Below are 56471 nucleotides of genomic sequence, written 5' to 3'. Positions count from 1 at the left end.
AGCGAGCGCCGTAGTAGCCTTTAGCAAGTTTCAGAATTTTTTTGTGACGTTTACGGGCAATGACGCCACGCTTTACACGAGCCATGAGTTACTTCCTCTATTCTTGACTAAAATTAACGAAGGCGCAGCATGCGCTCGACTTTTGCCACGTCAGACGGATGCAGCAAGCTGCTACCGCGCAGTTGACGCTTACGCTTGGTCGACATTTTAGTCAGGATGTGGCTCTTGAAAGCGTGCTTGTGCTTGATACCGTTAGCAGTTTTCAGAAACCGCTTAGCAGCACCACTTTTCGTTTTCATTTTTGGCATGTTCGGATACTCCGCATTCAGTTGATAAACATAATCAGAAGGCCTGCCGTGCCCTGTTGATTACTTCTTCTTTTTCGGGGCGATGACCATGATCAGCTGGCGTCCTTCCATCTTAGGATGCTGTTCGACCGAACCGTACTCGAGCAAGTCACCTTCAACTCGCTTGAGGAGTTCCATCCCCAGCTCCTGGTGGGCCATCTCACGGCCGCGGAATCGCAAGGATACCTTGGCCCTGTCCCCATCACTCAGGAAACGTACCAGGTTGCGCAGTTTTACCTGGTAATCCCCTTCCTCCGTCCCTGGACGAAACTTGATTTCTTTAACCTGAATCTGCTTCTGGTTTTTCTTGGCCGCGGCAATCTGCTTCTTCTTCTCGAAGATCGATTTGCCGTAGTCCATCAGTTTGCAAACAGGGGGTACTGCATCGGCGGAAATCTCCACCAAATCCAGCTTGGCCTCTTCAGCCTTAAGAAGCGCGTCTTCAATTGACACAATCCCAAGCTGTTCACCTTCAGCCCCAATTAACCGAACCTCGCGTGCCGAGATATTCTCGTTGATCGGGGCTTTCGGTGCAGCTCGTTTATCTTGTCTCATTTCACGCTTAATAATAATTACTCCGAATCTGGGCGACCACGCCGGGAAACCGCTTGCGCGAGAAACTCAGCGAACTGGGCGACGGGCATCGAGCCCAGGTCAGCACCTTCACGAGTACGCACAGCGACAGTCTGCATCTCGACTTCCCGATCTCCGATAACCAAGAGATAGGGAACCTTGAGCAAAGTATGCTCGCGGATTTTAAAGCCGATCTTTTCATTTCTCAAGTCAGACTTGGCACGAAATCCGCTTTCGTTGAGAGTTTTTTCAACCTCGGCGGCAAAATCGGCCTGTTTGTCAGTGATGTTCATGATCACTGCCTGGGTCGGAGCCAGCCACGCAGGGAATGCACCCTCGTAGTGCTCGATCAGGATTCCGACGAAACGTTCGAAGGATCCAAGGATCGCCCGGTGCAACATCACCGGATGCTTGCGACTGTTGTCTTCGGAGACGTATTCGGCTCCCAGACGGACAGGCAGGTTAAAATCGAGCTGCAGGGTACCACACTGCCAGACGCGACCAAGGCAATCTTTCAGCGAGAACTCGATCTTCGGACCGTAGAACGCACCCTCGCCCGGCTGCAGATCGTACGGCAGGCCAGCGCTATCAAGGGCTGCAGCCAATGCGGCTTCGGCGCGGTCCCACAGCTCGTCGGAACCGACGCGTTTTTCCGGACGAGTGGACAGCTTCATCTCGACATCTTTGAAGCCGAAGTCGGCGTAGACGTCCATGGTCAGCTTGATGAACGCAGCGGATTCGGCCTGCATCTGCTCTTCGGTGCAGAAGATGTGGGCGTCGTCCTGAGTGAACGCACGCACACGCATGATGCCGTGCAGTGCACCCGATGGCTCGTTACGGTGGCAGGCACCGAACTCGGCCAGGCGCATCGGCAACTCGCGGTAGCTTTTCAGGCCCTGGTTGAACACTTGCACGTGGCAAGGGCAGTTCATTGGCTTGATGGCGTAGTCGCGGTTTTCCGACTGAGTGGTGAACATGTTGTCGGCGTAGTTGGCCCAGTGCCCGGATTTCTCCCACAGGCTGCGGTCAACGACTTGTGGAGTCTTGATCTCCAGGTAGCCGTTGTCGCGCTGAACTTTGCGCATGTACTGCTCGAGTACCTGATACAGCGTCCAGCCGTTCGGGTGCCAGAACACCATACCCGGCGACTCTTCCTGGGTGTGGAACAGGCCCAGGCGCTTGCCGATCTTGCGGTGATCGCGCTTTTCAGCTTCTTCGATGCGCTGGATGTAAGCCGCCAGCTGCTTCTTGTCCGCCCATGCGGTGCCGTAAACGCGCTGCAATTGCTCGTTCTTGGCATCGCCACGCCAGTAGGCGCCGGACAACTTGGTCAGCTTGAAGGATTTCAGGAAGCGGGTGTTCGGCACGTGCGGACCGCGGCACATGTCGACGTATTCTTCGTGATAGTACAGGCCCATGGCCTGTTCGTTCGGCATGTCCTCGACCAGGCGCAGCTTGTAGTCTTCGCCACGGGCCTTGAACACTTCGATCACTTCGGCGCGCGGAGTGACTTTCTTGATCACGTCGTAATCTTTTTCGATCAGCTGTTGCATGCGCTGTTCGATGGCGGCCAGGTCGTCCGGAGTGAAAGGACGCTCGAAGGCGATGTCGTAATAGAAGCCTTCGTCGATGACCGGGCCGATGACCATTTTGGCGGTCGGATACAGCTGCTTGACCGCATGGCCAACCAGGTGGGCGCAAGAGTGGCGAATGATCTCCAGCCCCTCTTCATCCTTTGGCGTAATGATTTGCAGCGTAGCGTCGGCGCTGATGATGTCGCTGGCGTCGACCAGCTTGCCATCGACCTTGCCGGCCACGGTGGCCTTGGCCAGACCTGCACCAATGGATGCGGCGACCTCGGCTACGGAAACCGGGTGATCGAATGAACGTTGACTGCCGTCGGGAAGAGTAATAGTTGGCATGGCGCCTCCTCTCCTAGTGGTGACCCCTACCAAAGGTCACGTGGGTTGGGATGAGCCAGTACAAGATCCGGTCCAGGCCATTCAATGACGAACGCCTGCCTTACAGCGGCAGGAGCCTTGCGGCCAACCGGAAAACCGAACCAGAGTGACTGGGATTCAAATCAGGGTTATTCGAACATCTGCCGCCACCGTGACTGAAGGTCTGCGGAGCTTGCAAATACCCGAGCCAGGCATGCTAGCACAGATGAACGGTCGTCGCGGTGCCGAGGTTTTCTGCTGGGGCAAATCAGTCCTTTTTATGCCAGAGTGCTGAACTTGAACCCCGCTTTACCCCTCAGATAACAAGACATTGACCCACAAGGAGCATCCCAGCATGCGTCTGAATCGTTTGTTCGCAGTAGTCGCCCCCATCGTCCTGTTGCTGCCGTTGGCCGCCCATGCCGATTGGCCGAAGGGCGAGCGCGAGAAATACATGGCTCAGTGCACTCAAGCGGCCACCCCTCAGATCGGCGCTGCGGCTGCAAAAGCCCACTGCGCTTGTGGTGCCGATGCAATCAAGTCATACCCGGCCAGCGACATTCAGTCGTTGATGGACAACCAGGCCAGTGACGCCCTGAAACAACAGGCCCTGACCCAGATTTCCAAGTGCAAGGCCAATAATCCGCAGAAAAAATAAGCCCGACAAGGCGTCAAAAAAGGGTTTGGTGCCGGCAAAAGGCATCTGAAAACCGCCTTTTTCGACAATTTATGCAGGTTTTACAGGTTTTTTTATCGTCTTTACTTTCGGCTGAAAGCCTTTTAAATCGGGGCTTTCAGCCACATCAGGCAACAAAGAAAGCGCGACTGTAGGGCAAACAGCACGTCCGGGGGGCTCCCAAAGCGAACATTTCGACTATGATACCCCGGTGTGCCCAGTTGGCCTGAGCAGCACAGTACTACTGAAAATATATGTTTCTTGGAGATACACCATGTCTAATCGCCAAACCGGCACCGTTAAATGGTTCAACGATGAAAAAGGCTTCGGCTTCATCACTCCTCAAGGTGGCGGTGACGACCTGTTCGTACACTTCAAAGCTATCGAAAGCGACGGTTTCAAAAGCCTGAAAGAAGGCCAGACTGTTTCCTTCGTGGCTGAGAAAGGCCAAAAGGGTATGCAAGCTGCTCAAGTTCGCCCAGAGTAATTTCTTGGCGCACTAAAAAAACCCCGTCCATGTGACGGGGTTTTTTATGGGTGAAGCAAAAGCCGGACGCTATCAGCCGCAGTTGATGCGCGTGATCACCAGGTTGGCATCGGTGTTCAGGTTCAAGCGGTCGGAGCGGTACTCCAGCGTCACCATATCGTCAGGCTTGAGGATACGGGCATTCTGCGCACCTGCGCGAACACGCGCCTGTTCCAGCAGCGCGGGCGAAGCCTTTTTGCCAATGGTGAATTCGGCAGCCTTTGCTTCGCATCGACTGTGGCCGGTATCCGTCGTCGTGACAGGGTCTGTTGCCGATTCGGTAGATGTGCTGCTGCAACCTGCCAGCAGACTAGCGGCCAACAAAGTACCCAATGACGCGAGCTTCCAAGGCATGAAGCCTCCTTTTTTCAATAGTTAAGCTGAGATCGTGCGACCGCCAATCTGGCGTTTGGTTTCACAGGCAGCGCCAGCGCCCTGCCCTCGACCCGGACAAGCGGCGAGTTTGCCTGAGCACTCCCGGTCATTCACCCCGCAATCGTGACTGAATATGACCTGCGCTCAATAAATATCGATGTAATCGAATGGTGGTGATGGCCAGTTCTCTTTCAGCGCATTGAAGATCTGCATGACCCACACCTCGTCACTGGCCGCGACCAATCCCACATACCCCGAGCCCTTGGCCCACGTCTCCAGACGAAACAGCAGCCCGCCGATGTCCGTGCCGCCCACGACACCCGATGAAATGTAAGCGATGCCGCCCTTGGTCACCCGCAATTGGGTGTGCTCATCATCACTGGCAGAGGCCAGCAGCTGGCGCACCGCCTCAAGGGTCAAGCCGTCAGGAGAGTTCAAATCAATCTGCACAGCACGGTCCTTGAAAAATCATCAAAACCCAAGTGTCGCATAGCCTTTCCCTCATGCCTAAGTCGGAGTGCCAAACACTCTGCAAAATGCTTAACTCACCCCCAGACTTTCCCGAATTCACGAGCGCCATCATGACCACCGTAAGCATCGACGCCGACATCAAAGCCAAGTGGCCGCAAGGCCACAGCTCTTACAGCCCGGGCAGTCCGGAAGAGCTGGCAATCATTGGTATCGATCTATTGGTCAAGGAGCTGGGGACTGAAGCGGCGCAAACCTTCATCGCGCAGGTATTCGAGAAGTACCCGGCCGACTACAAGGGCGCTGAATACAACGAAAGGGAGTAACCCCGCAGGCTGGCACCTGCGGGAGTACAACTTACTTCAGACGAGCCAGACGCTGGGTCAGCAGGTCGAAGAAACCCTGGGCATCGCCACTCTCAACCCAGAACGCATTTTTCGGCGCTTTCAGGCCGTCATACCAGTCGACGATGGTTTGACCGAAAGTTGGGCCTTCGCGGCTATCAACCACCACATTGACCGAACGGCCGGTGAACAGCTCCGGCTTGAGCAGGTAGGCAATGACCGTCGCGTCATGTACCGGGCCACCCGGAAGACCGTAGTGCTCCATGTCGCCTTTGACGTACTCGTTGAGAATATCGCCCACCAGCTTGCTGGCATTGTTGTTCAGTGCGGCGATCTGCTTCAGGCGCGCTTCGCTGGTGAGGATCTTGTGGGTCACGTCCAATGGCAGATAGGTCAGTTTGACGCCACTTTTCAGCACCACTTCAGCAGCCTGCGGGTCGGCGAACAGATTGAACTCGGCCACCGGGGTGATGTTGCCTCCGTTGAAGTGAGCACCGCCCATGATCACCACTTCCTTGATGCCCTGAACGATTTCGGGCTCCTGGATCAGCGCCAGCGCCAGGTTGGTCTGTGGACCGAGCATAGCGATGGTGATGCTGTGGGGTTTGGCGGTTTTCAAGGTGTCGATCAGGTAATTAACTGCATTACCCTTTGCCAAACCTTGCTTCGGCTCATGCACGGTGACGCCCGACAGGCCTTCCTTACCATGAATGTTCTCGGCATAAATCGGCGTACGCATCAGCGGTTTCGGCGCACCGGCATAAACCGGCACATCCTCGCGCCCCGCCCATTCGCGGGCCAGCCGCGCATTACGCGAGGTCTTGTCCAGACGTACGTTACCAGCGACGGTGGTCAACGCGCGGATGTTCAGTTCTTCTGGTGACGCCAGCGCAAACAGCAAAGCGACCACGTCGTCGGCACCCGGGTCGGTGTCGATGATCAAGTCGATCTTTTCCGCCGCCTGGGCGCTTGTTGCGGTAATCAGGGACAAAAGCAGCAGACTCCGGAGCAGATGGTGCAGTTTCTGAGCATAGCGGTACATAGCGCACTCCTTGTGCGTGGAAAAGCAGACAGACGAAAACGAATCAGAACGTGACCCCGGCCACCAGCACGACGTTGCAGTACGGCTGACATTCGCCTGTACGAACAATCGCCCGCGCCTGTCGGCTCAGGACTTTGAATTGGTCATGACTGAGCAGCTCACGCCGGCCCAGCGAACCTTCGGCATTCAACTCATCCAGCGTCACCAGCGCCGACGGCTGTTTGTCCAGAATCTCCTGGGCCAACACGTGGCTTTCGACCTGCATTTCGCTGAGCACAACCTTCAACGTGCTGATGAAATCCGGAACGCCGTGGGTCAAGGCCAGGTCGATCAGCTCGACACCCGGCGGAACCGGCAGGCCGGCATCGCCAATCACGACCATGTCGCCATGCCCCAGGGAAGCGATCAGTCGCGACAGCGCGATGTTGAGCAACGGTGTTTTTTTCATGGTGCTTTAAAGGCCTGTACGTCGGACAAAGTGGGGATCGAGGGTTGCGCGCCGGCACGGGTCACTGACAGCGCCGCAGCGACCTGACCAAAACGGATCGCTTGCGCCTCGTTTTTGCCGGCGGCCAGTGCGGCAGCAAAACCGCCGACAAAGGTATCGCCCGCCGCCGTGGTATCGACCGCCTTTACCTTCGGCGCAGGAAAGTGTTCGAAGCTGTTTCCATTGGCAAACAGAGAGCCTTGGGCACCGAGGGTGATGATCACCTTGCCGGCCCCCAAGGCGATCAATCGGGTCGCCGCGACTTCGGCGGTTTCCAGTGAATCCACCGGCAAACCGCTAAGGGCCGAGGCTTCGCTCTCGTTAGGAATCAGATAGTCGATGGCCGCATACCAGTCTGCCGGCAACGGTCGGCTGGCGGGCGCCGGGTTGAGAATCACGGTTTTCCCCAGTTCACGACCGCGCTTGAGCGCATGACCGACCGTGGCATCCGGCACTTCGAGCTGACAGATGATCACATCCGCTGCCTGCAACACCGCATCGAAGCGGTCAATCACTGCTGGCGTCAGTGCACCATTGGCACCGGCGACAATCACGATCGCGTTCTGGCTGTTGTCATCGACCACAATCAACGCTACACCGCTGGCACCATCGACGGTGCTGACCGCCTGACAATCGATACGGTCGGCCAACAGCGCTCCGCGCAATTCCTCGCCATAGGCATCGCTGCCCACGCAACCGACCATCGACACCTGCGCCCCCAGTCGCGCCGCAGCAACCGCCTGATTGGCCCCCTTGCCACCGGATACCGTGGCAAACGACTCACCAATCAGCGTTTCACCGCCACGGGGCAACCGTGACGCGCGGGTCACCAGGTCCATGTTCAGGCTGCCTATCACCACTACTTTTGCTGGCATACATCACTACTCATAAATGCAATTTCAACGGTGCTTTCTGTTTAACGGAAGTGGGCAAACACACCGGCCAGCGGCGCAGTCGATTCGCGCAGGACAATACTGGGCGTCACGATCCGTTGATCGGTGGCCATGGCCGGTGTGGCGATCCTGCGCAACAGCACTTCGGCCGCCATCTCGCCGAGCTGCAGGATCGACTGCCCCACGGTGGTCAGCGCCGGGTAGACATAACGGCTCATCTGGATATCGTCGAAGCCAATCACCGACAGTTCGCTCGGCACACGAATATTGCGCTCGGCGGCGGCGCGCAACACGCCGATGCCGATCATGTCGTTACCGGCGAAGATAGCGCTGGGCGGATTGTTGTCCAGGAGGATCGCAGCCGCGCTGTAACCGCCGGTACTGGTGAAGTCACTTTCCAGCATGCGATCGCGAGGCACTTCGACGCCCGCCTCTTTCAAGGCGCGGCAATAACCTGCCAGACGCATCTGCGCGACGCTGGTACTGGCCGGCCCGCCAATGGTGGCGATGTCCCGATGCCCCAATTCCAGAAGATGACGGGTCGCCAGATAAGCGCCGTACTCGTGATCGATGCGCACCAGGTCCGCATCAACCCCTTCCAGCCCACGGTCGACAATCACCATCGGCGTTCGCACGCCCGCCAGACCTTCTGCCAGCACCGCGTCCCCACCGGCCGACGCCACGATCAGCCCGTCAATGCGCTTTTCCAGCAACACGCGCAGGTAGCTGCGCTGCTTGTCCGGGTTGTCATCGGAATTGCAGAGGATCACGCAATAGCCATTGCGCTCGCAGTAATCCTCGATGCCGCGCGCCAGTTCGGCGAAGTATGGGTTGAGGCTGTTGGGCACCAGCAGACCGATAGTCGCGGTGGTCTTGGCTTTTAATGAGCGGGCCACGGCACTGGGCACGTAGTCGAGACTTTTGATTGCCGCTTCGACCTTGATCCGCACTTCTTCGCTGACGGGCCGGGTCTTGTTCACCACATGGGAAACCGTGGTGTAGGAAATCCCCGCGAGCGCTGCCACATCCTTGATTGTTGCCATGACTCAGGTCCGCCGGCTTGCGCGCTGACTGCGATAGGTATCAAGCACCACCGCCACCACGATGACCGCGCCGGTGATGATGCGTTTGGTCGGCTCGGTTGCGCCGATCTGCGCCAGACCGGCCGCCAGTACCGAGATGATCAACACCCCGAAAAACGTGCTGATGACCGAACCGCGCCCACCCATCAGGCTGGTGCCGCCAATCACCACCGCGGCGATCACTTGCAGTTCCAGGCCGGAGCCGGCATTCGGATCCGCCGCCTCCAGGCGGGAAATCTGGAACAGCGCGGCGATACCGGCCAGTAGCCCCATCAGACTGAACACCAGAATCTTGTAGGGTTTCGGATTGATCCCTGCCAGACGCACGGCTTCTTCGTTGGTGCCGATACCTATCAGGTAGCGACCGAACACCGTGCGAGTCAACACGGCCTGGGCAATGAAGATGATGAGCAAGGCAATGATGAACGACGGCGAAATGCCGAAGGCGATCGGGTTGGACAGCCAGGCAAAGGCATCACCGATATAGGCGGTGCGCGAGCCGGTCATCTGATACGCCACACCGCGCGCCATTTCCAGCACGCCGAGGGAGACGATGAACGAAGGAATCCGCCACGCCACGGTGATCGAACCGGTGATCGTCCCCGCCAATGCGGCGGCCGCCATACCGAGCAATGCTGCCGGCAACACGCTCCAGCCCCAGCCGAGAATCGCCACGCTGACCGTCGACGCCGCGAGTGCCAGCACCGAGCCCACCGACAGGTCGATGCCGCCGATGATCAACACGAACGTCATGCCGACCGCCAGCACCATCAAGTCCGGAATCTGGTTGGCCAGGGTGCTGAACGTGTCGTAAGACAGAAAATGGCTGCTCAGGACCGAGAACAGCGCGACCATCGCCAGCAAGGCACCGGCCAGGCCCAGATAGGTGCCGAGGCCGTAAAAATTGCCACTACGTTTACCGGCAGATGTTGCAGTTTTCATGGAAGATCCCTAGGCGCTGCTTCGTTGAGCAGCGCATCACGTTTTTGATAGCCGGCAAAAGCAGCGGCAAGCAAGTCATCCTGGGTCCAGCTGTCGCGCTCGAATGTCTCGATCAGGCGCCCCGCCGACAGCACGCCGATGCGGTCGCAGATCAGCATCAATTCGCGCAGGTCGCTGGACACCACCACCAGCGCCTTGCCCTGACGAGTCAGCTCACCGAGCAGTGCATAGATGTCGAATTTGGCGCCGACGTCGATGCCGCGAGTCGGCTCGTCGAACAGCAACACCGAACAATCGCGTTCCAGCCAACGGCCGATCACGACTTTCTGCTGATTGCCGCCGGACAACTCCGAGACCAATTGCGTCGGGCTGGAACTGCGGATGCGCATGGCGTCGATCTGACGCTGGGCCAGCGACATCTCGTCACCGTTGCTGACGAAACCGCCGCTGGAAATCTCCGGCATGTTACCCAGGGCAATATTCGCGCTGATTGATTGCGTCAGCAGCAAGCCCTCGCCCTTACGGTCTTCGGTGATCAGGGCAATGCCGTGACCGACCGCGTCCGCCGGCGAACGAATGCTCACGACCTGTGCCGGCGCCCCCAGCGCAACCGTGCCGCTGTCCGCGGTGTCGGCGCCGAAGATCAGGCGTAGCAACTCGGTGCGCCCTGCCCCGATCAAGCCGGAGATCCCGTAGATTTCCCCGGCGCGCACTTCAAAGGAGACGTCGCGTACTTTGTCGGAGCGGGTCAGCCCCTTGACCGTCAACGCCGGCGCGCCGATGTTGCGCGGGCCCATGTCGATGTGTTCACCGAGCTCACGGCCAACCATCAAGGTCACCAATTGCTCACTGTTGTAGTTGGCCATCGGCTCGACGCAAACCAGATTGCCGTCGCGCAACACCGCAATGCGCTGAGCCACCCGCGCCAGCTCTTCGAGGCGATGGGAGATATAGATGATCGACACGCCACGAGCTTGCAGGCGCGTGATTTGCTCGAACAGCATTTCGACTTCACGGGCCGTCAGCATCGCGGTCGGTTCGTCGAGGATCAGCACATGGCAATCGCCGATCAGGTTGCGGGCGATCTCGACCATTTGCTGGTGACCGATGCCCAGTTCGCCGACGAGGGTGTCCGGGTCGATCGCATCGAGCCCGACCTGTGCCATGGCTTCGATCGCAGCCTTGCGCAATTGCTTGCGACTGATCCAGCCGCCGTTGCTGGGCAGGTTATCGAGAAACAGGTTTTCCGCCACCGACAGGGTCGGCAACAGATTGAGTTCCTGCATGACCATTCGGATACCCAGGTCTTCAGCCTGGGTACGGCTGCCGGGGCGGTAATCCTGCCCCTGGAATTGCATCTGGCCGGTGGTCGGGGTGACCAATCCACCAATGATCTTCGACAGCGTGCTTTTGCCGGCGCCGTTCTCGCCGGTCAGCGCCAACACTTCGCCGCGTATCAGCGTCAGGTCGATACCGGTGAGGACAGGCTGCGCGTAGGTCTTGCCGATACCGCTGACCGAGAGGACAGCGTTCGGAGCGCAAACAGACATAAAAACTCTCCATGCGCTCGCCCGGACGGGCGAGCACCGTTGTGTCGCCAGAAGGACTACTTGGTAACCAGCTCTACCGGAGTTTCGATTACGCCGTTGGTGCCGCTGTCGACTTTCTCACCCTTGACGATCTTCAGTGCCGTCTCGATGCCGAACACGGCTTGCCTGGCAGCGAACTGGTCAGCGGTGGCCAGGACACGGCCATCCTTGAGCATCGGCTTGATGGCGTTGATGTTGTCGTAGCCGACCACTTGCACCTTGCCGGCCTTGCCCGCGGCACGCACGGCAGACACTGCGCCGACAGCCATGCTGTCGTTGCCGGCCAGCAGGGCTTTGACTTGCGGGTATTCGCTGAGGATCGACGCGGCGACCTTGTTGCCTTTATCGATTTCCCAATCACCGGATTGCAGGGACACGACCTTGATCTGCGCCGCTTCCATCGCATCCTTGAAACCTGCAGTGCGAGCCTGGGCGTTGGTGGTGGTGGACACACCTTCGATGATGCCGACTTCGTCACCGGCCTTCAGCTGCTTGGCCAGGTACTCACCCACCAGACGCGCACCCTTGCGGTTGTCGGGGCCTACGAACGGAACATTGATGTTTTTGCTTTTGACGACCGCTGGATCCAGCTGGTTATCGATGTTGACCACGGTGATACCGGCATCGATGGCTTTCTTGATCACCGGGACCATGGCCTTCGAGTCAGCAGGTGCGATCACCAGTGCATTGACCTTGGCCAGAATCATTTGCTCGACGATACGTGTCTGGCCCGCAGTGTCCGTTTCGTCCTTGATGCCGTTGGAGATCAGGTCGAAATCGGCGGAGTGATCTTTCTGGTAGGCCTTGGCGCCGTCTTCCATGGTCAGGAAGAATTCGTTGGCCAGAGATTTCATGACCAGCGCGACTTTGGGTTTTTCAGTGTCGGCGAAGGCCGAGGAGACAGGCAACGCGGCGGATGCGGCAGCCAGCATAGCGACAGCGAGAAGACGTCCAGCGAATGGCAGCTTCATGGGTTCACTCCGATCTTATGATTATTCTGAGCAACGCTTGCGCTGGCATAAGTTTCACCGCGTAAACCGATGGAACAAGCCATCGGCAGTGCCGCGCAAACGTTTGCGTAGACCGAACTATGCGAACCCTGCCGCTATTTGTCAACGGCCGAAAAACACGGTTTGTGCTTGCGGTAACAAAACCGCTTATGCCGTGGTGCTGATCACACCGCCCGAGCCGGAGCTCTTGGCCAGTTCCTTGACCAGATTGCCTGTGACTTCCGCCAGCGCCCCGCTGGTGTTGGCAATTTGCCCCTGAATCGACATGACGACATCGGTCTTGGCTTCCGGTGTCGGGTAATTCGCCACTTGAGCCGCCGCCAATTGTTGCTGTTGTTCGCGCAGTTGCTGCTGCAGCTCCTGCATACGCTTGAGCAACATCTTCACCACGACGCTTTGGTCGCTGCCGCTTTCGCTATCGCTTTCCGTTTTCGTTTCGATTACCGCGCCGCCGGTCCGGACCTTGGTGGCGCCACCCTCCTCCTCGGTACCCAACGCCAGTGTCGAAGCCTCGGAAGTTGATTCGCTCAAGGCTTTGATCGTTGCGGTGGATTTGCCACCGATGGTGATTGCGCCTGCATTGGGAAAGCCTATCGAAAACGACATGTGAACTCCTGAAAAAAAAAAGATCCCTCAGAGAGGCATCGACCTGCGCGCAGGTTTCTTTAGCAATGATTTGCCGCCTGGCAAGAAGACCTGTTCAACAGAAGCCGTAGCCCTTTTCGGAGAGCCGAACGCAAATAACAAACATATTCGGAAAACCGGACAACAGGGCGTTTAAACCTCGTTCAACACAATCCGAATAATTGATACAAATCATTGGGTTAAAGCTATTTTTTATTTCCAGGTATGACTGGTACAGATCCTGCTCCCTCTCATTCACCCCAGACATTCAGATCTGTCCGGGGCGCATCTAGATGAACCTGCATCCGCACCGTCTCACTACTAGAGAGAAAAATAATGACATCTGCTTTCAAGACTTTTGTTCCGGGCGCCTTGGCCCTCCTGCTACTCCTTCCGACAGCCCTTCAGGCGAAAGAAGTCGAAACCAAACAGAAACTGGCGAACGTGGTGATCCTGGCCACCGGCGGCACCATTGCCGGCGCGGGCGCCAGCGCCGCCAACAGCGCGACGTATCAAGCGGCGAAAGTCGGCATCGAACAGTTGATCGCCGGCGTTCCGGAACTGAGCCAATTGGCCAATGTTCGCGGCGAACAGGTCATGCAGATCGCCTCCGAAAGCATTACCAACGACAACCTGCTGCAACTGGGTCGTCGCGTGGCCGAACTGGCTGACAGCAAAGACGTCGATGGCATCGTCATCACCCACGGCACCGACACCCTGGAAGAAACTGCCTACTTCCTGAACCTGGTGGAAAAAACCGACAAGCCGATCATCGTCGTGGGCTCCATGCGCCCAGGCACCGCGATGTCCGCAGACGGCATGCTGAACCTGTACAACGCCGTGGCCGTGGCCGGCAGCAAAGACGCGCGCGGCAAAGGCGTACTGGTGACCATGAACGATGAAATCCAGTCGGGTCGCGACGTCAGCAAGATGATCAACATCAAGACCGAGGCGTTTAAAAGTGCCTGGGGTCCTCTCGGCATGGTGGTCGAAGGCAAATCCTACTGGTTCCGCCTGCCGGCCAAGCGCCACACCATGGACTCGGAGTTCGACATCAAGAACATCAAGAGCCTGCCTGACGTCGAAATCGCCTATTCCTACGGCAACGTGAGTGATACCGCCTACAAAGCGCTGGCTCAATCCGGCGCCAAAGCCATCATCCACGCGGGCACCGGCAACGGTTCGGTGTCTTCGCGCGTGGTTCCAGCCTTGCAAGCCCTGCGCAAGGATGGCGTGCAAATCATTCGTTCCTCCCACGTCAACGCCGGTGGCTTCGTATTGCGTAACGCCGAACAGCCGGACGACAAGTACGACTGGGTTGTTGCCCATGACTTGAACCCACAGAAGGCTCGTATCCTGGCCATGGTCGCGCTGACCAAGACCAATGACAGCAAAGAACTGCAACGGATGTTCTGGGAATACTGATTCGCCCTCGCCCGACCGGTTCCGGTCGGGCACCGCTTTCACCACTCGCCCGCTACGGCGAGTGGCCTCCTATCTGATAAAAAAATCTCCTTCGTCCTACACCAATCGGGAAAAACTGCTGTCAGAGGATTTTCTTGAATTTTAAGCAGTTGCGAAAATGCCTACAGTTAAATACTGTATGCACGTACAGCTTAATAAGGACAATTCCGTGGCCACCACCTCTGCCTCTCCTGATGCCTATGTACGCATGGGTATGCGCGTTCAGAAAATCATCAACTCCCCCACCGCCCAGAAAGCCAAGGCGGCCCTGATCTTCCGACTTCCGGACGAGCCAGTGGATGAGTGGGAGCAACTACTCGAAGAAATCGACGAAAACGACAACGTCACCCTCGCCTACCGCGACGATGGCGGTGTGCAGATTTTCTGGGTTGTGCCGAAGGAAGATTGAGTCAATGAGTGTCCGTTTTTTTGCTTTGCTGTTTTTGCTCTTCGCGATGGGCGCGCAAGCTGACGCCCCGCGCACCTTCAACGAAGCCAAGAAAGTCGCCTGGAAGCTGTACGCCCCGCAATCCACCGAGTTCTATTGCGGCTGTAAATACACCGGCAACAAGGTGGACCTGTCGGCCTGCGGTTATGTGCCACGCAAAAATGCCAAGCGCGCTTCGCGCATCGAGTGGGAACACATCGTCCCCGCCTGGCAGATCGGCCATCAGCGTCAGTGCTGGCAGGAAGGCGGACGCAAGAACTGCACGCGCTACGACCCGACCTACCAGAAGGCCGAGGCCGACTTGCATAATCTGGTGCCGAGCATCGGCGAGGTGAATGGCGATCGCAGCAATTTCAGTTTTGGCTGGTTGCCGGAGCAATCGGGCCAATACGGTTCGTGCCTGACCCAGGTCGACTTCAAGGCCAAAAAGGTCATGCCCCGCCCTTCCATTCGCGGAATGATCGCGCGGACGTACTTTTACATGAGCAAGCAGTACGGTTTGCGCCTGTCGAAACAGGATCGGCAACTGTACGAAGCATGGAACAAAACCTATCCGGTACAGGCCTGGGAACGTCAGCGCAATCAGAGCGTGGCGTGCGTGATGGGGCGCGGCAACGAGTTTGTCGGGCCGGTGGACATGAAAGCTTGCGGTTAAGCGCTTGTTGAAAACAAAAAGGCCTGGGGTTGAATGCCCCAGGCCTTTTTCGTTTTCAATCGTGCTGCTGGCGCCCAAGCGTTTGGGCGGTCGATGACGTCTTACTGAGTCACCGGATGCTCGATGACCAGCAGTTCGATGTTCTGTTTTTTCGCCCGGGTCAGCGCCGCGCGCACTTCTTCCTGCTTGGCTTCAGCTTCGGCTTTGGAATTGAATGGCCCCATCAGGATGCGGGTCTTGCCATTTTCCTTGATCACGCTGGAAACGAAACTGTGCTCGATCAGCCAGCCACTCAGGTCGCTGACAGCCTGGGTTATTTCACCTCGCACTTCCAGATCCCACTGCGGCGCAGATACCGCCGCTGGCGCTGCCGCCACGGCTGGCTGCGGCTTTGGCGCATCAGCGCGCTTATCCTCACCGCATCCCGCCAATGCCAGTACTGCGATTACCAAAGCCATTTTGCGCACAACGCTTCCCTCTGAATGCTGAAAGCGGAGATTTTAACACCCATGAATACTTCTCGAGTGCCGCAAAATGGGCGCAAAACAACGAGAATCATGGAGGCGGCCTCTGTATAGTTACGCCTTGGGAATCAATGCAGCATCTGCGCGTCAGAAAGAGGCACCCAAACCGTGAAACTTCGCACTAATCTATAGATACCACCGACCTCTGCACTGTCCGAATCAGGTGCCCTACAAAGCAATCAAGGAGAAGACCATGCTGATACTCACCCGCAAAGTCGGTGAAAGCATAAATATTGGCGATGACATTACGATCACCATTCTGGGCGTAAGCGGCCAGCAAGTCAGAATTGGCATCAACGCCCCGAAAGACGTTGCGGTACACCGCGAAGAAATCTATCAGCGCATTCAGGCAGGCCTGACCGCCCCGGACAAGCCACAATCCTGAATCCTGCTGCAGTCAGTAGCCAGCCTGTTCGCCCCCGAACCACGGCTGGCTAAAGATTCACGCACAGCGATCACTCCTGCATCCCGCCCCATCCCCGAACGTGAAGCCGATACTACCGGCATGTCTCACGTCATGGCTGTCGGACGTTTCGGATTAAGCCTGGGAAAGTATGCATTCGTACTCGGCTAACCAAACGTCACTCCCCGCGCCATGCCCGTGGCTGCCACGACCATCAACATCACCAGCAGCGCTTCGATATGGCTGATCCGCGCGAACAGCTTCGCACGACTGGCATCAATGGCTGCGCCACGCGCCTGCGCAATCCGCCATTTGATCAGGGTGATCATCGGCGCAATTTCAAGCAGCAGAATCAGAACGAAAAGTGTCATCTTCAGATGGAACAATGGCTGGTGAAGATAGTAGTCAGTGCCCTTTTCGTACCCGGCAAAGGCTCGCATCCCACCGGTGATCAGCAGAATGACCGCTGAAATGCCCCACAGATTATCTGCAATCAAGACGCTGCGCGCCTCACCCAGCCCCGCGGCCAACCGCCGAAAAGCGCTGCCGCGGGTCAGTACGGCCCAGAAACCCAGGGCGTAAGCCAAGAGATGAATCGCCGCAAAAAACCAGTGGGCAAGCATCGAGATACTCCAGTCAGGTTTGAGTTGGATCAGCCTGTCAGTAGTAGCCCATTAAATCGGGGATTGCCTGCTCAGCGGTTATCGCTTGCACGGGTGGTGATTGCTGGCCCTCTCCTCGGCATCCTCGTCGAATGAAGCAACAAAGCAATAACCCCCCCCTCAAAGCCGAGAGGGCACCGAGATACGCCCAGGATGTGCAACCTTTTTGCAAATCGCAGACAACAAAAAAGGGCCCACCTTTCGGTGAGCCCTTCTAGACCGCCCAGCAGAGCGGATTTTGTTTGGTAGGCGCGATTGGACTCGAACCAACGACCCCCACCATGTCAAGGTGGTGCTCTAACCAACTGAGCTACGTGCCTGCTGTGAGGCGGCATTCTACGGAATTCCGGAGGGGTGTCAACACCTTTTTTCGAGCTAACCCTATGAATATGCAAAATATTTAATTTCGCGGCTGCAAAGAAGATTTTGTGGTGGCTGGCGGTCGATTTTTAACTCGGGTAGGATCGATGCACTCGTAAAATATATTAAACAGAGGCAGCAGGATGGCGAACACACCCTACCCAGAGTCCTACTACGCCGCATCGGCCAATGCGGTTCCGCCGCGCCCGGCCCTGCAGGGTGATGTAGAGACTGATGTCTGTGTGATCGGTGCCGGTTACACCGGCCTGTCCTCGGCCCTGTTTCTGCTGGAAAACGGTTTCAAGGTCACAGTGCTGGAAGCCGCCAAGGTGGGGTTCGGTGCATCGGGTCGTAACGGTGGCCAGATCGTTAACAGTTATAGCCGCGACATCGATGTGATCGAGCGCAGCGTTGGCCCCAAGCAGGCGCAGTTGTTGGGGCAGATGGCGTTCGAGGGTGGACGGATCATTCGTGAGCGGGTCGCCAAATATAATATTCAGTGCGACCTGAAGGACGGTGGTGTGTTCGCCGCGCTCACCGGCAAGCAGATGGGCCATCTGGAATCGCAAAAGCGTCTGTGGGAGCGTTTTGGTCACACGCAACTTGAGCTGCTGGATCAACGCCGCATTCGTGAAGTGGTGAACTGCGAGCAATACGTTGGCGGCATGCTCGACATGAGCGGCGGGCACATTCATCCGCTGAACCTGGTACTCGGCGAAGCCGCGGCGGTCGAGTCGTTGGGCGGCACTATCTATGAGCAGTCGCCGGCGGTACGCATCGAACGCGGCGCAACCCCGGTAGTGCACACGCCTCAGGGCAGGGTCAGGGCCAGGTTCATCATCGTAGCGGGCAACGCGTACCTCGGTAATCTGGTGCCAGAATTGGCAGCCAAGTCGATGCCGTGTGGAACGCAGGTGATTACCACCGAGCCATTGGGCGAAGCGTTGGCCAAGAGCCTGTTGCCGCAGGATTACTGTGTCGAAGACTGCAACTACCTGCTCGACTATTACCGACTGACCGGCGACAAGCGCCTGGTTTTCGGCGGTGGCGTGGTGTACGGCGCGCGGGACCCGGCGAATATTGAAGCGATCATCCGACCGAAGATGCTCAAGGCTTTCCCGCAGCTCAAGGACGTGAAGATCGATTACGCCTGGACCGGCAATTTCCTGCTGACCCTGTCGCGTCTTCCGCAGGTCGGACGCCTGGGCGACAACATCTACTACTCCCAGGGTTGCAGTGGCCACGGCGTGACGTACACGCACCTGGCAGGCAAGGTGTTGGCCGAAGCGTTGCGCGGCCAGGCTGAGCGTTTTGACGCATTTGCCGACTTGCCGCACTACCCTTTCCCCGGCGGGCAATTGCTGCGCACACCGTTTGCGGCGTTGGGCGCCTGGTACTACGGATTGCGAGACAAGTTCGGCTACTGAGCAACACCGCACTACTTTGTGGGAGCGAGCCTGCTCGCTCCCACAGGTCCGATTCAGAAATCGACAGTCGCCGAAAGCAAGTACGTGCGCGGCGTCGACAGCGTCAATCCCGGCTCGCTGTCATCCGACGCCCCGGCCGAACTCCAGTAGCGCTTGCCCGCCACGTTCTCGATGTTGGCGCGCAAGGTGATGTTCTTTTCCTCGACCTTGAACGCGTAGCGGGCGCCTACATCAAAACGCTCCCACGAATCGATTTCCTTGACGTTGGACTGGTCCAGATACTGCGAGCTGGAATAGATGCCGCGACTGGTCAGGGTCAGCCCCTGCAAGGTCGGCACATCCCACTCGGCGCCGAGGTTGACGTTGTATTCCGGCGTTGCTGGCGCACGGTTACCGTCGAAGGTGCCGTTGGCGGTATCAGTCAACTCGCTGTCGATGTACATGACACCGCCGAGCAAGCGGAAACCCTTGAGCGGCTCACCGAACACGCTCAGCTCCACGCCCTCGTTTTGGCGCTTGCCGTTCGGGCCGAAGACGCGGGTCGTGGCGTTGGTTTCATAGGCCGGCTGCTTGATCCGGAACACTGCGGCGGTGACGGCAAACGCACCTGCGTCATACTTGGCGCCAACCTCGACCTGACGGCTGATAAACGGCGGGAATATTTCGTCCTCGTTCACTGAAGTCGATGGCGCGATCTTGCCCTGGCTCAAGCCTTCCATGTAGTTGGCGTACAGCGACAGCTTGTCGGTTGCCTTGAAGAGGATGCCGCCCGACGGCGAAACCTTTTCTTCATCGTAGGCCGTGTCGCCTTTGACATTGTCAGTCCAGTCATCAACCTTCACCCGCTGCCAGCGGGCGCCGAGGGTCAGCAACAGGCGATCATCGAAGAACCCCAGCGTGTCGGACAGCGCCAGACCGCTGAAGCGGTTCTCGGTGTAGACCTTCGAATCGAGTCGAGTGGGCCTGACAGGTGTCGCTGTTACCACCGGGTTATAGAGGTTGCTGTTGGCCGTGGCATAACGGGCGCCGCCATTTTCGAAATCCATGTAGAAATAGCTGGCAGCCAGGTTGACTTCATGGCTCACGGGCCCGGTATGGAACCAGTTGCGCACCCCGGCGGTAGCCGTCCGGACACTTTCGTCACGGGTGAAGTCACGGGGTTGAACGCTGAAGTCGCCCCGGTTGTTGGTGACCGCAACGGCATGACGGAGGAAGTCATGTTTGCTTTCGCGCGCGCCCACACCGCCGTACAGCATCACGTTATCACTGACATCGAATTCGCCGTTCACTGTGCCGAACGTGTCGTTGGTACTCGCCTTGCTCCAGGGCTGCGCATAGTTGTGGCGGACATCGCTGGCATGCGGAACCTGTGCGGCGGCGCCAACTTGCACGCGCTCCTGCGGGGCGTCGGTATCGCGCTCGGTGCGCCCCAGGTTAGTCGAGAGTCGTAGGCGCTCACCGCGAAAATCCAGCCCCAGCACGGCCATCTCGCGGTCGACATTCTGGTGATCCCATTCGGTATCGCCGGACTGTTTTACGCCGTTGAAACGAATGCCGAACTTGTTGTCTTCACCGAAGCGTCTGCCGATATCCACGGCACCGCCGGTCTGGCTGTCGGACGCGTAGTTGCCGGTAAACGAAGTGATCGGCTTGTCAGTCGCGCGTTTGGGCACCACGTTGATCCCGCCACCCACGGCACCTCGCGGCGAGATGCCGTTGATGAGCTGGCTCGGGCCTTTGAGAATGTCGACGCGGTCGGCCATCTCCATGTCGATCGTATAGGTCGGCAAAACGCCGTAGAGGCCGTTGTAGGCGACATCACTGTTGAACAGGCTGAACCCGCGAATGGTGAATTGCTCATAGCGCCCACCGGCCGGGTTGGTGGCGCGAACGGAAGGATCGCTGGCGATCAGCTCGCCCAGGGTACGTGCCTGCAAGTTCTTGACCGCCTCACTGGTGTAGGTGGTCATGCTGAACGGCGTTTCCATGAAGTCTTTCGAGCCCAGCAAACCTTGCGAGCCGCGACGCGCAACCTGACCGCCGGCATACACCTCGCCGTCCGCCCCGCCGGTGGCACCAAGAATCGAGGTCGGGGCCAGTTGCAGGCTGCTGCCTTCTGGCGCCGGGGTCAGGATGTACGCCTGCTCGCCCACCGCTTGCAACTGCAGACCGGAACCCTGCAACAGTCGCGCAAAGCCCTCCTCGACCGCGTAATCGCCAGACAGGCCGGTACTGTTGCGACCGCTGACCAGCGCCGGATCAACCGAGAGATTGACCCCAGACAACCCCGCGAAACGGGTCAGCGCATCACTCAGGCTGCCGGCAGGCACCTGATAATTGCGTCGGGCACTGTCTTCGGCCCAGCTTGCGGTTATGAACAATGGACTGGCACTCAGGCCCAACAACAGGCTCAGGTGCAACAACGGACGCAGACGCGGATAACAAGGTGCAGGCATTGAATTTGCTCTCTTGATTCGTTCACATGCCTTGAATGACAAGCGAGTCGAAAAAAGGGGACAGGCTTTACACACTATTTTTGCGCGGCAGCAACGTGACCCAGTAGCGGGTTCGGGAATGCACCTCCAGCGGCAGACTGGCCGCAAGCAGCGCGAGGACGCGATCCGTGTCGTCGAGACGGAAACTGCCGGTGACACGCAGGCTTTCCAGTTCAGGCTCCCAGCGCAGAACGCCCGGTCGGTAAGTGCCGAGTTCGCGCAGGAAATCCCCCAGCGGCTGGTTCTTCGCCATCAGCACGCCTTCACGCCAACCCGGCGCAAGTGCATCGAATGGCGTGATCGCGCCGACACCCGCCGCTTCAAGGCTGACCTGCTGCCCTTCGCGCAATGCCAGTGCCGGCCCATGCAGGGGCCGCAACTGCACGCTACCGTTGAACACCGACACCCGACAGCCGCGCGCCTCCTGGCGCACGCAGACTTCGCTCTGGCTGAGGATAACGTTGCCGAACTTCGTCTGGATCGTCAGCGGCGCAGTGCCCGGCACCTTCAGCGACAGCTCGCCTTCTATCAGCTTCACGCGGCGGTTCTGCACATCCACATCGACGGCACTGGCGGTATTGAGCTGCAAGGAACTGCCATCGGCGAGCTGCACCTTTTTGCGCTCGCCAGTGGCGGTGTGCAGGTCGGCACGCCAGACGTCCAGAGGCAATTGTCGACTGATCAGCCAGGCCGCCGGCACCAACGCCACGGCGCCCAATGCGCGCTTCAGCACTGCGCGTCGGCCAGGATCAGGGCGGTCCAGGCTGCTCAGCGCCAGCGCCGACGGCAGATCGGCGAAACGCTGACGCAAGGCCTGGGCCTTCTGCCAGGCCTGCTCGTGACTGGCGCAGGTGTCGCGCCAACGCTGCAAGTTCGCGCGGTCCTGCTCATTGGCGCCACCAGATTCGAGCAACGCAAGCCATTGTGCCGCAGCCCGGACGGCCTGACGGGGATCGGATGAAGACTGACTGTTCACAGTTCCACCAACAGGCAATGCTCGTAGGCTTGCGCCATGTAACGTTTGACCGTGCGCTCCGACACCCGCAGGCGCTCGGCGATTTGCTGGTAGTTCAAGCCTTCAAGCTGACTCCAGAGAAACGCTCGGCGCACCGCCCTTGGCAGTCCGTCGAGCAGCTCATCCAGTGCTTGCAGGGTTTCCAGCAGCAGCCAGCGCTGTTCGGGTGATGGCGCACAGTCTTCAGGCATCGACGCCAACGCAGCCAGATAGGCTTGCTCAAGGCTGCGACGCTGATAGAAGTTGCTCAACAGGCGTTTGCCGACGGTCAGCAGATAGGCACGGGGCTCTTGCAAGTCAGCGATGCGCTGAGAGCTGGCGAGCACACGCAAGAACGTATCCTGACTCAAATCCGCCGCATCACATCCGTTGCCCATGCGCCTTCTCAACCAGCCTTCCAGCCAGCCACGGTGATCGCGGTACAGGTCGTGGAGGGTTTGCTCCTTCGGCATCGCTGCATCACTCATCTCAAGAAGCCCTGTGCCAAGGAGTTATCGTAAATGAGAGTGATTCTAATTAATGTCAGAGCTACGAAGGAAGTCCTTTATGCAACGGACGTGCAGAAAGGTCATATGGGTAAGCGTGAAGTAGCATAAAAGCCAAATTTCAGACACAAAAAACCCCGGTCTTTCGACCAGGGTCTTTGCTATCGACTCGAAGATCACCAGAGGCTTCTTCGTAGCTCCAAGGCGTTCAGTGGGCCTTGAGGCAGATATGGCGCAGCGGACGGGACTCGAACCCGCGACCCCCGGCGTGACAGGCCGGTATTCTAACCGACTGAACTACCGCTGCGTATCGCTTTGGACTTGCGTCCTAACTCGTCTGATTGAAGCTTCGAGACTTTTCAATCTCTCTTTCAATCTCAAATCAGGGATAAACCTGACTTGGAAAATATGGCGCAGCGGACGGGACTCGAACCCGCGACCCCCGGCGTGACAGGCCGGTATTCTAACCGACTGAACTACCGCTGCGCGTCGGTGGAGGCTTTTCAGCTTCCCTCCTGCTTTCGCAAGAGTCTCAAGAAGTGGTGGGTGATGACGGGATCGAACCGCCGACATTCTGCTTGTAAGGCAGACGCTCTCCCAGCTGAGCTAATCACCCTTTGCTTCTCTGAGGCCGCGAAATTTACGCACCTAACGAAGCTAAGTCAATAGCAGGATTGAAGTTTTTCTGAAAAAGACAAAATCGTGTCATCCCTGGGGATGTGCACGACCGTCAGACCGCTTCGCGAGCAGGCTCGCTCCCACAGTGGACCGCGTTTTTAATGTGGGAGCGAGCCTGCTCGCGAAGAGGCCGGGACATTAGGCATCAATGCAGAAGACCGCCTCCGCACTGCTATTCGCTGTAAATCATCTTCTTGGTCATGCCGCCATCGACCACAAACTCCTGGCCCGTGACGAAACCCGCATTCTTCGACAGCAACCAGGCAACCATCGCCGCCACGTCCTCGACCGTCCCTACCCTGCCCGCCGGATGCTGCGCATGGTCGGCTTCGGTCAGTGGTTCGGCACGCCGCACCCCAGGGTCTCGCGCATCGATCCAGCCAGGGCTGACGGCGTTGACGCGAATTTCCGGCCCGAGGCTGATCGCCAAGGCATGAGTCAAGGCCAGCAGACCGCCCTTGCTCGCCGCATAGGCCTCCGTGTCGGGTTCCGACTGCCCGGCGCGGGTCGAGGCCAGGTTGACGATCGCACCGCTGTGAGCACGCAGGTACGGCGCACAGTGCTTGGCCAGCAGCATCGGCCCGCTGAGGTTTACCGCCAGTACCCGATTCCAGTAAGACAGATCGAGGCTTTCCAGGGTGATGTTGTGCGGATCGGCCACTGCCGCGTTGCACACCAGCGCATCCAGACGCCCGAACTGCCCCAGCACTTCGGCAACACCCAACGCCACCTGCCCTTCGTTCGAGACGTCCATGGCGATGAACCAGGCGTTGTCGCCCAGCACCTTCGCCACTTTCGAACCGCGCACCCGATCCAGGTCCGTCAGCACCACCTGCCAGCCTTCGCTGATCAGCCAGGCCGCGATCCCCAGACCAATGCCTCGCGCAGCACCGGTGACCAGTGCAACGCGACCATTGGAAGCGGACGATGTGGACAATTCGATCACAAGGCAGCCAACCCGCGCGCCAGATCAGCCTGCAGGTCGGCCACGTCTTCCAGACCGACCGCAATGCGGATCAGGCTGTCACGAATGCCCGCGGCTTCACGCTCTTGCGGCGCCAGACGGCCGTGGGAGGTGGTGCTCGGGTGGGTGATGGTGGTCTTGCTGTCGCCAAGGTTGGCGGTGATCGAAATCAATCGGGTTGCATCGATAAAGCGCCACGCGCCCTCTTTGCCGCCCTTGACCTCGAAACTCACCACGGCGCCGAAACCTTTCTGCTGACGCAGTGCCAGCGCATGCTGCGGATGGCTTTTCAGGCCGGCGTAATGGACTTTCTCGATACCGTCCTGCTGCTCCAGCCACTCGGCCAGTTGCTGGGCATTGGCGCAGTGCGCCTTCATGCGCAGGTTCAGGGTTTCCAGGCCTTTGAGGAAGATCCACGCGTTGAACGGGCTCAAGGTTGGCCCGGCGGTGCGCAGGAAACCGACCACTTCTTTCATCTGCTCACTGCGACCGGCCACTACGCCGCCCATGCAACGGCCCTGGCCGTCGATGAACTTGGTCGCCGAGTGCACGACAATGTCCGCGCCCATCTTCAGCGGCTGCTGCAGTGCAGGCGTGCAGAAGCAGTTGTCGACCACCAGCATCGCGCCTTTGGCGTGAGCGATTTTCGCCAGTTCGGCGATATCCACCAGCTCGGCCAGCGGATTGGACGGCGACTCGACGAACAGCAATTTGGTGTTGGCCTTGATCGCCTCGTCCCAGCCGGACAGATCCGCCAGAGGCACGTAATCGACTTCGATGCCGAAGCGCTTGAAGTACTTCTCGAACAGGCTGATGGTCGAACCGAACACGCTGCGCGAGACCAGCACATGATCGCCGGCGCTGCACAGACTCATCACCACCGCCATGATGGCGGCCATGCCAGTGGCGGTGGCCACGGCTTGCTCGGCGCTTTCCAGGGCGGCAATGCGCTCTTCGAACGCGCGCACGGTCGGGTTGGTGTAGCGCGAGTAAACGTTGCCCGGCACTTCCCCGGCAAAACGTGCGGCCGCGTCGGCGGCGGTACGGAATACATAGCTGGAAGTGAAGAACATCGGATCACCGTGTTCGCCTTCCGGCGTGCGGTGCTGACCGGCGCGTACGGCCAGGGTATCGAACGCTACGCCTTCGAGGTCGCTGTCCAGCCGACCGGCATCCCAATCCTGACTCATGCTGTCACTCCTTTCCCTACTCGCTAATAGATACAAAAACGGCCTGTAGGAGCATGGCTTGCCCGCGAAGGGGCCTTTGGGAACACCAAAAGCTTCGCGGGCAAGCCTCGCTCCTACAGGCCGCGCGTTTACTCAGTTGTTGTACAGATCAATGATCGCGCTGACTGCCTGCGTCTTGACCTTGGAGGCATCGTTACGTGCCTGCTCGATCTTGTTCAGGTAAGCCTCGTCAACGTCGCCGGTCACGTACTGGCCGTCGAACACCGCGCAATCGAACTTGTCGATCTTGATCTTGCCGCCACCGACCGCTTCGATCAAGTCAGGCAAGTCCTGATAGATCAGCCAGTCTGCGCCGATCAGATCCGCGACGTCCTGGGTCGAACGGTTATGGGCGATCAGCTCATGAGCGCTCGGCATGTCGATGCCGTAGACGTTCGGGTAGCGAACGGCCGGTGCCGCGGAGCAGAAGTAGACGTTTTTGGCGCCAGCTTCGCGGGCCATCTGGATGATTTGCTTGCAAGTGGTGCCGCGAACGATCGAGTCATCCACCAGCATCACGTTCTTGCCGCGGAATTCCAGTTCGATGGCGTTGAGCTTCTGGCGTACGGATTTTTTCCGTGCAGCCTGGCCCGGCATGATGAAGGTACGACCGATATAACGGTTCTTCACGAAGCCTTCGCGGAACTTCACGCCCAGGTGGTTCGCCAGCTCCAGCGCAGCGGTACGGCTGGTGTCCGGAATAGGGATAACCACGTCGATGTCGTGATCCGGACGCTCGCGCAGGATCTTCTCGGCGAGCTTCTCACCCATGCGCAGACGGGCTTTATAAACCGAGACACCGTCGATGATCGAGTCCGGACGCGCCAGGTAGACGTGTTCGAAGATGCACGGAGTCAGGGACGGGTTGGTCGCGCACTGACGGGTGTGCAGCTTGCCGTCTTCAGTGATGTAGACCGCTTCGCCCGGTGCCAGGTCGCGAATCAGGGTGAAACCGAGCACGTCCAGGGACACGCTTTCGGAGGCGATCATGTACTCCACGCCTTCGTCGGTGTGACGCTGACCGAAAACGATCGGACGGATGCCGTGCGGGTCGCGGAAACCGACGATGCCGTAACCGGTCACCATCGCCACGACAGCGTAACCACCGACGCAACGGTTGTGCACGTCAGTGACGGCAGCGAACACGTCTTCTTCGGTAGGCTGCAACTTGCCACGCTGGGCCAGTTCGTGCGCGAACACGTTGAGCAGCACTTCCGAATCGGAATTGGTGTTGACGTGGCGCAGGTCAGATTCGTAAATCTCCTTGGCCAGCTGTTCAACGTTGGTCAGGTTACCGTTGTGCGCCAGGGTGATGCCGTAAGGCGAGTTGACGTAGAACGGTTGAGCTTCGGCCGAGGTCGAGCTGCCCGCGGTCGGGTAACGCACATGGCCAATGCCCATGTGACCGACCAGACGCTGCATGTGACGCTGATGGAACACGTCACGCACCAGGCCATTGTCCTTGCGCAGGAATAACCGGCCGTCATGGCTGGTCACGATACCGGCAGCGTCCTGGCCGCGGTGCTGGAGGACGGTTAGCGCGTCATACAGCGCCTGATTGACGTTCGACTTACCGACGATACCGACGATGCCACACATGCGACGCAACCCCTACTTAATGGATCTGAACTGAACACAACTCACTGAGGCGTTTTGGCCGTCGGCAAGAGGTGCTCCTTGAACGGTATTTCAGCGGGTACGCTGATACCGCTGGCAAGCCACTGACTGCTCCACCCGAGAATCAGGTTTTTGGACCAGTCTGCGACCAATAGAAATTTTGGCACGAGTTGCGACTGTTGCCACCACCCGTCCTGCTGTACCGGCCCCAGGCTCAACAGCCCGACCGCCACGACCACCAGCAACACGCCACGCGCGGCGCCGAAGGCCATGCCGAGGAATCGATCGGTCCCGGACAACCCGGTGACGCGAACCAATTCGCCGATAAGATAATTGATCATTGCGCCTACGATCAGCGTGGCGACAAACATTATTGCGCAGCCCGTGATCACACGTGCCGATGGCGTTTCGATGTATCCGGCGAGGTATTCGGACAATGCACCACCGAACATCCAGGCGACGACTCCTGCGATGATCCAGGTCACCAGCGATAATGCTTCTTTGACGAAGCCGCGGCTCAGACTGATCAATGCGGAGATGGCGACGATTGCAACGATCGCCCAGTCAACCCAGGTAAATGGCACAGTGCAGCCTACAGACGGATAAGGCGGCGCATTTTAGCAGAGCCCATGCTTATCGGTAAGCTGCGATTGTCAGTGCATTTCAAATCGGGTCGATAGTTTTCAACCGCGCTCAGGCTGGAAGCGCACCACAAAACCCTTGAGGTTCTGTTGGCGGTTCAATAAGTCGCGCAGACGATCGGCTTCCGCACGCTCGATCAGCGGCCCGACGAACACCCGATTCTTGCCGTCAGCCGTGCGAATGTAGGCGTTGTAGCCTTGGCTGCGCAGGGTTTTTTGCAGGTTTTCTGCGCTGGCACGGCTCGACAGGCTGGCCAGTTGCACCGACCAGCTGACCGACAGGCCATTGGCGTCGACGCGGCTTTGAGTAGTATCCGGCTTACCCGGTGCGGCGGTAATCGGCTGGCTCGGCGCAGTCGTCGGTTTGTTGACCGGAGCCGGTGCCGGAGGCGGCGTTACCGGTTTTGCGGCAGGCGCAGGTGCGACGGGCGCAGTCGGCGCGATCGGCATTACGGGCTCTTCCTGCTGCGCGATGTCGTCATCACTCGGCACAGGCTCCTGCGGCAAGACTTGCGGCTCAGGCACCGCCACCGGCTCAACCTGCACCTGCGGCACCGAAGGCGCTTGCGGGGCGGCTGGCGCTTCGACCGTCACCTGACGCTGCTCATCCTGACGGGAAAACAGCATCGGCAGGAAAATCACCGCCAGCGCCACCAGCACCAGGGCGCCGACCATGCGCTGTTTGTAAGCCTTATCCAGCAATGCCATTTGCCGCTTCCTCCGTGGAGCGCCGGGCCAGCCATTCAAGGGCCTCGGCAACACAATAAAATGATCCGAACAACAGAATTTCGTCGTCGCTCGTCGCCAGCGCGCACTGCCCTTCCAGGGCGGCGGCCACGCTGTCATAGGACGCGACTGAAGCACCGAGGTTGTGCAGCACCCCGTGCAAATCGGCGACCGGTCGTGCCCGCGGCGAATCCAGCGGCGCAACAGCCCAGTGCTGGACACTAGCATTCAATTCGCCGACAACACCATCCAGATCCTTGTCCGCCAGCAATCCAAACACCGCCAGACGCTTGCCGGCCGGCGGTCGGCTCGCCAAACGACGGGCCAGGTATTCGGCGGCGTGAGGGTTATGCCCCACATCCAGCAACAGGTTCAGACGCTTGCCCTGCCAGTCGAACTGGCGGCGGTCGAGACGACCAACCACCCGCGTGGCTTTCAGCGCATCAATAATCTGCGCATCGACCCAGGGCAAACCGAGCAACAGGTACGCCTGCAACGCCAGCGCGGCGTTTTCCATCGGCAGATCGAGCAACGGCAGATCATGCAACTCGACTACACGTCCTTGAGCGTCAAGACCGCGCCATTGCCAGTTGTGATCGGTGACACCGAGGTCAAAATCGCGTCCCCGCAGGAAAAACGGGCAAGCCAGCTCGCGCGCCTTGTCCAGCAGAGGTTGAGGAGGATTCAGGTCGCCACAGAGCGCAGGCGCGCCCTGGCGGAAGATACCGGCCTTTTCATAGGCCACTGACTCACGGGTGTCGCCCAGATAATCCGCGTGATCCACGCCGATGCTGGTCACCAGCGCCATGTCGGCATCCACCACGTTGACCGTGTCCAGTCGCCCGCCCAGACCGACTTCCAGCACCACGGCATCCAGCGCTGACCGTTGAAACAGCCAGAACGCCGCCAGGGTGCCCATTTCGAAGTAAGTCAGGGAGGTTTCGCCACGCCCTGCCTCTACCGCAGCAAAGGCTTCGCACAGCTCGGCATCCGTCGCTTCGACGCCGTTGACCTGCACCCGCTCGTTGTAACGCAGCAGGTGCGGAGAATTGTAGACACCAACCTTCAGACCCTGCGCCCGCAGCAATGAAGCCACGAATGCGCAGGTGGAACCCTTGCCGTTGGTGCCGGTGACCGTGATCACCCGAGGCGCCGGCTTGCCCAGCCCCATGCGGGACGCTACCTGTTGCGAGCGCTCAAGGCCCATGTCGATGGCCGAAGGGTGCAACTGCTCAAGGTAGGCGAGCCACTCGCCAAGGGTGCGTTGGGTCATATGTTTGCAGGCACCGGCGGAACGACGATCGGCTCGATTGGCGCGGCGACGAATTTCGGCGTCGGCTTGCCGGTCAGTTGCGCCAGCAGGTTACCCAGGCGCGGACGCAGTTCCTGACGGTGAATGATCATGTCGATCGCACCGTGCTCCAGCAGGAATTCGCTGCGCTGGAAGCCTTCCGGCAGTTTTTCGCGAACGGTTTGCTCGATCACGCGTGGACCGGCGAAGCCGATCAGGGCTTTCGGCTCGCCGACGATCACGTCGCCAAGCATCGCCAGGCTGGCGGAGACGCCGCCGTAGACCGGATCGGTCAGCACGGAGATGAACGGAATGCCTTCTTCACGCAGACGCGCCAGTACCGCAGAGGTCTTGGCCATTTGCATCAGGGAAATCAGGGCTTCCTGCATCCGCGCACCGCCGGAAGCGGCGAAGCAGATCATCGGGCATTTGTTTTCCAGGGCGTAGTTGGCGGCGCGTACGAAGCGCTCACCGACGATCGCACCCATGGAACCGCCCATGAAGGAGAATTCGAAGGCCGAAACCACCACCGGCATGCCCAGCAGGGTGCCGCTCATGGAGATCAGCGCGTCTTTTTCGCCGGTCTGCTTTTGCGCAGCGGTCAGGCGGTCCTTGTACTTCTTGCCGTCGCGAAACTTCAGACGGTCGACTGGCTCCAGGTCCGCACCCAGCTCGCTGCGGCCTTCGGCGTCGAGGAAGATGTCGATACGGGCGCGAGCGCCGATACGCATGTGGTGGTTGCACTTCGGGCAAACGTCCAGGGTCTTTTCCAGCTCCGGACGATACAGCACAGCCTCGCAAGACGGGCATTTGTGCCACAGACCTTCAGGCACCGAGCTCTTCTTGACCTCGGAACGCATGATCGAAGGGATCAGTTTGTCTACTAACCAGTTGCTCATGCTTTCTTTCTCCAGTACCGGCGGCCCGAACGCTCTGGTTCGCAGCCCCGCGTATGCCCTTGAGCTAAATTCATGTGTGTGGCGATGATCGGTGGGTGGCCGGGTCAGTGAAGCGTGACCTGCGTACAACCCATCAATCCTCAGCCGTGCCTGCTTTGTGCAGCGCAGTGCATTTTGGGACGGCGGCAGTCTGCCAGCCGTCACATCAACTACTTGCTGCTGCGTACTGCGTTAATGAATGCCTGAATCTTTGCGTGATCCTTGATGCCCTTGCTCGCCTCTACTCCACCACTGACGTCCACGGCGTAAGGCCGAACCCGGGCAATCGCTTCGCCGACGTTGTCCGGCGTCAAACCGCCCGCCAGGATGATCGGCTTGCTCAAGCCTTGCGGTATCAGAGACCAGTCGAACGCTTCGCCGGTTCCGCCAGGTACACCTTCAACGTAGGCGTCGAGCAGGATACCGCTGGCACTTGGAAACGCATTGCATGCCGCCGCAATGTCGTCGCCCGCCTTGACCCGCAGCGCCTTGATGTACGGCCGATGCCAGCCTTCACAGTCGGCAGCGGTTTCGTCGCCATGGAACTGCAACAGGTCCAGCGGCACGGCGTCGAGCAACTCTCCCAACTCGCAACGGCTGGCGTTGACGAACAAACCCACGGTCGTCACGAACGGCGGCAGCGCCTTGATGATGTCGCGCGCTTGCTGGAACGTCACAGCCCGCGGGCTCTTGGCGTAAAACACAAACCCGATGGCATCAGCCCCGGCCTCGACCGCCGCCAACGCATCTTCTATGCGGGTAATCCCGCAAATCTTGCTGCGAACGGCTGACATGTCGATAAAACCTCAGGGTAAATCCGAGAAAGTCCCGGATGGTAACAAATGCGTTCGAGGGCGTCAGCCGTCAAGTTCGGTGAAACCGGTCAGGAAGTGTGGGCCAATGTAACGTTCAGGCAATTCGAACTCGTCGCGGTACTCGACCTGCACCAGATACAGGCCGAATGGATGCGCCGTTACCCCGCCAGAACGGCGAATGCGGCTCTCCAGCACTTCCTTCATCCACTCCACCGGACGCTCACCGGCGCCGATGGTCATCAATACACCGGCAATGTTACGCACCATGTGGTGCAGGAAGGCGCTGGCGCGGATATCCAGCACGATCATCTTGCCGTGACGCGTGACGCGCAGGTGATGCAGCTCCTTGACCGGCGATTTGGCCTGGCACTGGCCGGCGCGAAAAGCGCTGAAGTCGTGGGTGCCGACCAGGTATTGCGCAGCCTCGGCCATGCGCTCGACGTCGAGCGGACGGTGATTCCAGGTAATTTCTTCGTTCAGGTGCGCCGGACGGATCTGATCGTTGTAGATCACATAGCGATAGCGCCGGGCGATGGCCTTGAACCGCGCATGGAAATGCGCCGGCATGACCTTGGCCCAACTGACGCTGACGTCGTGGGGCAAGTTGATGTTGGCGCCCATGACCCAGGCTTTCATCGACCGCTCGACCTGTGTGTCGAAATGCACCACCTGCCCGCACGCATGCACGCCGGCGTCCGTGCGCCCGGCGCACAGCAGCGACACGGGTGAGTCGGCAACTTTGGACAAGGCGTTTTCCAGGGTTTCCTGCACCGTGAGCACACCGGAAGCCTGACGCTGCCAGCCGCGATAGCGAGAGCCTTTGTATTCAACGCCCAACGCGATGCGGAAAAAGCCGTCGGCCGCCATTTCGGCGGCCGGGTTATCTATATTTGCCAAGGAGTGACAGCCTGCTGATCTACGCAAAGGCGGGCATTATAAGGCCGCCGGACCGGGACGCCAGAGGCGTGTGTCGTTTGTGCCGTTGCAGTGTCCACACAGACTTCGCTATATAGATAACTACACAACGAAAAAAACAGTACACCACCGAGACCTGATGATGAATGCACCTCTCAAAGAAGCCGTCGGCCTGGCGTACAGCCTGGAAGGCATGCTGCACGCCAAACGCAAGACGTGGGAAGCCATCGACGAAATGGCCCGACGCATCAAACCCGGCATGCGTGAGTCCGAGGCACTGGCCATGAGCCTCGACGTATTGAACGAGCTGGGAATGGACCGCATCTGGCACCCGTCAAAGATCCGCTTTGGCGAAAACACCCTGAAAACCTTCAAGCAACGCTCCGAAGGCGATCCGGTACTGGCCGAGAACGACATTTTCTTTATCGACCTCGGCGTGGTCTGGGATCGCCATGAAGGCGACTCCGGCGCAACGTTCGTCGTCGGCGACGATTCCGAGATGAAGGCGTGCGCGACGGCCGCGAAGACCTTGTTCGATCAGGTTCACGATTACTGGCGAACCCGGCAGGTGGCCGGTCCCGAGCTGTATCGCTACGCCGACGAACAGGCGACGGCGATGGGCTGGAAGCTGAACCTGGAAATCAAGGGGCACCGGGTCAGTGATTTCCCCCATGCGATTTATCGCGCCGGGGATCTGGGGAATTTCGAGGAATGTCCGAATGTGGGGTTATGGATTCTGGAAATCCAGATCGCCCACCCTACCCGGCCGTTTGGTGCGTTTTATGAGGATTTGCTGGTCTGAACCAAAAAGCTTCGCGGGCAAGCCTCGCTCCTACGCGAATCACCAAACCTGTAGGAGCGAGGCTTGCCCGCGAAGACACCTCAACAGACACCATCGCATTATCGGTAAAACAAAAACGGCAGCCTCAATGGGCTGCCGTTTTGTTTATGCCTTACCGATCACTCAAGCCAGACGCGAAAGCATTTCCTTGGCTTCGCTCTTCTGACCCGCGTCACCTTCGCTGACCACCTCATTGAGGATGTCCCGCGCGCCATCGGCGTCGCCCATGTCGATGTAGGCCTGGGCCAAATCGAGCTTGGTGGCGACTTCGTCGGTGCCGGAGAGGAAATCGAATTCCGGCTCATCAGCGGCGGAAGCCAATGCGTCTTCGGCAGTGAAGGTCGGCTCGCCAATGCTCTGCGACAGACGATCCAGCTCGGCGTTGACGTCATCCAGCTCAGCGGCAAATGCATCCGGAGCGTCCATTTCATCGGCCAGCGACAGATCGAAATCCGCCGGCAGCTCCAGATCATCCAGCGCGACCTCAGGAGCGGCGGCTGGCACTTCCACGGCAGGCAAGCCCTTGACGTCGTCATCCAGGCTCAACAGGAAATCGTCTTCATCGAGGATCCCTGGCGACGGATCGGCACCGAGGTCCATGTCCAGATCGAAGTCCGACAGGTCGTCGAGGTTTTCCTTGATTTCAGTCTGTTGCTGCAACACCGACTCAAAGCTCAGGTCGTCGTCCAGCGGGAATTCATCCAGTTCGGCCAAAGCCTCTGGTTCTGGCTCAGGCGTCGGCTCAGGCGCAGCCACCACAGGAACGACGTTTTCCAGATCATCCAGACTCAAATCAAACGCGCTGTCGAAGTCGTCATCGGCCAGTGCCGGCGCCGGCTCTTCGGACTCGTCCATCAACAGCTCTTTGACGTACTCGGCGTCCAGTTCGGCAGCGACGGCCGCAGCAGCCAGACCACCCGCCACGACGACCGCCATGGCCGGGAAGCGGCTTTTCAGCTCTTCGACACGGGCGAAGTTTTCGCCGTTGGCCACGAGCTGACGCTCCTGGGCCACGAACGCGTCGCGGTCGCCCTGCTGGCCATAGACTTCCATCAGCTTCAGACGCAGGTCACTGCGCTGAGGCTCCTGCTTGATGCCATCTTCCAGCAACGCCGCCGCCTGATTCAGGCGACCGGCGGCCATGTGCGACTGCGCCTTGGTCAGCACGTCGTCATCACGATCAGCGGCAGGCGCGACCAGTGGCGCGGCAATCGGCGGCATGACCACCACTGGCTCAATGACCGGTGCCGGTGCCGGAGCGGGAGCCGGGGTTGGCGCGGGTGCAGGAGCTGGCGCGGTCGCGAGCTTCACGCTTGGCGGCGGCACTTCCAGACCTTCGAAGCTGCTTTCAGGCAAATCCAGATCAGCGGAGAAATCCTGCTCCTCGGACAAGGCACGGGCCATCCGCAGGTGTTTCTCGGCTTCCTGCTGGGCTTTGCGGCGACGGGCCAGCAACAGCAGCAACAGCAGCAGAACCACTGCCCCACCGCCGACCAGACCCAGCAGCACCGGATTGGTCAGCAGGTCGTTGAATTTCTGATCGTCAGACGCGGCTGGCGCTGGCTCGACAGGCGTTTCAGCCGGAGCTGGCGCCGCCTCAGGAGCGGCCGCCACCGGGGCTGGCGTTACAGGCGCAGGGCTCGGCGTCAATTCGGCCGAGATCGCCGGGGCCGCCGCAACAGCAGCAGCCGGCGCACCCGCAGCACCTTCGGCCTGCATCTTGGCCAGTTGATTGTTCTTCAGCTCGATCAGGCGTTGCAGCTTGTCCAGCTGACTTTGCAGATCGGTCATGCGGCTTTTCAGTTCAGCGTTGTCACGACGGGTCGTGTCGAGGCTTTCCTGGGCCAGGGCCAGTTTGTTGCTCAAGGCCTTCGCATCACCTGCAGCACCTTTGCCACCGGCCTTGCCGGACTCGGCAGACACCAGGCTCAGTTTGTCCTTGGCGGGCTGCACGGGAGCGCCTTCAGCGCGAGGGCGCTTGGTCGCGTCGAGTTGCTGCTGCCCTGCTCCAGGCTTCGCCACATAGCGACGCCCCTGACGCCACGCAGTGTTCTGCGCAGCGACTTCGGCAATGGCTTTGGGTTGCGGCACGCTGGCGACTTGCGTCTGATCCGGCAGGCGCAGCACCTGACCGGTTTTCAGCAAGTTGATGTTGCCGTTGATGAAGGCATCCGGGTTCAGCGCCTGGATGGCCAGCATGGTTTGCTGAACCGAGCCGCCATTGCGCGCCTTCGCAGCGATTTCCCAGAGGGTATCGCGCGGCGTGGTGGTGTATTGGGTCGGTTTGGTAGCGCCGGTCACCGGTGCAGTGACGGTCTGAGTCGGTGCCGGCTGCGCAGCCGCTTCAGCGGTTTGCGGCGAGAATTTGGACGGATCGAGCAGCACGCTGTAATCGCGCAGCAGGCGACCGTTGGGCCACATCACCTGAACCAGGAATTTCACCATCGGTTCGGACAGCGGCTTGCTGGAGGTCACGCGCAAGACGCTTTTGCCACTGGCGTTGAGCACCGGGGTGAAGCTCAGGTCATTGAGGAATGCCTGACGGTCGACACCGGCCTTGGCGAAATCTTCGGGCGACGCCAGGCTCGGCACCAATTCGGCAGCCGTGAGTTCCTTGACGTCGAGCAATTCGATTTCCGCCACCAGCGGCTGGTTCAGCGACGACTTCAGGGTCAATTCCCCGAGCCCGAGCGCATGCGCCATACCGGAGGACAGCGCCGAGGCGGCCGCTATTGCTAACACCAGTTTGCGAACTTGAACCATAGCCTCATCCTTTGTTTGAACATTCCTCGGCCAGCGAGAAGGTGTTGATAGTCGCTGCCGTAAGGCATTGCGCGCGGCGGCGAAGGGTCGTCGCGCGCGATCATTTCTTTCATGCCCCGGAAAGCCTCGCAGGGTGGCTTGCCTTCAGCAATCCGGTCGAGCATGACGCCCGACCAGAATCATTCTGCAAATTGTTGCCAAGTATCTTTTACAGCAGGTCTTTTATCAACAATTCAGCCACCTGCACAGCATTGAGCGCCGCGCCTTTGCGTACGTTATCTGACGTCAGCCACACATTAAGTTCCGACGGGTCGTCGATTCCAGCGCGAACCCGACCGACGTAGACCACATCCTGCCCTACCGCATCGCCGACCGGCGTCGGGTAATCGCCGGCTTCCACCAGCTCGATACCCGGAGCGTCTTCCAGCGCCGCGTTGACTTTTACCAGGTCCACAACGCTTGCAGACTGCAGGGTCACGTTAAAGCTATCGCCAAAAAACACCGGGGCTTGAATGCAAGTGACGGAAATCTTTAATGAAGGCAAGGCCATGACCTGACGCAGCTCACGCACCAGACGCTTTTCCAGCAGCGTATGGCCGTTTTCATCCGGCTTGCCGACTTGCGCCAGCAGGTTGAAGGCCATCTGCCGATCGAAAAAACTCGGCTCCAGCGGACGCACATTGAGCAGCTCGGCGGTTTGCCGGGCCAGCTCTGTAACGGCTTCGCGGCCCTGGGCAGAAACGGCCAGGCTGGCGGTCACATTGACGCGCTGCAGATCGAGCAGACCGAGCAAGGGTGCGAGCACCACGGCCAAGGTGGTGGCCGACGGGCTCGGGCTGCTGACCTGGAATGGCTTTTTCAGACCGGCCAGAACCTGAGCATTGGCTTCCGGCACCACCTGCGGCGCCTGATCGGCAGGCAAGGCGCCCGACAGATCGATCAGCGAGCAACCGGCCGCCGTGGCGCGCGAGGCGAAACTCAAGGTCACCGCCGGACCTGCGGCGAAGAACACCAGCTGTACTTTGCTGAAATCGAACTCATCGACCTCCCGCACCCGCACGTTCTTGCCGCGAAACGGCACCGAATGACCGGCGGACTCGCTGCTGGCCAGCAGGTGCAGGTTACCGACCGGAAAGTCGCGTTCTTCGAGAATCTGCACGAGCGTTTCGCCGACAGTACCGGTGGCGCCGATCACGGCAATATCAAAGGACTGGCTCATGGTTGCACCTCTGGCGAAACGGGGGGAGCGGCACTTTACCGGGTGGGTGGCGTGCAGGCAATTCTGCCAAGGGTTTGCGGCGCCTGTACCGGCCCCTTCGCGGGCAAGCCTCGCTCCTACATGGGATTGCGCCGCACCTGTAGGAGCGAGGCTTGCCCGCGAAGAGGCCCTTTCTGGCGACACAACACCCATAAAAAAACCCGCGCCCCTTTCAAGGCGCGGGTTCTTTGTTTACATCAATTGATCAACGCTCAAGCAGAATCCGCAGCATGCGACGCAGCGGCTCGGCCGCGCCCCACAGCAGCTGGTCGCCAACGGTGAACGCGCCGACGAACTGCGAACCCATGTTCAGCTTGCGCAGACGGCCAACCGGAACATTCAGGGTGCCGGTAACCTTGGTCGGACTCAGCTCCTGCATGCTGATGTCGCGGTTGTTCGGCACCAGCTTGACCCAAGGGTTGTGCTGGCTGATCAACCCTTCGATGTCGGCGATCGGCACGTCTTTGTTCAGCTTGATGGTCAGTGCCTGGCTGTGGCAGCGCATGGCGCCGACGCGCACGCAGATGCCATCGACCGGGATCGGGCTCTTGAAGCGACCGAGGATCTTGTTGGTCTCGGCCTGGGCCTTCCACTCTTCGCGGCTCTGACCGTTCGGCAGTTCCTTGTCGATCCACGGGATCAGGCTGCCGGCCAGCGGTACGCCGAAGTTCTCGGTCGGGTACGCGTCGCTGCGCATGGCTTCGGCCACACGGCGGTCGATGTCGAGGATGGCGCTGGCCGGGTCGGCCAGTTGATCGGCGACAGCGCCGTGGGTCACGCCCATTTGCTTGATCAGTTCACGCATGTGCTGCGCGCCGCCACCGGAGGCTGCCTGATAAGTCATGGCGCTCATCCACTCGACCAGGCCGGCTTCGAACAGACCGCCCAGGCCCATCAGCATCAGGCTGACGGTGCAGTTGCCGCCGATGTAGTTCTTGGTGCCCGCGTCGAGCTGCTGGTCGATGACCTTGCGGTTGACCGGGTCCAGCACGATGACCGCGTCATCCTGCATGCGCAGGCTGGAAGCGGCGTCGATCCAGTAACCCTGCCAGCCGGCTTCGCGCAGCTTCGGGAAGACTTCGCTGGTGTAGTCGCCACCCTGGCAGGTCAGAATCACGTCGAGGGTTTTCAGCTCTTCAATGCTGTAAGCGTCCTTGAGCGGAGCAATGTCCTTGCCCACGGACGGGCCTTGGCCACCGACATTGGAAGTGGTGAAAAACACCGGCTCGATAAGATCGAAATCCTGCTCTTCCAGCATCCGCTGCATGAGCACGGAACCGACCATACCGCGCCAACCGATCAGACCTACACGTTTCATCGCAACTACACCTTCTTGAAAAGTGGGCCGCTGCTTTCGAAGTGGAAAGTGGCAGCGGGCCCCAGAGATTACAGATTCCGCAGCGCGGCGACTACTGCGTCACCCATTTCCTGCGTACCGACTTTAGTGCAACCGGTCGACCAGATGTCGCCCGTCCGCAGGCCCTGATCCAGCACCAGGCTCACGGCTTTCTCGATGGCATCCGCTGCATCCGACTGGTTGAAGCTGTAACGCAACATCATCGAAACCGACAAAATGGTCGCCAGCGGGTTGGCGATGCCCTTGCCCGCGATGTCCGGAGCCGAACCGTGGCACGGCTCGTACATGCCTTTGTTATGGGTATCCAGCGATGCCGACGGCAGCATGCCGATGGAACCGGTGAGCATCGACGCCTGGTCGGACAGGATATCGCCGAACATGTTGTCGGTGACGATCACGTCGAACTGCTTCGGTGCGCGCACCAGTTGCATGGCCGCGTTGTCGACGTACATGTGGCTCAGTTCGACTTCCGGGTAATCCTTGGCCACTTCTTCGACGATTTCACGCCACAGCTGGCTGGAAGCCAACACGTTGGCCTTGTCCACCGAGCACAGCTTCTTGCCGCGCACCATGGCCATGTCGAAACCGACACGGGCGATGCGGCGGATTTCGCTTTCGCTGTACGGCAGCGTGTCGTAGGACTGACGCTCGCCGTTTTCCAGGGTGCGGGTGCCACGCGGCGCGCCGAAGTAGATGCCGCCGGTCAGCTCGCGAACGATCAGGATGTCCAGGCCGGAAACGATTTCGGCTTTCAGGCTGGAAGCTTCGGCCAGTTGCGGGTACAGGATCGCCGGACGCAGGTTGCCGAACAGGCCCAGTTGCGCACGAATCTTCAGCAGACCACGCTCAGGGCGGATGTCACGCTCGATGGTGTCCCATTTCGGGCCGCCCACGGCGCCCAGCAAAACAGCATCGGCGGCGCGAGCACGCTCCAGGGTTTCGTCAGCCAGAGGCACGCCGTGCTTGTCGATGGCGGCGCCACCAATCACGTCGTGGCTCAGTTCGAAGCCCAGGCTGTACTTGTCGTTGGCCAGTTCCAGCACCTTGACCGCTTCGGCCATGATTTCCGGGCCAATACCGTCACCTGGGAGAATCAGAATCTGCTTGCTCATGCTTTCCTCATGTCATCAGTCGGTGTGCCCTTGGGCACGCCCGGAAAAATTCTATCGCTCGGCGCTTATGTTTCCGAGCTTATCGTTCAGCCATCAGTACCAGTACATCGGTACTGAACGAACCATCGGCCTCAATCTCAAAATATTCGCGTACTTCGTTGCCCATCGACTGCTGCAACTCGAGGATCGCGGCGCGCATCACTTGTGGTGTGCGCATGCGCTCGACCCAACTGGTGTACTCCAGACGCAGGCGCTGACGCGTGGTGCTGCGAGTGTGCAACCCCGCCTCGCTGACCTGACGCAGCCACTCGCCGGCGGAATAATCGCGCACATGGCTGGTGTCGCGCAGCACTTCGACACTTTGCAGGTAAGTGTCGAACAACGGGCTGCCCGGTGACAACACGTCGATGAACGCCGCCACGCCGCCCGGCTTCAACACCCGCCGGACTTCACGCAGGGCCAGGCCGAGATCGCTCCAATGGTGCGCCGAATAACGGCTGAAGACGAAGTCGAATTCGCCATCGGCGAATGGCAACCGCTCAGCGGCACCCAGGACCGTAGACACGTTGCCCAACCCACGATCAGCGGCAGCACCGGCGACCACGTCGAGCATTTGCTGCGACAGATCGTAAGCCACCACTTCCTTGACCAGCGACGCCACGTGAAAACTCACGTGACCGGCGCCGCAACCGAGGTCCAGCACGCGGGCATCGCCCTGCCCGGCCAGCTCAGCCTGTAGCAGCGCAAATTCAGTGCCTTGAGCGTGGACGGCGCTGCTCAGGTAGGCCGAGGCCTGTTCGCCGAATTGCTTTTGGACTACCTGACTGTGCTGAGCGGTGCTGGTCATGTGGACTTCCTTTTTCGGGTGAGTCTTGGGGTGTTTTTTCGGGCCTCTTCGCGGGCAAGTCGGATCGCCGCACCGCTCGCTCCTACAGGTATTGCGCTGTCCTTGTAGGAGCGAGCGGTGCGGCGATCCGACTTGCCCGCGAAGGCGTCATCACGCCTTACGCAAACTTACGCGTCGCGAAACAACCAAGGCTGGCTCGCACGGTGCTTGGCTTCAAACGATGCAATCGCCTCGTGATCCTGCAAAGTCAGGCCGATGTCATCGAGGCCGTTGACCAGGCAATGCTTGCGGAACTCGTCAAGCTCGAAGCTGTAGACCTTGCCGTCCGGCCGGGTCACGGTCTGGGCTTGCAGGTCGATCTTCAACTCGTAGCCAGGATTCGCCTCGACCTGCTGGAACAGTTCATCCACTTCAGCGTCGCTCAGGATGATCGGCAGCAAGCCGTTCTTGAAGCTGTTGTTGTAGAAAATGTCGGCATAGCTCGGCGCAATGATGCTGCGGAAACCGTACTCTTCCAGCGCCCACGGCGCGTGCTCGCGGCTGGAGCCGCAACCGAAGTTTTCGCGGGCCAACAAGACGCTGGCGCCCTGGTAACGCTCGGCGTTGAGGACGAAATCCTTGTTCAGCGGACGCTTGGAGTTGTCCTGGTAGGCATAACCCACGTCCAGGTAGCGCCATTCGTCAAACAGGTTCGGGCCAAAACCGGTGCGCTTGATCGACTTCAAGAACTGCTTCGGAATGATCTGGTCGGTGTCGACGTTGGCACGATCCAATGGCGCAACCAAACCGGTGTGTTGGGTAAAAGCTCTCATGTGCGGTTCCTCAGATCAGTTCGCGAACGTCGATGAAACGACCGTTGACGGCAGCCGCCGCGGCCATGGCCGGGCTGACCAGGTGCGTACGGCCACCGGCGCCCTGACGCCCTTCGAAGTTGCGGTTGGAGGTCGATGCGCAATGCTCGCCCGACTCCAAACGGTCCGGGTTCATCGCCAGGCACATCGAGCAACCCGGTTCACGCCACTCGAAACCGGCTTCGAGGAAAATCTTGTCCAGGCCTTCGGCCTCGGCTTGCGCCTTCACCAGGCCCGAGCCCGGCACCACGATGGCTTGCTTGATGGTCGAAGCCACTTTGCGGCCCTTGGCGATCACCGCCGCAGCGCGCAGGTCTTCGATCCGCGAGTTGGTGCAGGAGCCAATGAACACGCGGTCCAGTTGAATGTCGGTGATCGCCTGATTGGCGGTCAAACCCATGTACTTCAGGGCGCGCTCGATGGAACCGCGCTTGACCAGGTCCATTTCTTTCGCCGGGTCCGGCACGTTCTGATCGACCGCCAACACCATCTCGGGCGAAGTGCCCCAGCTGACTTGAGGCTTGATCTGAGTGGCGTCCAGCTCGACGACGGTGTCGAACACCGCATCAGCGTCGGAAACCAGGTCTTTCCAGGCTTCGACAGCGAGGTCCCATTCCGCGCCTTTCGGGGCAAACGGACGGCCTTTCACGTACGCCACGGTTTTTTCATCCGCCGCCACCAGACCTACGCGAGCGCCAGCCTCGATGGACATGTTGCAGATGGTCATGCGGCCTTCGATAGACAAGTCGCGAATGGCGCTGCCGGCAAACTCGATGGCGTGGCCATTACCGCCGGCGGTGCCGATCTTGCCGATGACCGCGAGCACGATGTCCTTGGCGGTCACGCCGAACGGCAGTTTGCCTTCGACCGACACCAGCATATTCTTCATTTTCTTGGCGACCAGGCACTGCGTGGCGAACACGTGCTCGACCTCGGAAGTGCCGATGCCATGGGCCAGGGCGCCAAACGCGCCGTGAGTCGAGGTGTGCGAGTCGCCGCAGACCACGGTCATGCCCGGCAAGGTTGCGCCCTGCTCCGGACCGATCACGTGAACGATGCCCTGGCGCACGTCATTCATTTTGAATTCGGTGATGCCATATTCATCGCAGTAGTCGTCGAGGGTCTGAACCTGCAAGCGCGAGACCTGATCGGTAATCGCTTCGATGCCGCCCTTGCGATCCGGAGTGGTCGGTACGTTGTGGTCCGGCGTAGCGATGATCGAGTCGACGCGCCAAGGCTTGCGCCCGGCCAGACGCAGGCCTTCGAAAGCTTGGGGCGAAGTCACTTCATGGATGATGTGGCGGTCGATATAGATCAGCGACGACCCATCGTCGCGCCGTTTCACTTCATGGGAATCCCAAAGCTTGTCGTAAAGCGTTTTGCCGGCCATCAGACGGTCCTCATCAGCGTATTTCTATGCCCTGGGTCTTGAGAGATTCAATAACCCTTTGGCTTGTGAGGTCGATCCTAGGGGGTTACATTAAATAACTCAAATTCATATTTTTTATGCTTTGGATAACCAACTGGAATACAACGATGGACCTGGCCAACCTTAATGCCTTTATTGCCATTGCCGAGACAGGAAGCTTCTCCGGTGCCGGCGAACGGCTGCACCTGACGCAACCGGCTATCAGCAAACGGATCGCCGGGCTGGAGCAGCAATTGAAGGTGCGACTGTTTGATCGACTGGGCCGCGAAGTCGGCCTGACCGAAGCCGGACGCGCCCTGCTGCCACGGGCTTATCAGATTCTGAACGTGCTAGACGACACCCGCCGCGCCCTGACTAACCTGACTGGCGAAGTGACCGGCCGCCTGACGCTGGCCACCAGTCACCACATCGGCCTGCACCGTTTGCCGCCCTTGTTAAGGGAATTCACCCGACGCTACCCACAAGTGGCGCTGGATATTCAGTTCCTCGATTCGGAAGTGGCCTACGAAGAAATCCTCCACGGTCGCGCCGAGCTGGCCGTCATCACCCTCGCGCCCGAGCCTCATGCCCTGGTCAAGGCCACGCCGGTGTGGGACGACCCGCTGGATTTCGTGGCCGCGCCGGAGCATTCACTGATCAGCAATGGCGCGGTCAGCCTGGCGGACATCGCCCTGCATCCGGCGGTGTTCCCCGGTGGCAACACCTTTACTCACCATATCGTCCGGCGCCTGTTCGAAGCCCAAGGCTTGACGCCGAACATCGCCATGAGCACGAATTATCTGGAAACCATCAAGATGATGGTGTCGATCGGCCTGGCCTGGAGCGTGTTGCCGCGCACAATGCTTGACGATCAGGTTGCGCGAATACCTTTGCCCGGCATACAACTGACTCGCCAGCTAGGCTATATCTTGCACACCGAACGGACGCTGTCGAACGCAGCACGGGCTTTTATGGCCTTGCTGGATGCACAACTCGATCTGCCAGGGACTCAAGGCTAATTTGTGCTACTCCTATAGAGCCTCAAATACCTGCGCCTAACGCCCCATTCAGCCCAAGGCCTGCCAATGCCGAAATCTGTTGACCGTATTCCGCCGATGCCACGTATTCAGGCGCTTGACCCGAAACGATCCGAGCAGAGCTGGGAGAGTGCGCCGCAGCTGCTGGCCGCCCTCAACGGCGCACGTTTGGGCGCCTGGTATTGGGACATCGAGCGCGGGCAGATCAGTTGGTCGCGGGGTACGCAGGCGCTGTTCGGTTTCGACCCCCGGCAACCCTTGCCGGCGGATCTGGAATACCTCGACCTGTTGCCCCCGGAGGATCGAGCGAAAACCCTCCGTGCCTTCCACGCGGTAATCGCCGGCGCGCCACTGGAACAGGCGATGCATCACCGCATTCGCTGGCCCGACGGCAGCCTGCACTGGCTGGAGATCAACGGCAGCCTGCTGCCGGACAAACACGGGCGACCACGCATGATCGGGGTAATCCGCGAGATCACCCACCAGCGTCAGCGCGAACAGGCGTTGAGCAGCTCGGAAAAACGCTTCGCGACGCTGTTTCACCTGTGCCCGAACATGGTGTTGCTGACTCGCCAGGAAGACGGCCTGATCACCGAAGCCAACCAGTATTTCGAAAGCCTGTTCGGCTGGCCGGTGCAAAACGCGATTGGCCGCACCACGCTGGAACTGGGCCTTTGGGTGCACCCGGAGCAACGGGAGAAACTGGTCAAGGCGACCAAGGCCAAAGGTGAGCTGGTCAGCATGGAGGTGCAGTTCCGCGCCAGTAATGGCCAGGTCCACGACGGTATTCTCAGCGCGCAAAAAGTCGAGCTCGAGGGCCAGCCCTATCTGCTCAGCACTTTCCTCGACACCACTGAACGCAAGGCTGCCGAACTCGCCTTGAAAGACAGCCAGGAGCGCCTCGATCTGGCGCTGGACTCGGCGCAGCTCGGCACCTGGGACTGGCACATTCCCAGCGGTATGTTGTATGGCTCGGCCCGCGCCGCGCAGTTGCACGGACTGGACCCCATACCGTTCCATGAATCCTTCGACGAGTTTTTCGAAGGCGTGCCCGGCGAGGAGCGCGACAGCATGCGCGATGCCTATCGCAGCCTGCGCGAAGGCCCGGCCGGCAACTATCAGTTGACCTACCGCGTGCAGCTGGAGGACGGCACTTCGCGTTACCTGGAAAGCCGCGCCCGCCTCTACCGCGATGAAAACGGCGCACCGCTACGCATGGCGGGGACCTTGCTGGACATTACCGATCAGGTCGAACGCGAACAGAAGCTGGTCGCCTCCGAAGAGAAATTTGCCACCCTGTTCCAGGTCAGCCCGGACCCGATCTGCGTTACCCGCCAGGACACCGGCCAGTTCATCGAGATCAACTCCAGTTTCACCCAGACCTTCGGCTGGAGTACCGCCGAGGTGATTGGTCGCAGCGCCGACGAAATCGGCCTGTGGGACGCCTCGGCGAAAAGCCTGCGCCGGATCGAACAAGTCATCCGCGAACAAGGCCTGAACAACGTCGCCATCATCGTCCAGCACAAGGACGGCCAGTCGCTGACCTGCGTGATTTCCAGCCGCCAGATCAGTGTCGGCGACCAGCCGTGCATCGTTACCACTTTGCGTGACATCACCCAGCAACAACGCTCGGAAGCAGCGCTCAAGGCCAGCGAGGAGAAGTTCGCCAAGGCCTTCCACTCCAGCCCCGACGCCATCACCATCACCGAACGCGACACCGGGCGCTATCTGGAGGTCAACGATGGTTTCTGCCGCCTGACCGGCTACCGCGCCGATGAAGTCGTCGGCCGCACGGTGTACCAGGTCGGCATCTGGGCCGAAGAAAAACAACGCTCGGCGCTGCTCGCCGAGCTGCAGATCAAGGGCCGCGTGCATCACCAGGAAATGCTTGGGCGCAACAAGCATGGCGACTTGCTGACCGTCGAAGTCTCGGTAGAACCGATCACCCTCAATGAAACCGCGTGCCTGCTGCTGACCGCGCGGGACGTCAGCCTGTTGAAAAACGCCGAAGCACAGATCCGCCACCTGGCCTACCACGACCCGCTGACCAACCTGCCCAACCGCGCGCTGTTGATGGATCGCCTGAGCCAGCAGATCGCCCTGCTCAAACGCCACAACCTGCGCGGCGCCCTGATGTTTCTGGACCTCGACCACTTCAAGCACATCAACGATTCGCTCGGCCACCCGGTGGGCGACACGGTGCTGAAGATCATCACTGCGCGCCTCGAAGCCAGCGTGCGCATGGAAGACACCGTGGCACGCCTGGGCGGTGACGAGTTCGTGGTGCTGCTCAGCGGCCTGGAAGGTTCGCGCAATGAAGTCAGCGAGCAGGTCCGCGAACTGGCGGACACCTTGCGCGAACTGCTGTCGGAACCGATGTTCCTCGACGGCCAGCGCCTGCAAGTGACACCGAGTATCGGTATCGCGCTGATTCCCGATCATGGCTCGACCCCGACCGACCTGCTCAAACGCGCCGACATCGCGCTGTATCGGGCCAAGGACTCGGGACGCAACACCACCCAGATGTATCACAACACCATGCAGAAGGCCGCCAGTGAACGCTTGCGCATGGAAACCGACCTGCGCCTGGCCCTTTCCCGGGGCGAATTCGACGTGCATTACCAGCCGCAGGTGGACGCCCGCGACAATCGTATCGTCGGCGCCGAAGCGCTGGTGCGCTGGAACCATCCGGAATTGGGCGCGCAATCGCCGACTGAATTCATCAAGGTCCTGGAAGACAGCGGGCTGATTCTGGAAGTCGGCACCTGGATCGTCGACGAAGCCTGCGACGCCTTTAAACAGTTGATCGCCAAGGGTCTGATCGACCCGCTCGACTTCAGCCTGTGCGTGAACATCAGCCCACGACAATTCCGCCAGAACGACTTCGTCGAGCGCATCGAGCTCAGCCTCGCCACCCACGGCCTGCCCTGCTCGCTGCTGAAACTGGAGATCACCGAAGGCATCGTCATCCAGAATCTGGAAGACACCATCAGCAAAATGCGCCGCCTGAAAAAACTCGGCATCAGCTTCGCCATGGACGACTTCGGCACCGGTTATTCCTCGCTGACTTACCTCAAGCGATTGCCGGTCGACACCCTGAAAATCGACCAGTCGTTCATTCGCGATGCGACTACCGACCCGAACGACGCCGAGATCATCCGCGCCATCGTCGCCATGGCCCGCAGCCTGGAGTTGAAAGTGATTGCCGAAGGGGTGGAGACGCCGGAACAGTTGGAGTTTTTGCAGGGGCTGGGCTGCCATTTTTATCAGGGCTATCTGCACAGCCAGCCGCTGCCGGTGGAGGCGTTCCAGAAACTCCTGAAATAACCCGCACTTCCTGTAGGAGCGAGCCTGCTCGCGATGGACGTCAACGATGACGCGCACTGTCTGGATAAACGCGTCGCCCAGAAGTCCATCGCGAGCAAGCTTGCTCCTACAGGAGAACAGCTGGCACAAAAAAGGGCGCCATTGGCGCCCTTTTTCATTGCCCCGCCTTAGTGCTGCAGAGCGGGTTTTTGCGTCCCGTTGATTGGGATGCGTTTGGCTTTCGCCTCTTCCGGAATGACACGCAGCAGGTCGATGCTCAACAGACCGTTGCTCAGGTCGGCGGCCTTGATCTCGATGTGATCGGCCAGGCGGAACGACAGTTTGAACGCGCGCTGGGCGATGCCTTGGTGCAGGAAGGTCACGCCTTCAGTTGCGTCGCGTTTGCCGCCACTGATGGTCAGCACACCTTTCTCGACTTGCAGGTCCAGGTCTTCTTCCTGGAAACCGGCGGCCGCTACAACGATGCGGTATTGATCGTCACCGTGTTTTTCCACGTTGTAAGGTGGATAGGTGCTGCCTGGCTCGTTGCGCAGGGCGGTTTCGAACAAGTCGTTGAAACGGTCGAAGCCTACCGAGGAACGGAACAGTGGGGCCAGGGAAAATGCAGTAGTCATGGTTCAAATCTCCTGAAAACAATCAGCAAGTTTTTTGTCTCCGCGACCCGAATTCGGCATCGCGTAATCCTTAGATAGGGACCGCTGATTGCATTTCAAGAGATTATTTCGAGATTTTTTTCAGGCCGCTTCGGCTACCTGCAACCCCAGTAAACGCGAAACCTGATCCAGTTCGGTTTCACGGCGAAGCAGGGTGAACAGCTCAACCGCCTCGGGATAATTGCGGGTCAGCATCGCCAGCCACTGCTTCAGGCGACCGGGCGATTGGCGTGGCGTCATCTGGGCTTTGGCTTGCAGCCAGAAGTCCTGAATCAGCGGCAGCAGCTCGGCCCAGGTCATCTCCACCACCTCTTCACCGGCACGGGCGGCGGCGATCTGCCGGGCCAGGTCCGGACGCGACACCAGCCCGCGACCGAGCATGATGTCTTCCACGCCGCTGATTTCGCGGCAGCGGCGCCAGTCTTCGACGCTCCAGATATCACCGTTGGCGAATACCGGCACCTTGACCACTTCCTGCACGCGAGGGATCCACTCCCAATGCGCCGGCGGCTTGTAGCCGTCCATCTTGGTCCGCGCATGCACCACGATATGCTCCGCGCCGCCTTCGGCCAGGGCCGTGGCGCAGACCAGCGAACCGTCAGGGCTGTCGAAGCCGAGACGCATTTTCGCGGTGACCGGAATGTGCGCCGGAACGGCGCGACGGACATGCTCGACGATCTGGTTCAGCAGCTCGGGCTCTTTGAGCAATACCGCGCCGCCACGGGATTTATTGACGGTCTTGGCCGGGCAGCCGAAGTTCAGGTCGATGACTTCGGAACCCAGCTCGCAGGCCAGCGCGGCGTTTTCCGCCAGGCACACCGGGTCGGAACCCAACAGCTGCACGCGCAATGGCACGCCGGAAGCGGTGCGCGCATCCGTCAGCAGTTCAGGACCGAACTTGTGGAAATAGGCAGGGGTGAGCAGTTGGTCGTTGATCCGGATGAACTCGGTCACGCACCAATCGATACCGCCCACACGGGTCAGCACGTCCCGCAGGATGTTGTCGACCAATCCCTCCATGGGCGCCAAAGCAATTTGCATGAAAAACACACTCGACGAAAAACGTGCGGCAGTTTACTGGTTTCGGCGGTTAGAAGGTATTTCGTCAGACCGGACGGTGTTGATTGTGCGGACGCCTTCGCGGGCAAGCCTCGCTCCTACAAGAGATCGCTCCACACCTGTAGGAGCGAGGCTTGCCCGCGAAGAGGCCCGCAAAGACACTCAAATCGCGACTTGCAACGCCGGGCCGTAACCTTCGATGAACTCCGCCGGCATGCGCTTGGGTTTGCCCGTGGACAGCTCAATGCAGACAAACGTGGTTTGCGCGCGCAGTAACGTGGTGTTGTCGCTCGGTCGCTTGAGCTGGAAGTGTCGAGTCATTTTCAGGCGCTGGTCCCAATCGACGATCCAGGTCGCCAATTGCAACTCATCGCCTTCATAGGCCGCCGCCAGGTAATCGATTTCGTGCCGCACCACCGCCATCGCCCGATCCAGCCGCCGGTACTCGACCAGATCGAGGCCGAGCCGCTGCGAGTGGCGCCAGGCGCAGCGTTCGAGCCAGGTCACGTACACCGCGTTATTCGCGTGCCCCAACCCGTCGATGTCCTCGGCGTCCACCGCAAGATCAATGATAAATGGCGTTGCCCTATCCCAGCCCATGCCCCACTCCCGGTCAGATGATGTCGACCGGGGCAGTGTAACGGATGCTCAGGCCGATTGGCGCGATTGCAGGCTGCGACCGGCCAGCAGTGATAACACGCCATCAATCACCCGCGGGTCGGCAAGCACCCGTTGATGACCGCCCTCCTCCAGCCGCAGCAAGCGACTGTCGAACCAGGCCTCGTGGATCAACTGGGACTCCTTGACCGGGACGAAGTTGTCGTCTTCGGCATGAACGATCAGGCCAGGCATGTCGAGCTGATAACGCGAGACATCCAATGCAGCCGCGCGCATGCCGACGTCTTTTTCGACTTGGCGAATGAACGCCGAACGGGCTTTTGGCGGTAGCCGCACATAGCGGGCAAAACCTCTCAGAACCCCGAGAATCCGCGCCGGAGCGCCAATGGTCACCAGGGTTTCGGTGCGCAGGCCCAACTGAACGGCGAGCATGGCGCTGGCACCGCCCATCGAGTGACCGATGACCGCTTGCAGCGGCGGCAACTCGGCAGCGGCCTCAAGCATGGCCCGGGCGAACAGCACGACGTTGGCTTCGTTGCCCGGCGAGCGACCGTGAGCCGGACCGTCCAGGGCGACTACGGTATAGCCGGCGTCAACCAGCGCGGTGATCAGGCTGGCAAACTGCGTAGGCCGACCTTCCCAACCGTGCATTAGCAACACCGCCGGGCCTTGCCCCCAGCGCAACGCCGAGAGGCCGAAACGGAGCGTGATGCGCTCGGATTTCGCCAATAACGGCAATTCCCAATCACGCGGCGGCAGATCCCGCGGCGTCATGAACGCCAGTCGCATTTTGCTCGCGACCAGTTTCGGTGCAAACCAGCCCAAGGTGCCATTAACGCCACGAACCCACTTTAACGTGCTCATCGCTCTCACTCCTCAGGCCATTGCCTTCAGGTCATTGCACCGCCGACTTGGCGGCACGCAGCAATCGATCAGACAACTCTCCCGGCCCCAGCGCCCGCGCCAGAGCCAATCCACCGACCATCAAGGCCATGTCGGCCAGGGCTTTGTCGGTGTCTTCCGGGCTGGCCGCCAACTGCGCGACCATCATTTCCACGTGTTCATTCAACGCCACCCGAAATGCGTCCGGCAGGCGTCCCAGCTCGCCGACGGAGGCCGGGATCGGGCACGCGGATTCAGAGGAATCCCGGTGTTTGCGTGACAGGTAAAACGCCGCCACCAACGCGCGACGCTCTTCACCGGTCAACTCGGCGTCCATGTCGGCGATCAAGCTACGGCGGTGACCGAGCAGTTGCTTGAACGCTTCCAGCATCATCGCGTCCTTGCTTTCGAAGTGCGCATAGAAGCCGCCAACCGTCAGGCCGGCTGCGCCCATCACTTCGCCCACGCTCGGTTCGGCCGGGCCACGCTGAATCAGCGCTGCGCTGGCGGCCTTGAGAATGCGTTCGCGGGTTTGAGCTTTTTTATCGTTCATCGTTGCCTCCGAATATTACGACTAGAATATTATTCTCATAATAATTTTCCGCAAGTCGTAGATGTGACCGCTGGTCTGAAGAACAGTTTGAGAGAAATGGGGGATTTGGCCAAACGCCAGACAAACAAAAGGGCCATTCAATAATTGAATGACCCTTATAAAATCCCGCAGAGCGGGTAATCGTGGCGTCCCCTAGGGGACTCGAACCCCTGTTACCGCCGTGAAAGGGCGGTGTCCTAGGCCACTAGACGAAGGGGACGCAAAACCTTCTATACAACTGATCAGTGCTGAGAGCTGATCGATTCAAGGCCGGTGTGGCCAGACCTTGAACTGTAAAATTGGTGGAGCTAGACGGGATCGAACCGTCGACCTCTTGCATGCCATGCAAGCGCTCTCCCAGCTGAGCTATAGCCCCGGATTTTTCGCCTCGCGGCGGAGCGGCATCTTTCGACATCGCTTCTGTAAAACTGGCGTCCCCTAGGGGACTCGAACCCCTGTTACCGCCGTGAAAGGGCGGTGTCCTAGGCCACTAGACGAAGGGGACGCAAACCCTTCTATACAACAGATCAACGCTGAGTGTTGATCGCTTCAAGGCCGGTGTGGCCAGACCTTGAAGTGTAAATTGGTGGAGCTAGACGGGATCGAACCGTCGACCTCTTGCATGCCATGCAAGCGCTCTCCCAGCTGAGCTATAGCCCCTCATCGCTGAGGACGGGGCGAATCTTAATGGCGCTTCGGAAACGTGTCAAATTTATTTTTAACAATTTCCAAAGTTTTTTGCCGACATAACAATCACTTACCGCCCTCCCCCCGTAAATCCGGGGTATACATCGATCTGTAGGAGCCAGGCTTGCCAGCGAACGGGACGCCTCGGTGTGTCTGGCACACCGCGTCATCGTTCTTCGCGGGCTAGCCTCGCTCCTACAGGACCGTGTTTATCAGGCGATGTTGCCCAGGAGTTTTTCCCACTCCTTGTTTTCCTTCTTCGACACGCCACCGAGCAGGTCGATGGCCTGGCGCAGACGGAAACGCGTCAGGTCCGGGCCGAGGATTTCCATCGCATCCAGCACCGACACCGAACTCGCCTGACCAGTGATCGCAGCGAACATCAGCGGCATGGCATCACGCAGCTTCAATTCCAGGGACTCGACCACCGCTTGAATGGTCGCGGTGATGCTGTCCTTCTCCCACTGACGCAGGCTTTCCAGCTTCCACAGAATCAACTGCATCAACTGACGAACCTGATCACCCGACAATTTCTTCGATTCAAACAGCTTGGCATCCGGGTTCACGCCACCGGCGAAGAAGAATCCGGCCAGCGGTGCGACCTGGCTGAAGGTTTCAACGCGGCCCTGCACGTGCGGCGCGATCTTCATCATGTACTCGGGGTTCAGCGCCCAGGTCTGCAAGCGGCTGGCGAACTCTTCCACCGGCAGGTCACGCAACCACTGGCCGTTGAGCCACGACAGTTTCTCGATGTCGAAAATCGGCCCACCGAGGGAGACGCGGCTCAGGTCGAAGTTATCGACCATTTCCTGCAGCGAGAACTTCTCGCGCTCGTCCGGCATCGACCAGCCCATGCGCCCCAGGTAGTTGAGCATCGCTTCCGGCATGAAGCCCATGCGCTCGTAGAACGTCACCGAGGTCGGGTTCTTGCGCTTGGACAGCTTGCTCTTGTCCGGGTTACGCAGCAGCGGCATGTAGCACAGCTCCGGTTGTTCCCAGCCGAAGTATTCGTACAGAAGAATCAGTTTCGGCGCCGAAGGCAGCCATTCTTCGCCACGCAGCACGTGGGTGATGCCCATCAGGTGGTCATCGACCACGTTGGCCAGGAAGTACGTCGGCAGGCCGTCGGTCTTCATCAGGACTTGCATGTCCATGCGATCCCACGGGATCTCGACGTCGCCACGCAGCATGTCCGGCACCACGCACACGCCTTCGCTCGGCACCTTCATGCGGATCACGTGCGGTTCGCCAGCGGCCAGGCGACGTGCAACTTCTTCCTTGGACAGCAGCAGCGCACGACCGTCGTACCGCGGAGTTTCGCCGCGAGCCATTTGCTCGGCGCGCATCTGGTCCAGCTCTTCAGCGGTGCAGAAGCACGGGAAGGCATGGCCCATCTCGACCAATTGCTGGCAATACTTCTGATAAATGTCGCCGCGCTCGCTTTGACGGTAAGGACCGTGCGGGCCGCCGACGTCCGGGCCTTCGCTCCAGTCGATGCCCAACCAGCGCAGGGCGTCGAAAATCTGCTGTTCGGACTCGCGGGTCGAACGCAGTTGATCGGTGTCTTCGATCCGCAGGATGAACTCACCGCCGTGCTGCTTGGCAAAGCAGTAGTTGAACAAAGCGATGTAAGCGGTACCTACGTGGGGGTCCCCGGTAGGCGATGGCGCGATGCGCGTGCGGACGGTGGTCATGGCAAGTCTCGAAATGAAGATAAAACAAAGGGCGAATGGTAACAGGCGTTGCCCGCCCGGCTCCAGTGAGCAGGGCATTTAAGCCAAGTTTGCGTCTACAACGGGCCTGGGCCGGGATGAATGATGGATTATCCGCCGATGGCATTTACCCACTATCGACTGTATGCCAAATTCGCCTGCTGATAACTTTCCTTACAATTTCTCGACTACAGTTTGCCCCATGCCTGCCCAACTCAAGCGTCGCCTGTCTATCTTCCTGCTGATCGTCCTGCTGATTGCCGGGGCCTTGTTTGCCCAGTGGTTCTTCAAGGGACGGTTTTATGAAAGCACCGATAACGCCTATGTCCAGGGCGAGATCACCCGTGTGTCGAGCCAGTTGGGCGCTCGCATCGATCAGGTGCTGGTGCAGGACAACCAGCACGTCGAAAAGGGCCAGTTGCTGATCAAGCTCGAAGGCGATGACTTCCACCTCGCTGTCGACCGCGCCAACGCCGCCCTCGCCACCCGCCAGGCCGAACGCCTGCAAGCCCAGAGCAAACTGACGCAGCAAGCCAGCCTGATCGCCTCCAGCGAAGCGCAAGTCGCATCCAGCCAGGCCAGCCTCGGTCGCTCGCAGATCGACCTGTCCCGCGCGCAAACCCTGCGCAAACCCGGCTACGTGTCGGAAGAACGGGTGACCACCCTTTCCGCCGATACCCACATCGCCCGCTCGCAGGTGACCAAGGCCCAGGCAGACGCACAAAGTCAGCGCCAGCAAGTCAACTCCCTCAGCGCCGAGATCAAGCGCCTCGACGCGATGATCGCCAACGCCAAGACCGATCTGGCCCAGGCGGAATTGAACCTGACCCGCAGCGAAATCCACGCGCCCATCAGCGGCATGATCGGCCAGCGCGCCGCCCGCGAAGGCCAATACGTGCAGGCCGGCGCTTATTTGCTGTCGATCGTCCCGGATCAGGACATCTGGATTCAGGCCAACTTCAAGGAAACCCAGATCGGCCACATGCAGCCTGGCCAGAAAGCCGAACTGACCTTCGACGCCTACGGCGACACGCCAATCGAAGCGCGGGTCGACAGCCTGTTCGCCGCCTCGGGCGCACAGTTCAGCCTGCTGCCGCCGGACAATGCCACGGGCAACTTCACCAAAGTCGTACAACGGATTCCGGTAAAACTGACCTTCGCCGCGGACAACCCGCTGCACGGCAAGATTCGTCCGGGCATGTCGGTCACCGCCAAAGTGAACATCAAAGACACCCCTGACGATGGCCGGTGATCAACTGATCCGCCCGGCCGGCGAACCGACCCGGCGGGACTGGATCGCCGTGATGAGCGTGATGCTTGGCGCCTTCATGGCGGTGCTCGATATCCAGATCACCAACTCGTCGCTCAAGGACATTCAAGGCGCGCTGTCGGCGACGCTGGAAGAAGGCTCATGGATTTCCACGTCGTACCTGGTCGCGGAAATCATCATGATTCCGCTGACGGCGTGGCTGGTGCAGCTGCTGTCCGCACGCCGTCTGGCGGTGTGGGTTTCGCTTGGATTTCTTGCCTCGTCCCTGCTCTGCTCGATGGCGTGGAGCCTGGAAAGCATGATCATTTTCCGCGCGCTGCAAGGCTTCACCGGCGGCGCGCTGATCCCGCTGGCGTTCACCCTGACGCTGATCAAGCTTCCCGAACACCATCGCGCCAAAGGCATGGCCATGTTCGCCATGACCGCAACGTTCGCGCCCTCCATCGGCCCGACGCTCGGCGGCTGGCTGACGGAAAACTGGGGCTGGGAATACATCTTCTACATCAACATCCCGCCGGGCCTGATCATGATCGCCGGCCTGATGTATGGCCTGGAGAAAAAAGAAGCGCACTGGGAACTGCTGAAAAGCACCGACTACATGGGGATTCTTACGCTCGGTATCGGCCTCGGTTGTTTGCAGGTTTTTCTGGAGGAAGGCCATCGCAAGGACTGGCTGGAATCAAACCTGATCGTGACCCTGGGCAGCATTGCGCTGATCAGCCTGATCACCTTTGTGATTGTGCAGTTTTCCAAACCCAATCCGCTGATCAACCTCGGGATCCTGGGCAATCGCAACTTCGGCTTATCGAGTATTTCCAGCCTGGGAATGGGGGTCGGGTTGTACGGTTCGATCTTTCTGTTGCCGCTGTACCTGGCGCAGATCCAGAACTACAACGCCCTGCAGATCGGCGAAGTGATCATGTGGATGGGCGTGCCGCAGCTGTTCCTGATTCCGCTGGTGCCGAAGCTGATGAAGGTCATCTCGCCGAAATGGCTGTGCACGCTAGGCTTCGGCTTGTTCGGCCTGGCGAGTTTTTCCTCGGGGGTGCTGAATCCGGATTTCGCCGGGCCGCAGTTCAACCAGATCCAGATCATCCGCGCACTCGGGCAGCCCCTGATCATGGTGACCATTTCGCTGATCGCCACCGCGTATATCCTGCCGCAGGACGCGGGCTCGGCGTCGAGCCTGTTCAACATCCTGCGCAACCTAGGCGGCGCCATTGGCATCGCCCTCCTCGCCACGTTGCTGGATGCACGAACCAAGACCTACTTTGATTATTTGCGTGAATCGATTGTGCCGAGCAACCCGCAGGTCGCCGAGCGCATGGCGTCGCTGACGGACCGGTTAGGCAGTGAAGCGGCGGCGCTGGGCAAGCTCAGTGAAATTGCCCATCAACAGGCGTCGATCATGGCTTACAACGATGCGTTTCACTTTGTCGGGATTGCGCTGGGGATCAGCATGATTGCGGTGTTGTTGACCAAGCAGTTGCCGGCGGGGTTGAAGGCAGGGGAAGCACATTGAGACTG

The 56471-nt window shown here is 59.7% G+C and carries 54 protein-coding genes and 8 tRNA genes (1 of these 62 running past the window's edge); 13 read left to right on the top strand and 49 right to left on the bottom strand.

From position 1 onward, the window contains the following. The 4 genes in view from rplT to thrS are tightly spaced (at most 60 nt apart) and all read right to left on the bottom strand, a layout consistent with a single transcriptional unit that may run on beyond the window. On the bottom strand, window positions 1-85 hold the 5' portion of the coding sequence (gene rplT / locus KGA82_RS21285) for a 50S ribosomal protein L20 (protein ID WP_007905879.1). The gene continues 272 nt to the left of window position 1, outside the view; 85 of the gene's 357 nt are visible here — the first part of the coding sequence; its start codon is at window positions 83-85; its stop codon lies off the left edge, out of view. Between the two features lie 28 nt (window positions 86-113). Next, window positions 114-308 (bottom strand): 50S ribosomal protein L35, encoded by a 195-nt coding sequence (gene rpmI / locus KGA82_RS21280; protein WP_002553160.1) that lies wholly within the window; start codon window positions 306-308, stop codon window positions 114-116. A 60-nt stretch (window positions 309-368) separates the two neighbouring features. Continuing rightward, a complete protein-coding gene (infC, locus tag KGA82_RS21275; protein ID WP_172435341.1) occupies window positions 369-920 on the bottom strand; it encodes a translation initiation factor IF-3 in 552 nt (183 codons plus the stop codon). After that, window positions 920-2842: a threonine--tRNA ligase gene (thrS, locus tag KGA82_RS21270; RefSeq protein ID WP_008023971.1), complete on the bottom strand. Its 1923-nt coding sequence runs from the start codon at window positions 2840-2842 to the stop codon at window positions 920-922. Before thrS ends, infC begins: the two co-directional genes overlap by 1 nt. Window positions 2843-3215: 373 nt before the next feature. On the opposite strand from thrS, the gene KGA82_RS21265 reads away from it, so the two are divergent. Further along, entirely contained in the window at window positions 3216-3518 is a 303-nt protein-coding gene (locus tag KGA82_RS21265) for a hypothetical protein (protein WP_192226388.1), read from the top strand. A gap of 292 nt (window positions 3519-3810) precedes the next feature. Next, on the top strand, window positions 3811-4023 hold the full coding sequence (locus tag KGA82_RS21260; protein ID WP_003179963.1) for a cold-shock protein: 213 nt from the start codon (window positions 3811-3813) through the stop codon (window positions 4021-4023). A gap of 72 nt (window positions 4024-4095) precedes the next feature. Here KGA82_RS21260 and KGA82_RS21255 read toward each other — a convergent pair whose 3' ends face one another. Both KGA82_RS21255 and KGA82_RS21250 read right to left on the bottom strand, forming a co-directional pair. Next, window positions 4096-4416 carry an I78 family peptidase inhibitor gene (locus KGA82_RS21255; RefSeq protein WP_008037562.1) on the bottom strand — a complete coding sequence of 107 codons (321 nt, stop codon included), beginning with the start codon at window positions 4414-4416 and terminating at the stop codon, window positions 4096-4098. 165 nt (window positions 4417-4581) lie between these two features. Then, on the bottom strand, window positions 4582-4887 hold the full coding sequence (locus KGA82_RS21250; RefSeq protein ID WP_008023976.1) for a hypothetical protein: 306 nt from the start codon (window positions 4885-4887) through the stop codon (window positions 4582-4584). 131 nt (window positions 4888-5018) lie between these two features. On the opposite strand from KGA82_RS21250, the gene KGA82_RS21245 reads away from it, so the two are divergent. Continuing rightward, on the top strand, window positions 5019-5231 hold the full coding sequence (locus KGA82_RS21245; RefSeq protein ID WP_008023978.1) for a hypothetical protein: 213 nt from the start codon (window positions 5019-5021) through the stop codon (window positions 5229-5231). Window positions 5232-5262: 31 nt separating this feature from the next. Here the strand turns inward: KGA82_RS21245 and KGA82_RS21240 are convergent, their stop codons facing one another. From KGA82_RS21240 to KGA82_RS21205, 8 genes are all read right to left on the bottom strand, one after another. Further along, complete coding sequence (locus KGA82_RS21240) at window positions 5263-6291, bottom strand: nucleoside hydrolase (RefSeq protein WP_008037564.1); 1029 nt, start codon at window positions 6289-6291, stop codon at window positions 5263-5265. A 43-nt stretch (window positions 6292-6334) separates the two neighbouring features. Further along, window positions 6335-6739: a D-ribose pyranase gene (rbsD, locus tag KGA82_RS21235; protein WP_192226384.1), complete on the bottom strand. Its 405-nt coding sequence runs from the start codon at window positions 6737-6739 to the stop codon at window positions 6335-6337. Then, on the bottom strand, window positions 6736-7653 hold the full coding sequence (gene rbsK, locus KGA82_RS21230; protein WP_223452326.1) for a ribokinase: 918 nt from the start codon (window positions 7651-7653) through the stop codon (window positions 6736-6738). The genes rbsD and rbsK overlap by 4 nt, the downstream gene beginning before the upstream one ends. A gap of 41 nt (window positions 7654-7694) precedes the next feature. Then, on the bottom strand, window positions 7695-8714 hold the full coding sequence (locus KGA82_RS21225) for a LacI family DNA-binding transcriptional regulator (RefSeq protein ID WP_223452317.1): 1020 nt from the start codon (window positions 8712-8714) through the stop codon (window positions 7695-7697). 3 nt (window positions 8715-8717) lie between these two features. Next, window positions 8718-9695, bottom strand: a complete 978-nt coding sequence (locus KGA82_RS21220) for an ABC transporter permease (RefSeq protein ID WP_008028232.1) — start codon at window positions 9693-9695, stop codon at window positions 8718-8720. After that, window positions 9692-11245: a sugar ABC transporter ATP-binding protein gene (locus KGA82_RS21215; protein WP_223452315.1), complete on the bottom strand. Its 1554-nt coding sequence runs from the start codon at window positions 11243-11245 to the stop codon at window positions 9692-9694. Before KGA82_RS21215 ends, KGA82_RS21220 begins: the two co-directional genes overlap by 4 nt. Before the next feature lie 56 nt (window positions 11246-11301). Continuing rightward, a complete protein-coding gene (locus KGA82_RS21210) occupies window positions 11302-12255 on the bottom strand; it encodes a sugar ABC transporter substrate-binding protein (RefSeq protein WP_008028234.1) in 954 nt (317 codons plus the stop codon). A 186-nt stretch (window positions 12256-12441) separates the two neighbouring features. After that, entirely contained in the window at window positions 12442-12900 is a 459-nt protein-coding gene (locus tag KGA82_RS21205; RefSeq protein ID WP_008037574.1) for a hypothetical protein, read from the bottom strand. A 354-nt stretch (window positions 12901-13254) separates the two neighbouring features. On the opposite strand from KGA82_RS21205, the gene KGA82_RS21200 reads away from it, so the two are divergent. The 3 genes from KGA82_RS21200 to KGA82_RS21190 all read left to right on the top strand — a co-directional run bounded on the left by KGA82_RS21200 (window position 13255) and on the right by KGA82_RS21190 (window position 15485). After that, entirely contained in the window at window positions 13255-14343 is a 1089-nt protein-coding gene (locus tag KGA82_RS21200) for an asparaginase (protein ID WP_008037575.1), read from the top strand. A 157-nt stretch (window positions 14344-14500) separates the two neighbouring features. After that, entirely contained in the window at window positions 14501-14791 is a 291-nt protein-coding gene (locus tag KGA82_RS21195) for a DUF1654 domain-containing protein (protein ID WP_008037577.1), read from the top strand. A 4-nt stretch (window positions 14792-14795) separates the two neighbouring features. After that, entirely contained in the window at window positions 14796-15485 is a 690-nt protein-coding gene (locus tag KGA82_RS21190; RefSeq protein ID WP_008028239.1) for an endonuclease, read from the top strand. Window positions 15486-15586: 101 nt separating this feature from the next. Here KGA82_RS21190 and KGA82_RS21185 read toward each other — a convergent pair whose 3' ends face one another. After that, window positions 15587-15952, bottom strand: a complete 366-nt coding sequence (locus KGA82_RS21185) for an SPOR domain-containing protein (protein WP_223434824.1) — start codon at window positions 15950-15952, stop codon at window positions 15587-15589. 250 nt (window positions 15953-16202) lie between these two features. Between KGA82_RS21185 and csrA the strand changes: the two genes are divergently transcribed. Then, entirely contained in the window at window positions 16203-16394 is a 192-nt protein-coding gene (gene csrA, locus KGA82_RS21180) for a carbon storage regulator CsrA (protein ID WP_008028241.1), read from the top strand. 185 nt (window positions 16395-16579) lie between these two features. On the opposite strand, the gene KGA82_RS21175 is transcribed toward csrA, so the two are convergent. Both KGA82_RS21175 and KGA82_RS21170 read right to left on the bottom strand, forming a co-directional pair. Further along, on the bottom strand, window positions 16580-17035 hold the full coding sequence (locus tag KGA82_RS21175; RefSeq protein ID WP_008037579.1) for a DUF2214 family protein: 456 nt from the start codon (window positions 17033-17035) through the stop codon (window positions 16580-16582). 282 nt (window positions 17036-17317) lie between these two features. Next, window positions 17318-17394: transfer RNA gene (locus tag KGA82_RS21170), tRNA-Val, on the bottom strand. A gap of 183 nt (window positions 17395-17577) precedes the next feature. On the opposite strand from KGA82_RS21170, the gene KGA82_RS21165 reads away from it, so the two are divergent. Further along, window positions 17578-18861 carry an NAD(P)/FAD-dependent oxidoreductase gene (locus KGA82_RS21165; RefSeq protein WP_223452310.1) on the top strand — a complete coding sequence of 428 codons (1284 nt, stop codon included), beginning with the start codon at window positions 17578-17580 and terminating at the stop codon, window positions 18859-18861. 53 nt (window positions 18862-18914) lie between these two features. Here the strand turns inward: KGA82_RS21165 and KGA82_RS21160 are convergent, their stop codons facing one another. The 15 genes from KGA82_RS21160 to truA form a co-directional block, all read right to left on the bottom strand. Continuing rightward, window positions 18915-21317 carry a TonB-dependent receptor gene (locus tag KGA82_RS21160; protein ID WP_223452301.1) on the bottom strand — a complete coding sequence of 801 codons (2403 nt, stop codon included), beginning with the start codon at window positions 21315-21317 and terminating at the stop codon, window positions 18915-18917. A gap of 67 nt (window positions 21318-21384) precedes the next feature. After that, window positions 21385-22332, bottom strand: a complete 948-nt coding sequence (locus KGA82_RS21155) for a FecR domain-containing protein (RefSeq protein ID WP_223452297.1) — start codon at window positions 22330-22332, stop codon at window positions 21385-21387. Beyond that, window positions 22329-22838 carry a sigma-70 family RNA polymerase sigma factor gene (locus tag KGA82_RS21150; RefSeq protein ID WP_223452293.1) on the bottom strand — a complete coding sequence of 170 codons (510 nt, stop codon included), beginning with the start codon at window positions 22836-22838 and terminating at the stop codon, window positions 22329-22331. The genes KGA82_RS21155 and KGA82_RS21150 overlap by 4 nt, the downstream gene beginning before the upstream one ends. 248 nt (window positions 22839-23086) lie before the next feature. Continuing rightward, window positions 23087-23163: transfer RNA gene (locus KGA82_RS21145), tRNA-Asp, on the bottom strand. Window positions 23164-23265: 102 nt separating this feature from the next. Further along, a tRNA-Asp gene (locus KGA82_RS21140) sits at window positions 23266-23342 on the bottom strand. Between the two features lie 54 nt (window positions 23343-23396). Continuing rightward, a tRNA-Val gene (locus KGA82_RS21135) sits at window positions 23397-23472 on the bottom strand. 234 nt (window positions 23473-23706) lie between these two features. Next, on the bottom strand, window positions 23707-24480 hold the full coding sequence (locus KGA82_RS21130) for an SDR family oxidoreductase (RefSeq protein ID WP_223452290.1): 774 nt from the start codon (window positions 24478-24480) through the stop codon (window positions 23707-23709). After that, the gene (locus KGA82_RS21125; RefSeq protein ID WP_223452288.1) at window positions 24477-25688 is read right to left on the bottom strand and encodes an O-succinylhomoserine sulfhydrylase; all 1212 of its coding nucleotides are present in this window, start codon (window positions 25686-25688) and stop codon (window positions 24477-24479) included. The genes KGA82_RS21130 and KGA82_RS21125 overlap by 4 nt, the downstream gene beginning before the upstream one ends. Window positions 25689-25820: 132 nt before the next feature. Continuing rightward, a complete protein-coding gene (gene purF, locus KGA82_RS21120) occupies window positions 25821-27326 on the bottom strand; it encodes an amidophosphoribosyltransferase (protein ID WP_007935163.1) in 1506 nt (501 codons plus the stop codon). A gap of 41 nt (window positions 27327-27367) precedes the next feature. Beyond that, entirely contained in the window at window positions 27368-27928 is a 561-nt protein-coding gene (locus KGA82_RS21115; protein ID WP_008028275.1) for a CvpA family protein, read from the bottom strand. Window positions 27929-28027: 99 nt separating this feature from the next. Continuing rightward, window positions 28028-28693, bottom strand: coding sequence for an SPOR domain-containing protein (locus KGA82_RS21110; protein WP_008037624.1), 666 nt, complete (start codon window positions 28691-28693; stop codon window positions 28028-28030). Beyond that, on the bottom strand, window positions 28677-29984 hold the full coding sequence (folC, locus tag KGA82_RS21105; RefSeq protein ID WP_008037626.1) for a bifunctional tetrahydrofolate synthase/dihydrofolate synthase: 1308 nt from the start codon (window positions 29982-29984) through the stop codon (window positions 28677-28679). Before folC ends, KGA82_RS21110 begins: the two co-directional genes overlap by 17 nt. Then, window positions 29981-30901, bottom strand: coding sequence for an acetyl-CoA carboxylase, carboxyltransferase subunit beta (gene accD / locus KGA82_RS21100; RefSeq protein WP_008028281.1), 921 nt, complete (start codon window positions 30899-30901; stop codon window positions 29981-29983). The genes folC and accD overlap by 4 nt, the downstream gene beginning before the upstream one ends. Window positions 30902-31110: 209 nt before the next feature. After that, window positions 31111-31734 carry a phosphoribosylanthranilate isomerase gene (locus tag KGA82_RS21095; RefSeq protein ID WP_008037628.1) on the bottom strand — a complete coding sequence of 208 codons (624 nt, stop codon included), beginning with the start codon at window positions 31732-31734 and terminating at the stop codon, window positions 31111-31113. Between the two features lie 63 nt (window positions 31735-31797). After that, window positions 31798-32622 carry a tRNA pseudouridine(38-40) synthase TruA gene (gene truA / locus KGA82_RS21090; RefSeq protein WP_032828713.1) on the bottom strand — a complete coding sequence of 275 codons (825 nt, stop codon included), beginning with the start codon at window positions 32620-32622 and terminating at the stop codon, window positions 31798-31800. A 190-nt stretch (window positions 32623-32812) separates the two neighbouring features. On the opposite strand from truA, the gene KGA82_RS21085 reads away from it, so the two are divergent. Next, the gene (locus KGA82_RS21085) at window positions 32813-33472 is read left to right on the top strand and encodes a M24 family metallopeptidase (protein WP_223452333.1); all 660 of its coding nucleotides are present in this window, start codon (window positions 32813-32815) and stop codon (window positions 33470-33472) included. 162 nt (window positions 33473-33634) lie between these two features. Here the strand turns inward: KGA82_RS21085 and KGA82_RS21080 are convergent, their stop codons facing one another. The 7 genes from KGA82_RS21080 to leuC form a co-directional block, all read right to left on the bottom strand. Then, window positions 33635-36274, bottom strand: coding sequence for a FimV/HubP family polar landmark protein (locus KGA82_RS21080; RefSeq protein WP_223452286.1), 2640 nt, complete (start codon window positions 36272-36274; stop codon window positions 33635-33637). Between the two features lie 208 nt (window positions 36275-36482). Then, window positions 36483-37493 (bottom strand): aspartate-semialdehyde dehydrogenase, encoded by a 1011-nt coding sequence (locus tag KGA82_RS21075; RefSeq protein WP_008037634.1) that lies wholly within the window; start codon window positions 37491-37493, stop codon window positions 36483-36485. A gap of 244 nt (window positions 37494-37737) precedes the next feature. Next, a complete protein-coding gene (asd, locus tag KGA82_RS21070; protein WP_008037636.1) occupies window positions 37738-38850 on the bottom strand; it encodes an aspartate-semialdehyde dehydrogenase in 1113 nt (370 codons plus the stop codon). A gap of 68 nt (window positions 38851-38918) precedes the next feature. Next, window positions 38919-40001, bottom strand: a complete 1083-nt coding sequence (gene leuB / locus KGA82_RS21065; protein ID WP_192226354.1) for a 3-isopropylmalate dehydrogenase — start codon at window positions 39999-40001, stop codon at window positions 38919-38921. Between the two features lie 79 nt (window positions 40002-40080). Beyond that, window positions 40081-40848, bottom strand: coding sequence for a class I SAM-dependent methyltransferase (locus tag KGA82_RS21060; RefSeq protein WP_192226352.1), 768 nt, complete (start codon window positions 40846-40848; stop codon window positions 40081-40083). Window positions 40849-41015: 167 nt separating this feature from the next. Next, entirely contained in the window at window positions 41016-41660 is a 645-nt protein-coding gene (leuD, locus tag KGA82_RS21055) for a 3-isopropylmalate dehydratase small subunit (RefSeq protein ID WP_008028298.1), read from the bottom strand. 10 nt (window positions 41661-41670) lie between these two features. After that, window positions 41671-43089 carry a 3-isopropylmalate dehydratase large subunit gene (leuC, locus tag KGA82_RS21050; RefSeq protein ID WP_008028300.1) on the bottom strand — a complete coding sequence of 473 codons (1419 nt, stop codon included), beginning with the start codon at window positions 43087-43089 and terminating at the stop codon, window positions 41671-41673. 146 nt (window positions 43090-43235) lie between these two features. On the opposite strand from leuC, the gene KGA82_RS21045 reads away from it, so the two are divergent. Continuing rightward, on the top strand, window positions 43236-44126 hold the full coding sequence (locus KGA82_RS21045; RefSeq protein ID WP_008028303.1) for a LysR family transcriptional regulator: 891 nt from the start codon (window positions 43236-43238) through the stop codon (window positions 44124-44126). A 66-nt stretch (window positions 44127-44192) separates the two neighbouring features. Next, the gene (locus KGA82_RS21040) at window positions 44193-47471 is read left to right on the top strand and encodes a PAS domain S-box protein (RefSeq protein ID WP_008028304.1); all 3279 of its coding nucleotides are present in this window, start codon (window positions 44193-44195) and stop codon (window positions 47469-47471) included. Window positions 47472-47638: 167 nt separating this feature from the next. Here the strand turns inward: KGA82_RS21040 and KGA82_RS21035 are convergent, their stop codons facing one another. From KGA82_RS21035 to gltX, 10 genes are all read right to left on the bottom strand, one after another. Further along, window positions 47639-48085, bottom strand: a complete 447-nt coding sequence (locus KGA82_RS21035; RefSeq protein ID WP_008028306.1) for an Hsp20 family protein — start codon at window positions 48083-48085, stop codon at window positions 47639-47641. Between the two features lie 120 nt (window positions 48086-48205). Then, window positions 48206-49165 carry a tRNA dihydrouridine synthase gene (locus tag KGA82_RS21030; protein WP_192226348.1) on the bottom strand — a complete coding sequence of 320 codons (960 nt, stop codon included), beginning with the start codon at window positions 49163-49165 and terminating at the stop codon, window positions 48206-48208. Window positions 49166-49345: 180 nt separating this feature from the next. Continuing rightward, window positions 49346-49783, bottom strand: a complete 438-nt coding sequence (locus KGA82_RS21025; RefSeq protein WP_008037643.1) for an acyl-CoA thioesterase — start codon at window positions 49781-49783, stop codon at window positions 49346-49348. A 48-nt stretch (window positions 49784-49831) separates the two neighbouring features. Then, window positions 49832-50665, bottom strand: a complete 834-nt coding sequence (locus tag KGA82_RS21020; RefSeq protein ID WP_008037646.1) for an alpha/beta fold hydrolase — start codon at window positions 50663-50665, stop codon at window positions 49832-49834. Between the two features lie 31 nt (window positions 50666-50696). Further along, on the bottom strand, window positions 50697-51236 hold the full coding sequence (locus KGA82_RS21015; RefSeq protein ID WP_008037648.1) for a TetR/AcrR family transcriptional regulator: 540 nt from the start codon (window positions 51234-51236) through the stop codon (window positions 50697-50699). Between the two features lie 183 nt (window positions 51237-51419). Continuing rightward, window positions 51420-51495 (bottom strand) — tRNA-Glu (locus tag KGA82_RS21010). Between the two features lie 80 nt (window positions 51496-51575). After that, window positions 51576-51651 (bottom strand) — tRNA-Ala (locus tag KGA82_RS21005). A 53-nt stretch (window positions 51652-51704) separates the two neighbouring features. Beyond that, window positions 51705-51780 (bottom strand) — tRNA-Glu (locus KGA82_RS21000). A 79-nt stretch (window positions 51781-51859) separates the two neighbouring features. Next, window positions 51860-51935: transfer RNA gene (locus KGA82_RS20995), tRNA-Ala, on the bottom strand. Window positions 51936-52174: 239 nt separating this feature from the next. After that, window positions 52175-53656, bottom strand: coding sequence for a glutamate--tRNA ligase (gene gltX, locus KGA82_RS20990; RefSeq protein ID WP_008037650.1), 1482 nt, complete (start codon window positions 53654-53656; stop codon window positions 52175-52177). Between the two features lie 220 nt (window positions 53657-53876). On the opposite strand from gltX, the gene KGA82_RS20985 reads away from it, so the two are divergent. Together KGA82_RS20985 and KGA82_RS20980 are read left to right on the top strand one after the other, a co-directional pair. After that, window positions 53877-54926 carry an HlyD family secretion protein gene (locus KGA82_RS20985; RefSeq protein ID WP_008028317.1) on the top strand — a complete coding sequence of 350 codons (1050 nt, stop codon included), beginning with the start codon at window positions 53877-53879 and terminating at the stop codon, window positions 54924-54926. A gap of 49 nt (window positions 54927-54975) precedes the next feature. Then, on the top strand, window positions 54976-56466 hold the full coding sequence (locus KGA82_RS20980) for an MDR family MFS transporter (protein WP_192226583.1): 1491 nt from the start codon (window positions 54976-54978) through the stop codon (window positions 56464-56466). The last annotated feature ends 5 nt before the right edge of the window (window positions 56467-56471 follow it).

The sequence above is a fragment of the Pseudomonas sp. BF-RE-22 genome (genome assembly GCF_019956155.1).
GTDB classification, from domain to species: Bacteria; Pseudomonadota; Gammaproteobacteria; order Pseudomonadales; family Pseudomonadaceae; genus Aquipseudomonas; species Aquipseudomonas migulae.
This window is presented reverse-complemented; position numbering and strand designations above follow the sequence as displayed.

Bases quoted from the DNA above. Each gene is read 5' to 3' on its own strand.
- KGA82_RS21195 (WP_008037577.1), top strand. From the start codon at position 14,501: ATGCCTACAGTTAAATACTGTATGCACGTACAGCTTAATAAGGACAAT.
- KGA82_RS21025 (WP_008037643.1), bottom strand. From the start codon at position 49,783: ATGGGCTGGGATAGGGCAACGCCATTTATCATTGATCTTGCGGTGGAC.
- KGA82_RS21215 (WP_223452315.1), bottom strand. From the start codon at position 11,245: ATGTCTGTTTGCGCTCCGAACGCTGTCCTCTCGGTCAGCGGTATCGGC.
- csrA (WP_008028241.1), top strand. From the start codon at position 16,203: ATGCTGATACTCACCCGCAAAGTCGGTGAAAGCATAAATATTGGCGAT.
- KGA82_RS21125 (WP_223452288.1), bottom strand. From the start codon at position 25,688: ATGAGTCAGGATTGGGATGCCGGTCGGCTGGACAGCGACCTCGAAGGC.
- purF (WP_007935163.1), bottom strand. From the start codon at position 27,326: ATGTGTGGCATCGTCGGTATCGTCGGTAAGTCGAACGTCAATCAGGCG.
- KGA82_RS21260 (WP_003179963.1), top strand. From the start codon at position 3,811: ATGTCTAATCGCCAAACCGGCACCGTTAAATGGTTCAACGATGAAAAA.
- KGA82_RS21015 (WP_008037648.1), bottom strand. From the start codon at position 51,236: ATGAACGATAAAAAAGCTCAAACCCGCGAACGCATTCTCAAGGCCGCC.
- KGA82_RS21045 (WP_008028303.1), top strand. From the start codon at position 43,236: ATGGACCTGGCCAACCTTAATGCCTTTATTGCCATTGCCGAGACAGGA.
- KGA82_RS21040 (WP_008028304.1), top strand. From the start codon at position 44,193: ATGCCGAAATCTGTTGACCGTATTCCGCCGATGCCACGTATTCAGGCG.
- KGA82_RS21160 (WP_223452301.1), bottom strand. From the start codon at position 21,317: ATGCCTGCACCTTGTTATCCGCGTCTGCGTCCGTTGTTGCACCTGAGC.
- thrS (WP_008023971.1), bottom strand. From the start codon at position 2,842: ATGCCAACTATTACTCTTCCCGACGGCAGTCAACGTTCATTCGATCAC.
- KGA82_RS21200 (WP_008037575.1), top strand. From the start codon at position 13,255: ATGACATCTGCTTTCAAGACTTTTGTTCCGGGCGCCTTGGCCCTCCTG.
- KGA82_RS21165 (WP_223452310.1), top strand. From the start codon at position 17,578: ATGGCGAACACACCCTACCCAGAGTCCTACTACGCCGCATCGGCCAAT.
- KGA82_RS21020 (WP_008037646.1), bottom strand. From the start codon at position 50,665: ATGAGCACGTTAAAGTGGGTTCGTGGCGTTAATGGCACCTTGGGCTGG.
- KGA82_RS21175 (WP_008037579.1), bottom strand. From the start codon at position 17,035: ATGCTTGCCCACTGGTTTTTTGCGGCGATTCATCTCTTGGCTTACGCC.
- KGA82_RS20985 (WP_008028317.1), top strand. From the start codon at position 53,877: ATGCCTGCCCAACTCAAGCGTCGCCTGTCTATCTTCCTGCTGATCGTC.
- truA (WP_032828713.1), bottom strand. From the start codon at position 32,622: ATGGCGGCCGACGGCTTTTTCCGCATCGCGTTGGGCGTTGAATACAAA.
- KGA82_RS21035 (WP_008028306.1), bottom strand. From the start codon at position 48,085: ATGACTACTGCATTTTCCCTGGCCCCACTGTTCCGTTCCTCGGTAGGC.
- KGA82_RS21265 (WP_192226388.1), top strand. From the start codon at position 3,216: ATGCGTCTGAATCGTTTGTTCGCAGTAGTCGCCCCCATCGTCCTGTTG.
- KGA82_RS21245 (WP_008023978.1), top strand. From the start codon at position 5,019: ATGACCACCGTAAGCATCGACGCCGACATCAAAGCCAAGTGGCCGCAA.
- leuB (WP_192226354.1), bottom strand. From the start codon at position 40,001: ATGAGCAAGCAGATTCTGATTCTCCCAGGTGACGGTATTGGCCCGGAA.
- asd (WP_008037636.1), bottom strand. From the start codon at position 38,850: ATGAAACGTGTAGGTCTGATCGGTTGGCGCGGTATGGTCGGTTCCGTG.
- accD (WP_008028281.1), bottom strand. From the start codon at position 30,901: ATGAGCAACTGGTTAGTAGACAAACTGATCCCTTCGATCATGCGTTCC.
- KGA82_RS21030 (WP_192226348.1), bottom strand. From the start codon at position 49,165: ATGCAAATTGCTTTGGCGCCCATGGAGGGATTGGTCGACAACATCCTG.
- KGA82_RS21225 (WP_223452317.1), bottom strand. From the start codon at position 8,714: ATGGCAACAATCAAGGATGTGGCAGCGCTCGCGGGGATTTCCTACACC.
- KGA82_RS21095 (WP_008037628.1), bottom strand. From the start codon at position 31,734: ATGTCAGCCGTTCGCAGCAAGATTTGCGGGATTACCCGCATAGAAGAT.
- KGA82_RS21205 (WP_008037574.1), bottom strand. From the start codon at position 12,900: ATGTCGTTTTCGATAGGCTTTCCCAATGCAGGCGCAATCACCATCGGT.
- rbsD (WP_192226384.1), bottom strand. From the start codon at position 6,739: ATGAAAAAAACACCGTTGCTCAACATCGCGCTGTCGCGACTGATCGCT.
- KGA82_RS21075 (WP_008037634.1), bottom strand. From the start codon at position 37,493: ATGAGCCAGTCCTTTGATATTGCCGTGATCGGCGCCACCGGTACTGTC.
- KGA82_RS21060 (WP_192226352.1), bottom strand. From the start codon at position 40,848: ATGACCAGCACCGCTCAGCACAGTCAGGTAGTCCAAAAGCAATTCGGC.
- KGA82_RS21150 (WP_223452293.1), bottom strand. From the start codon at position 22,838: ATGAGTGATGCAGCGATGCCGAAGGAGCAAACCCTCCACGACCTGTAC.
- KGA82_RS21080 (WP_223452286.1), bottom strand. From the start codon at position 36,274: ATGGTTCAAGTTCGCAAACTGGTGTTAGCAATAGCGGCCGCCTCGGCG.
- rpmI (WP_002553160.1), bottom strand. From the start codon at position 308: ATGCCAAAAATGAAAACGAAAAGTGGTGCTGCTAAGCGGTTTCTGAAA.
- KGA82_RS21085 (WP_223452333.1), top strand. From the start codon at position 32,813: ATGAATGCACCTCTCAAAGAAGCCGTCGGCCTGGCGTACAGCCTGGAA.
- KGA82_RS21255 (WP_008037562.1), bottom strand. From the start codon at position 4,416: ATGCCTTGGAAGCTCGCGTCATTGGGTACTTTGTTGGCCGCTAGTCTG.
- folC (WP_008037626.1), bottom strand. From the start codon at position 29,984: ATGACCCAACGCACCCTTGGCGAGTGGCTCGCCTACCTTGAGCAGTTG.
- rbsK (WP_223452326.1), bottom strand. From the start codon at position 7,653: ATGCCAGCAAAAGTAGTGGTGATAGGCAGCCTGAACATGGACCTGGTG.
- KGA82_RS21220 (WP_008028232.1), bottom strand. From the start codon at position 9,695: ATGAAAACTGCAACATCTGCCGGTAAACGTAGTGGCAATTTTTACGGC.
- leuC (WP_008028300.1), bottom strand. From the start codon at position 43,089: ATGGCCGGCAAAACGCTTTACGACAAGCTTTGGGATTCCCATGAAGTG.
- gltX (WP_008037650.1), bottom strand. From the start codon at position 53,656: ATGACCACCGTCCGCACGCGCATCGCGCCATCGCCTACCGGGGACCCC.
- KGA82_RS21110 (WP_008037624.1), bottom strand. From the start codon at position 28,693: ATGGCATTGCTGGATAAGGCTTACAAACAGCGCATGGTCGGCGCCCTG.
- KGA82_RS21190 (WP_008028239.1), top strand. From the start codon at position 14,796: ATGAGTGTCCGTTTTTTTGCTTTGCTGTTTTTGCTCTTCGCGATGGGC.
- KGA82_RS21240 (WP_008037564.1), bottom strand. From the start codon at position 6,291: ATGTACCGCTATGCTCAGAAACTGCACCATCTGCTCCGGAGTCTGCTG.
- KGA82_RS21210 (WP_008028234.1), bottom strand. From the start codon at position 12,255: ATGAAGCTGCCATTCGCTGGACGTCTTCTCGCTGTCGCTATGCTGGCT.
- leuD (WP_008028298.1), bottom strand. From the start codon at position 41,660: ATGAGAGCTTTTACCCAACACACCGGTTTGGTTGCGCCATTGGATCGT.